General features: G+C 67.6%; 63 protein-coding genes (2 of these 63 running past the window's edge). 27 read left to right on the forward strand and 36 right to left on the reverse strand.

Annotated features, from left to right (window positions below; all coding sequences use genetic code 11):
* From G6N53_RS26145 to G6N53_RS26165, 5 genes are all read right to left on the reverse strand, one after another.
* Positions 1-167: the 5' end (the start) of a polysaccharide deacetylase family protein gene (locus G6N53_RS26145; protein ID WP_237166792.1), read on the reverse strand. It extends 505 nt beyond the left edge of the window; only the first 167 of its 672 coding nucleotides appear in the window; it begins with the start codon at positions 165-167; its stop codon lies beyond the left edge, outside the window.
* Between the two features lie 44 nt (positions 168-211).
* Positions 212-1,525: an RNA 5'-3' helicase PhoH2 gene (gene phoH2 / locus G6N53_RS26150; RefSeq protein WP_163894022.1), complete on the reverse strand. Its 1,314-nt coding sequence runs from the start codon at positions 1,523-1,525 to the stop codon at positions 212-214.
* 203 nt (positions 1,526-1,728) lie between these two features.
* On the reverse strand, positions 1,729-2,556 hold the full coding sequence (locus G6N53_RS26155; RefSeq protein ID WP_163894024.1) for an acyl-ACP desaturase: 828 nt from the start codon (positions 2,554-2,556) through the stop codon (positions 1,729-1,731).
* A gap of 62 nt (positions 2,557-2,618) precedes the next feature.
* The gene (locus tag G6N53_RS26160; RefSeq protein WP_163894026.1) at positions 2,619-4,097 is read right to left on the reverse strand and encodes a glycine hydroxymethyltransferase; all 1,479 of its coding nucleotides are present in this window, start codon (positions 4,095-4,097) and stop codon (positions 2,619-2,621) included.
* 96 nt (positions 4,098-4,193) lie between these two features.
* Positions 4,194-5,402 (reverse strand): DUF885 domain-containing protein, encoded by a 1,209-nt coding sequence (locus G6N53_RS26165; RefSeq protein ID WP_163894027.1) that lies wholly within the window; start codon positions 5,400-5,402, stop codon positions 4,194-4,196.
* 31 nt (positions 5,403-5,433) lie between these two features.
* On the opposite strand from G6N53_RS26165, the gene coaA reads away from it, so the two are divergent.
* The gene (gene coaA, locus G6N53_RS26170; protein ID WP_163894029.1) at positions 5,434-6,372 is read left to right on the forward strand and encodes a type I pantothenate kinase; all 939 of its coding nucleotides are present in this window, start codon (positions 5,434-5,436) and stop codon (positions 6,370-6,372) included.
* Here coaA and G6N53_RS26175 read toward each other — a convergent pair whose 3' ends face one another.
* From G6N53_RS26175 to G6N53_RS26190, 4 genes are all read right to left on the reverse strand, one after another.
* The gene (locus G6N53_RS26175; RefSeq protein WP_163894030.1) at positions 6,373-6,783 is read right to left on the reverse strand and encodes a hypothetical protein; all 411 of its coding nucleotides are present in this window, start codon (positions 6,781-6,783) and stop codon (positions 6,373-6,375) included.
* 129 nt (positions 6,784-6,912) lie between these two features.
* Positions 6,913-7,338: a hypothetical protein gene (locus G6N53_RS26180; protein ID WP_237166649.1), complete on the reverse strand. Its 426-nt coding sequence runs from the start codon at positions 7,336-7,338 to the stop codon at positions 6,913-6,915.
* A 143-nt stretch (positions 7,339-7,481) separates the two neighbouring features.
* Complete coding sequence (locus G6N53_RS26185; protein ID WP_163894032.1) at positions 7,482-8,831, reverse strand: L,D-transpeptidase family protein; 1,350 nt, start codon at positions 8,829-8,831, stop codon at positions 7,482-7,484.
* 10 nt (positions 8,832-8,841) lie between these two features.
* Entirely contained in the window at positions 8,842-9,636 is a 795-nt protein-coding gene (locus tag G6N53_RS26190; protein ID WP_163894034.1) for a (2Z,6E)-farnesyl diphosphate synthase, read from the reverse strand.
* A 55-nt stretch (positions 9,637-9,691) separates the two neighbouring features.
* Here G6N53_RS26190 and trhA point away from each other — a divergent pair, with 55 nt between their 5' ends.
* On the forward strand, positions 9,692-10,438 hold the full coding sequence (gene trhA / locus G6N53_RS26195) for a PAQR family membrane homeostasis protein TrhA (RefSeq protein WP_163894036.1): 747 nt from the start codon (positions 9,692-9,694) through the stop codon (positions 10,436-10,438).
* Between the two features lie 11 nt (positions 10,439-10,449).
* Here trhA and G6N53_RS26200 read toward each other — a convergent pair whose 3' ends face one another.
* Genes G6N53_RS26200 through mca form a run of 4 tightly spaced genes read right to left on the reverse strand, consistent with a single transcriptional unit; the run spans position 10,450 to position 14,017 of the window.
* Positions 10,450-10,824 carry a nuclear transport factor 2 family protein gene (locus G6N53_RS26200; protein WP_163894038.1) on the reverse strand — a complete coding sequence of 125 codons (375 nt, stop codon included), beginning with the start codon at positions 10,822-10,824 and terminating at the stop codon, positions 10,450-10,452.
* A gap of 10 nt (positions 10,825-10,834) precedes the next feature.
* Positions 10,835-12,847, reverse strand: a complete 2,013-nt coding sequence (locus G6N53_RS26205; RefSeq protein ID WP_163894040.1) for a thioredoxin domain-containing protein — start codon at positions 12,845-12,847, stop codon at positions 10,835-10,837.
* Positions 12,834-13,115 (reverse strand): hypothetical protein, encoded by a 282-nt coding sequence (locus G6N53_RS26210; RefSeq protein WP_163896385.1) that lies wholly within the window; start codon positions 13,113-13,115, stop codon positions 12,834-12,836. The genes G6N53_RS26205 and G6N53_RS26210 overlap by 14 nt, the downstream gene beginning before the upstream one ends.
* Positions 13,116-13,144: 29 nt before the next feature.
* On the reverse strand, positions 13,145-14,017 hold the full coding sequence (mca, locus tag G6N53_RS26215; protein ID WP_163894042.1) for a mycothiol conjugate amidase Mca: 873 nt from the start codon (positions 14,015-14,017) through the stop codon (positions 13,145-13,147).
* Between the two features lie 117 nt (positions 14,018-14,134).
* On the opposite strand from mca, the gene G6N53_RS26220 reads away from it, so the two are divergent.
* From G6N53_RS26220 to G6N53_RS26230, 3 genes are all read left to right on the forward strand, one after another.
* Complete coding sequence (locus G6N53_RS26220) at positions 14,135-14,557, forward strand: DUF4307 domain-containing protein (RefSeq protein WP_205390469.1); 423 nt, start codon at positions 14,135-14,137, stop codon at positions 14,555-14,557.
* A gap of 230 nt (positions 14,558-14,787) precedes the next feature.
* Entirely contained in the window at positions 14,788-15,282 is a 495-nt protein-coding gene (greA, locus tag G6N53_RS26225) for a transcription elongation factor GreA (RefSeq protein WP_163894046.1), read from the forward strand.
* Between the two features lie 56 nt (positions 15,283-15,338).
* A complete protein-coding gene (locus G6N53_RS26230; RefSeq protein WP_163894048.1) occupies positions 15,339-16,010 on the forward strand; it encodes a GOLPH3/VPS74 family protein in 672 nt (223 codons plus the stop codon).
* A 7-nt stretch (positions 16,011-16,017) separates the two neighbouring features.
* On the opposite strand, the gene G6N53_RS26235 is transcribed toward G6N53_RS26230, so the two are convergent.
* Positions 16,018-17,199, reverse strand: a complete 1,182-nt coding sequence (locus tag G6N53_RS26235) for a cystathionine gamma-synthase (RefSeq protein WP_163894050.1) — start codon at positions 17,197-17,199, stop codon at positions 16,018-16,020.
* A 31-nt stretch (positions 17,200-17,230) separates the two neighbouring features.
* Between G6N53_RS26235 and G6N53_RS26240 the strand changes: the two genes are divergently transcribed.
* Entirely contained in the window at positions 17,231-18,421 is a 1,191-nt protein-coding gene (locus tag G6N53_RS26240; protein WP_205390470.1) for an acyl-CoA dehydrogenase family protein, read from the forward strand.
* On the opposite strand, the gene G6N53_RS26245 is transcribed toward G6N53_RS26240, so the two are convergent.
* From G6N53_RS26245 to G6N53_RS26265, 5 genes are all read right to left on the reverse strand, one after another.
* Positions 18,405-18,935, reverse strand: coding sequence for an Rv1078 family RDD domain-containing protein (locus G6N53_RS26245; protein ID WP_163894053.1), 531 nt, complete (start codon positions 18,933-18,935; stop codon positions 18,405-18,407). The genes G6N53_RS26240 and G6N53_RS26245 overlap by 17 nt on opposite strands.
* A 90-nt stretch (positions 18,936-19,025) precedes the next feature.
* Positions 19,026-20,066 (reverse strand): hypothetical protein, encoded by a 1,041-nt coding sequence (locus G6N53_RS26250; RefSeq protein ID WP_163894055.1) that lies wholly within the window; start codon positions 20,064-20,066, stop codon positions 19,026-19,028.
* 25 nt (positions 20,067-20,091) lie between these two features.
* Positions 20,092-20,667 carry an Rv1078 family RDD domain-containing protein gene (locus G6N53_RS26255; protein ID WP_163894057.1) on the reverse strand — a complete coding sequence of 192 codons (576 nt, stop codon included), beginning with the start codon at positions 20,665-20,667 and terminating at the stop codon, positions 20,092-20,094.
* 140 nt (positions 20,668-20,807) lie between these two features.
* On the reverse strand, positions 20,808-22,214 hold the full coding sequence (locus G6N53_RS26260; RefSeq protein WP_163894059.1) for a cystathionine beta-synthase: 1,407 nt from the start codon (positions 22,212-22,214) through the stop codon (positions 20,808-20,810).
* 29 nt (positions 22,215-22,243) lie between these two features.
* Positions 22,244-23,314, reverse strand: a complete 1,071-nt coding sequence (locus G6N53_RS26265; RefSeq protein ID WP_163894061.1) for an alpha/beta hydrolase — start codon at positions 23,312-23,314, stop codon at positions 22,244-22,246.
* A 221-nt stretch (positions 23,315-23,535) separates the two neighbouring features.
* Between G6N53_RS26265 and G6N53_RS26270 the strand changes: the two genes are divergently transcribed.
* Both G6N53_RS26270 and G6N53_RS26275 read left to right on the forward strand, forming a co-directional pair.
* Positions 23,536-24,525 carry an SGNH/GDSL hydrolase family protein gene (locus tag G6N53_RS26270; protein ID WP_163894063.1) on the forward strand — a complete coding sequence of 330 codons (990 nt, stop codon included), beginning with the start codon at positions 23,536-23,538 and terminating at the stop codon, positions 24,523-24,525.
* A gap of 39 nt (positions 24,526-24,564) precedes the next feature.
* Positions 24,565-25,782, forward strand: coding sequence for an acetyl-CoA C-acetyltransferase (locus G6N53_RS26275; protein ID WP_163894065.1), 1,218 nt, complete (start codon positions 24,565-24,567; stop codon positions 25,780-25,782).
* Between the two features lie 141 nt (positions 25,783-25,923).
* On the opposite strand, the gene G6N53_RS26280 is transcribed toward G6N53_RS26275, so the two are convergent.
* The gene (locus G6N53_RS26280) at positions 25,924-26,781 is read right to left on the reverse strand and encodes a Bax inhibitor-1/YccA family protein (protein WP_163894067.1); all 858 of its coding nucleotides are present in this window, start codon (positions 26,779-26,781) and stop codon (positions 25,924-25,926) included.
* Positions 26,782-26,933: 152 nt separating this feature from the next.
* Here G6N53_RS26280 and G6N53_RS26285 point away from each other — a divergent pair, with 152 nt between their 5' ends.
* The 3 genes from G6N53_RS26285 to G6N53_RS26295 are packed head-to-tail and all read left to right on the forward strand — an operon-like array spanning position 26,934 to position 30,499.
* Entirely contained in the window at positions 26,934-27,995 is a 1,062-nt protein-coding gene (locus G6N53_RS26285; protein WP_163894068.1) for an enoyl-CoA hydratase/isomerase family protein, read from the forward strand.
* Positions 27,992-28,774, forward strand: a complete 783-nt coding sequence (locus tag G6N53_RS26290) for an enoyl-CoA hydratase (protein ID WP_163894070.1) — start codon at positions 27,992-27,994, stop codon at positions 28,772-28,774. Before G6N53_RS26285 ends, G6N53_RS26290 begins: the two co-directional genes overlap by 4 nt.
* Before the next feature lie 9 nt (positions 28,775-28,783).
* Positions 28,784-30,499, forward strand: a complete 1,716-nt coding sequence (locus tag G6N53_RS26295; RefSeq protein ID WP_163894072.1) for an alpha/beta hydrolase — start codon at positions 28,784-28,786, stop codon at positions 30,497-30,499.
* On the opposite strand, the gene G6N53_RS26300 is transcribed toward G6N53_RS26295, so the two are convergent.
* Both G6N53_RS26300 and G6N53_RS26305 read right to left on the reverse strand, forming a co-directional pair.
* Positions 30,496-30,819: a rhodanese-like domain-containing protein gene (locus G6N53_RS26300; RefSeq protein WP_163896387.1), complete on the reverse strand. Its 324-nt coding sequence runs from the start codon at positions 30,817-30,819 to the stop codon at positions 30,496-30,498. The genes G6N53_RS26295 and G6N53_RS26300 overlap by 4 nt on opposite strands.
* A gap of 53 nt (positions 30,820-30,872) precedes the next feature.
* A complete protein-coding gene (locus tag G6N53_RS26305) occupies positions 30,873-31,373 on the reverse strand; it encodes a cysteine dioxygenase (RefSeq protein WP_163894074.1) in 501 nt (166 codons plus the stop codon).
* A gap of 301 nt (positions 31,374-31,674) precedes the next feature.
* Between G6N53_RS26305 and ehuB the strand changes: the two genes are divergently transcribed.
* Genes ehuB through G6N53_RS26335 form a run of 6 tightly spaced genes read left to right on the forward strand, consistent with a single transcriptional unit; the run spans position 31,675 to position 36,204 of the window.
* Positions 31,675-32,580 (forward strand): ectoine/hydroxyectoine ABC transporter substrate-binding protein EhuB, encoded by a 906-nt coding sequence (gene ehuB / locus G6N53_RS26310; RefSeq protein WP_163894076.1) that lies wholly within the window; start codon positions 31,675-31,677, stop codon positions 32,578-32,580.
* Positions 32,581-32,584: 4 nt separating this feature from the next.
* Positions 32,585-33,283, forward strand: coding sequence for an ectoine/hydroxyectoine ABC transporter permease subunit EhuC (ehuC, locus tag G6N53_RS26315; protein ID WP_163894079.1), 699 nt, complete (start codon positions 32,585-32,587; stop codon positions 33,281-33,283).
* Positions 33,280-33,957: an ectoine/hydroxyectoine ABC transporter permease subunit EhuD gene (gene ehuD, locus G6N53_RS26320; protein WP_163894081.1), complete on the forward strand. Its 678-nt coding sequence runs from the start codon at positions 33,280-33,282 to the stop codon at positions 33,955-33,957. Before ehuC ends, ehuD begins: the two co-directional genes overlap by 4 nt.
* Before the next feature lie 13 nt (positions 33,958-33,970).
* Positions 33,971-34,735, forward strand: a complete 765-nt coding sequence (ehuA, locus tag G6N53_RS26325) for an ectoine/hydroxyectoine ABC transporter ATP-binding protein EhuA (protein WP_163894083.1) — start codon at positions 33,971-33,973, stop codon at positions 34,733-34,735.
* A 34-nt stretch (positions 34,736-34,769) separates the two neighbouring features.
* Positions 34,770-35,210 carry a lipoprotein LpqV gene (lpqV, locus tag G6N53_RS26330; RefSeq protein WP_163894085.1) on the forward strand — a complete coding sequence of 147 codons (441 nt, stop codon included), beginning with the start codon at positions 34,770-34,772 and terminating at the stop codon, positions 35,208-35,210.
* 28 nt (positions 35,211-35,238) lie between these two features.
* Positions 35,239-36,204, forward strand: a complete 966-nt coding sequence (locus G6N53_RS26335) for a patatin-like phospholipase family protein (RefSeq protein WP_163894087.1) — start codon at positions 35,239-35,241, stop codon at positions 36,202-36,204.
* Here the strand turns inward: G6N53_RS26335 and G6N53_RS26340 are convergent.
* Genes G6N53_RS26340 through G6N53_RS26350 form a run of 3 tightly spaced genes read right to left on the reverse strand, consistent with a single transcriptional unit; the run spans position 36,193 to position 38,591 of the window.
* The gene (locus G6N53_RS26340) at positions 36,193-37,053 is read right to left on the reverse strand and encodes a patatin-like phospholipase family protein (protein WP_163894089.1); all 861 of its coding nucleotides are present in this window, start codon (positions 37,051-37,053) and stop codon (positions 36,193-36,195) included. The two genes, G6N53_RS26335 and G6N53_RS26340, sit on opposite strands and share 12 nt — an antisense overlap.
* Positions 37,054-37,527 (reverse strand): SRPBCC family protein, encoded by a 474-nt coding sequence (locus G6N53_RS26345; protein ID WP_163894090.1) that lies wholly within the window; start codon positions 37,525-37,527, stop codon positions 37,054-37,056.
* A gap of 14 nt (positions 37,528-37,541) precedes the next feature.
* On the reverse strand, positions 37,542-38,591 hold the full coding sequence (locus tag G6N53_RS26350) for an NAD(P)H-dependent amine dehydrogenase family protein (RefSeq protein ID WP_163894093.1): 1,050 nt from the start codon (positions 38,589-38,591) through the stop codon (positions 37,542-37,544).
* Between the two features lie 175 nt (positions 38,592-38,766).
* Between G6N53_RS26350 and G6N53_RS26355 the strand changes: the two genes are divergently transcribed.
* The 3 genes from G6N53_RS26355 to G6N53_RS26365 all read left to right on the forward strand — a co-directional run bounded on the left by G6N53_RS26355 (position 38,767) and on the right by G6N53_RS26365 (position 41,196).
* Positions 38,767-39,501, forward strand: coding sequence for a hypothetical protein (locus G6N53_RS26355; protein ID WP_163894095.1), 735 nt, complete (start codon positions 38,767-38,769; stop codon positions 39,499-39,501).
* A 49-nt stretch (positions 39,502-39,550) separates the two neighbouring features.
* Positions 39,551-40,750 (forward strand): lipid-transfer protein, encoded by a 1,200-nt coding sequence (locus G6N53_RS26360; protein ID WP_163894098.1) that lies wholly within the window; start codon positions 39,551-39,553, stop codon positions 40,748-40,750.
* 143 nt (positions 40,751-40,893) lie between these two features.
* Positions 40,894-41,196: a hypothetical protein gene (locus tag G6N53_RS26365; protein ID WP_163894100.1), complete on the forward strand. Its 303-nt coding sequence runs from the start codon at positions 40,894-40,896 to the stop codon at positions 41,194-41,196.
* Here G6N53_RS26365 and G6N53_RS26370 read toward each other — a convergent pair.
* From G6N53_RS26370 to G6N53_RS26380, 3 genes are all read right to left on the reverse strand, one after another.
* Positions 41,193-41,525, reverse strand: coding sequence for a DUF8129 domain-containing protein (locus G6N53_RS26370; protein WP_163894102.1), 333 nt, complete (start codon positions 41,523-41,525; stop codon positions 41,193-41,195). The two genes, G6N53_RS26365 and G6N53_RS26370, sit on opposite strands and share 4 nt — an antisense overlap.
* A gap of 22 nt (positions 41,526-41,547) precedes the next feature.
* Positions 41,548-41,913, reverse strand: a complete 366-nt coding sequence (locus G6N53_RS26375; protein WP_371870865.1) for a hypothetical protein — start codon at positions 41,911-41,913, stop codon at positions 41,548-41,550.
* Between the two features lie 162 nt (positions 41,914-42,075).
* Positions 42,076-43,467, reverse strand: coding sequence for a cation:dicarboxylate symporter family transporter (locus G6N53_RS26380; RefSeq protein WP_163894104.1), 1,392 nt, complete (start codon positions 43,465-43,467; stop codon positions 42,076-42,078).
* Positions 43,468-43,588: 121 nt separating this feature from the next.
* Here G6N53_RS26380 and G6N53_RS26385 point away from each other — a divergent pair, with 121 nt between their 5' ends.
* A complete protein-coding gene (locus G6N53_RS26385) occupies positions 43,589-45,172 on the forward strand; it encodes a sensor histidine kinase (RefSeq protein WP_163896389.1) in 1,584 nt (527 codons plus the stop codon).
* Positions 45,169-45,912, forward strand: coding sequence for a response regulator (locus tag G6N53_RS26390; protein ID WP_163894106.1), 744 nt, complete (start codon positions 45,169-45,171; stop codon positions 45,910-45,912). Before G6N53_RS26385 ends, G6N53_RS26390 begins: the two co-directional genes overlap by 4 nt.
* A gap of 8 nt (positions 45,913-45,920) precedes the next feature.
* Here the strand turns inward: G6N53_RS26390 and G6N53_RS26395 are convergent, their stop codons facing one another.
* The 4 genes from G6N53_RS26395 to G6N53_RS26410 all read right to left on the reverse strand — a co-directional run bounded on the left by G6N53_RS26395 (position 45,921) and on the right by G6N53_RS26410 (position 48,586).
* Positions 45,921-47,015, reverse strand: a complete 1,095-nt coding sequence (locus G6N53_RS26395) for an MmpL3/TtfA transport complex stabilizer (RefSeq protein ID WP_494337340.1) — start codon at positions 47,013-47,015, stop codon at positions 45,921-45,923.
* Positions 47,016-47,455: 440 nt separating this feature from the next.
* The gene (locus tag G6N53_RS26400; RefSeq protein WP_163894108.1) at positions 47,456-47,851 is read right to left on the reverse strand and encodes an STAS domain-containing protein; all 396 of its coding nucleotides are present in this window, start codon (positions 47,849-47,851) and stop codon (positions 47,456-47,458) included.
* Positions 47,852-47,878: 27 nt separating this feature from the next.
* Entirely contained in the window at positions 47,879-48,118 is a 240-nt protein-coding gene (gene mbp1, locus G6N53_RS26405) for a microaggregate-binding protein 1 (RefSeq protein WP_163894110.1), read from the reverse strand.
* Positions 48,119-48,247: 129 nt separating this feature from the next.
* The gene (locus G6N53_RS26410; RefSeq protein WP_163896391.1) at positions 48,248-48,586 is read right to left on the reverse strand and encodes an STAS domain-containing protein; all 339 of its coding nucleotides are present in this window, start codon (positions 48,584-48,586) and stop codon (positions 48,248-48,250) included.
* A 378-nt stretch (positions 48,587-48,964) separates the two neighbouring features.
* Here G6N53_RS26410 and G6N53_RS26415 point away from each other — a divergent pair, with 378 nt between their 5' ends.
* A complete protein-coding gene (locus G6N53_RS26415; protein WP_163894112.1) occupies positions 48,965-49,324 on the forward strand; it encodes a DUF732 domain-containing protein in 360 nt (119 codons plus the stop codon).
* A gap of 22 nt (positions 49,325-49,346) precedes the next feature.
* Here the strand turns inward: G6N53_RS26415 and G6N53_RS26420 are convergent, their stop codons facing one another.
* Positions 49,347-50,153: an aminotransferase class IV family protein gene (locus tag G6N53_RS26420; RefSeq protein ID WP_163894114.1), complete on the reverse strand. Its 807-nt coding sequence runs from the start codon at positions 50,151-50,153 to the stop codon at positions 49,347-49,349.
* 65 nt (positions 50,154-50,218) lie between these two features.
* Between G6N53_RS26420 and G6N53_RS26425 the strand changes: the two genes are divergently transcribed.
* From G6N53_RS26425 to G6N53_RS26440, 4 genes are all read left to right on the forward strand, one after another.
* Positions 50,219-50,560, forward strand: coding sequence for a MerR family transcriptional regulator (locus G6N53_RS26425; RefSeq protein ID WP_163894116.1), 342 nt, complete (start codon positions 50,219-50,221; stop codon positions 50,558-50,560).
* Between the two features lie 132 nt (positions 50,561-50,692).
* Complete coding sequence (locus G6N53_RS26430) at positions 50,693-51,007, forward strand: hypothetical protein (RefSeq protein ID WP_371870866.1); 315 nt, start codon at positions 50,693-50,695, stop codon at positions 51,005-51,007.
* Positions 51,008-51,118: 111 nt separating this feature from the next.
* Positions 51,119-52,450, forward strand: coding sequence for an MFS transporter (locus G6N53_RS26435; RefSeq protein ID WP_163894118.1), 1,332 nt, complete (start codon positions 51,119-51,121; stop codon positions 52,448-52,450).
* Positions 52,451-52,531: 81 nt separating this feature from the next.
* Positions 52,532-52,780 (forward strand): hypothetical protein, encoded by a 249-nt coding sequence (locus tag G6N53_RS26440; protein WP_237166651.1) that lies wholly within the window; start codon positions 52,532-52,534, stop codon positions 52,778-52,780.
* Positions 52,781-52,790: 10 nt separating this feature from the next.
* Here the strand turns inward: G6N53_RS26440 and G6N53_RS26445 are convergent, their stop codons facing one another.
* From G6N53_RS26445 to G6N53_RS26455, 3 genes are all read right to left on the reverse strand, one after another.
* Positions 52,791-53,564, reverse strand: coding sequence for a SigB/SigF/SigG family RNA polymerase sigma factor (locus G6N53_RS26445; protein ID WP_163894122.1), 774 nt, complete (start codon positions 53,562-53,564; stop codon positions 52,791-52,793).
* Positions 53,565-53,691: 127 nt separating this feature from the next.
* The gene (gene cynS / locus G6N53_RS26450; protein WP_163894125.1) at positions 53,692-54,141 is read right to left on the reverse strand and encodes a cyanase; all 450 of its coding nucleotides are present in this window, start codon (positions 54,139-54,141) and stop codon (positions 53,692-53,694) included.
* Positions 54,138-54,491, reverse strand: partial view of a formate/nitrite transporter family protein gene (locus G6N53_RS26455; protein ID WP_163894127.1) — the final stretch only. The gene runs 513 nt beyond the window's last position; the window shows 354 of its 867 coding nt (coding positions 514-867); its start codon lies off the right edge, out of view; its stop codon occupies positions 54,138-54,140. The genes cynS and G6N53_RS26455 overlap by 4 nt, the downstream gene beginning before the upstream one ends.

The following is a 54,491-nucleotide window of genomic DNA, read 5'->3' on the forward strand; positions in this document are numbered from 1 at the left end:
TCCGCATTGTCGGCCCGCAGGATCTGCAACAAGCGGTCGGTGTGCGGGCCGGGTCCGTCGTCGAAGGTCAGCGCCACACACTTGACCCTCGAGCAGTCCACGGTCTCGGCACCGGCCTCACCGACACGCCAGATCAGCCCGGCCACCACCGACAGGACCACCAACACGGCACCGGCGCAGCGCTTCAGCACGCCGGCAGCCTACCGACCTCTCAGGGCAGGGCGCCGGGGCTGATCTCCTCGAGCATCTCGGTGACCAACGCCGCGATCGGCGAGCGCTCGCTGCGCAGCAGGGTGATGTGCGCGAACAGGGGATGACCCTTGAGCTTCTCGATCACCGCGGCGACGCCGTCGTGGCGGCCGACCCGTAGGTTGTCCCGCTGGGCGACATCGTGGGTCAGCACCACCCGCGAGCCGGTCCCCAGTCGCGACAGCACGGTGAGCAGCACGTTGCGCTCCAGCGACTGCGCCTCGTCGACGATCACGAACGAGTCGTGCAGCGAGCGACCCCGGATGTGCGTCAGCGGCAGCACCTCGAGCATGCCGCGGGCGAGCACCTCTTCGAGCACGGCGGGACTGGCGAGACCTTCGAGGGTGTCGAAGACCGCCTGTGCCCATGGCCCCATCTTCTCGCTCTCGCTGCCGGGCAGGTAGCCGAGATCCTGGCCACCGACCGCGTACAGCGGCCGGAAGACCACGACCTTGCGCTGGGTGCGGCGCTCCAGCACCGCCTCCAGTCCTGCGCACAGCGCCAGCGCCGACTTCCCGGTGCCCGCCTTGCCGCCCAGAGACACGATGCCGACGGACTCGTCGAGCAGCAGATCCAGTGCCACGCGCTGTTCGGCTGACCTTCCCCGGAGGCCGAACACCTCGCGATCACCACGGACCAGCTGCACCCGCTTGTCGGCGTTGACCCGGCCGAGCGCGTGGGAGTTGCTGCCCAACAACCGGATTCCGGTGTGACAGGGCAGGTCACGGGCGGCCTCGAGGTCGATGTCCCCTTCGGCGAACAGTCCGTCGACCTCTTCGCTGGACACCTCGAGCTCCGCCATCCCGGTCCAGCCGGAGGTGACGACGTCCTGAGCGTGGTACTCGTCGGCGGCCAAGCCGACCGCGCCCGCCTTCACACGCAGCGGAATGTCCTTGGTCACCAACGTGACTCGCTTGCCTTCGGCGGCGAGGTTGGCAGCACACGTCAGGATCCGCGAATCGTTGCTCTCGGTCCGGAAGCCGGCGGGCAGCACCGACGGGTCGCTGTGGTTGAGCTCGATGTGCAGAGTGCCGCCGTGGTCACCGACCGGAATCGGCTGATCCAGGCGACCGTGTTCGAGCCGCAGATCATCGAACATCCGCAGTGCCTGTCGAGCGAACCAGCCGAGCTCATGATGATGCCGCTTGGCTTCCAATTCGCTGATGACCACCAGCGGAACAACCACTTCGTGTTCGGCGAACCGTGAGCACGCCCAGGGATCGGACAGCAGCACGGAGGTGTCGAGCACGTAGGTACGGACGAACGATTCAGTCACGTAGCGCTCCTCGAGCCCGTGCGGCCCCACACGAACACTCTCGGTGGACACACAGCGGTCTCCAGGACCGGGGCCGGTCCTTTGTGATCGAGATGATCGGGACCGCCCGGATAGCAGAGCATGTTGCTAGCCATCGAAACCGACGCTACTCCGGCTGCCGCTTTTGCGCCGTGCAGGCGCGCCGTGTCCGAAAGGCGTGCGGGTTACGAGCTGGTGAACTGCCGCAGGCGCGGCTCGTCGGCCAGTCCCCACGCGGTGATGCGGTCCGAGATCACCTGGCGCAGCTGCGCCTCGTCGAAGATGCCGGCCTGGGCGACGTTGGCCACCTTGTCGCGGTAGGCGACGATGTCACCGCCGACGACGCCGAGTTCCCCGGCACGCTTGGCGATGGCCTCGACTGTCTCGTCGCGGGAGTAGGTCAGGCAGTGGCTGATCAGGTTGGCGAAGAACTCCTCGTGGCGCTCCTCGTCCTGGACGATGCGCCCCACCATCGCGGCCAGCGTCGGCTCCTCGGTCTGTGCCTGCAGGTTGCGGCAGAACACGGCGTGAGCGCGCTCGAAGAACGCCATGAAGGCCAGGGTCTCGAGCTGGGTGTAGGTGTTGGCCCGGTAGCCCTGCACCACGTGTTCGACGCGGACGTCCTCGTTGGCGGCGGGGTCGACCTCACGGGTGACCACCAGGTAGTTGCGCAGCGCGATGGCGTGCAGGTGCTCCTCGGCGGTCCAGCGACCGATCCAGCGACCCCACTTGGCCTCGAGGATGAAGTGCTCGACGAGCTCGCGGTGATAGCCGGCGAGGTTGTCCTTGGTGATCAGCAGGATCTCCAGCGCGTCGGTGATGTGCTTGGGCAGCGTCACCTCCGACGGGTCCCAGTCCTTGCCGCCCAGGAACGCGTAGTTCTCGCCCTGGTCGAAGGGCACGTAGTCGTGGGCGTACCACAGGTCCTCGGAGTCCAGATGACGTCGCAGCTCCTGCATGACGACCGGCTCCAGCTCGGCGGTCAGCGCATTAGGGACAGGTCTCTGTGCCATGAAAGTAACTGTAACCCGAATTCACATGTTCCTCGAAATCGGGTCGCCGGAGTGTCGCCGAGCTAAAGCGTCAGCCCCGGATACAGCGGATTGGCGGCCAGGAGTTCGGCGGACGCGGCGTGTACCCGCTCGGCGGTTCCGTCGGCCAGGGTGTACTTGGCCTTCGAAGTTCCTGTAGGACCACCTTGTGTCGGTTCGGTGTTGTCGAGCACCTCGACCACCAGCTCGGCGACCCGGTCGAAGTCGTCGGCGCCGAAGCCGCGGGTGGTCAGGGCGGGGGTGCCGAACCGGATGCCGCTGGTGTACCAGGCGCCGTTCGGATCGGCGGGGATCGCGTTGCGGTTGGTGACGATCCCGGAGTCCAGCAGCGCCGATTCGGCCTGGCGCCCGGTGAGGCCGAACGACGTCACGTCCAGCAGCACGATGTGGTTGTCGGTGCCCCCGGTGACCAGGCGGGCTCCGCGCTTGAGGAAACCCTCGGCCAGCGCCTTGGCGTTGTCCGCGATGTTCTGCGCGTAGTCACGGAAGGCCGGTTGGCGCGCCTCGGCGAACGCCACTGCCTTGGCGGCCATCACGTGCGCCAGGGGGCCACCGAGCACCATCGGGCAGCCCTTGTCGACCGCGGGGGCGAACTCCTCGGTGGCCAAGATCAGCCCGCCACGCGGACCGCGAAGCGATTTGTGGGTGGTGGTGGTCGTGACGTGCGCGTGCGGCACCGGATCCTCGTCACCGGTGAACACCTTGCCGGCCACCAGCCCGGCGAAGTGCGCCATGTCGACCATCAGGGTGGCCCCCACCTCGTCGGCGATCTCGCGCATCTTCGCGAAGTTCACCCGGCGCGGATACGCGGAGTAACCGGCGACGAGCACCAGCGGCTTGAACTCCCGGGCGGCGGCGGCGACGGCGTCGTAATCCAGCAGCCCGGTCTCCGGGTCGGTGCCGTACTGGCGCTGGTGGAACATCTTGCCGGAGATGTTGGGCCGGAACCCGTGGGTGAGGTGCCCCCCGGCGTCCAGCGACATTCCCAGCAGCCGCTGGTTGCCGAGCTTGGCGCGCAGCGTCTCCCAGTCGGCCTCAGACAGGTCGTTGATGTGCTTGGCGCCGAACTCGGCCAGCCCCGGGGTCTCGACCCGGGTGGCCAGGATCGCCCAGTAGGCGACCAGGTTGGCGTCGATGCCGGAGTGCGGCTGGGCGTAGGCGTACGGGGCGCCGAACAGCTCGCGGGCGTGCTCGGCGGCCAGCGCCTCGACGGTGTCGACGTTCTGGCAGGCCGCGTAGAACCGGTGCCCGATGGTGCCCTCGGCGTACTTGTCGGAGAACCAGGTGCCCATGGTCAACAGCACCGCGGGCGAGGCATAGTTCTCGCTGGCGATCAGCTTGAGCGAATCCCGTTGATCGGCAAGCTCTTTGCGGGTGGCATCGGCGATTCGCGGCTCGACGCTCTCGATCACCCGGAGGGCGGCGCGATACGCCTCCCCTGCGGTCTCGGCGTATTCGGCACCCGGAGCGACGGCCGAGGGGGTCACGGACTCTGCAGTCATGGTTGCGAGCCTAGTCGGCCAACACCACACCCACTTCTGCACCATGGTCGTTCCGGTCGCCCTGGCACGACCCTGCCGCAGAAATCGAGGCCGCCGTCACCCGGTCCGCAACGACGACGGGATCAGTGGCTCGTCGAGCAGCGTGCCGAACCGCTCGGTCAGGCTCACCCCGTCGGGGCGCGCGTCCAGCCAACCCCGGAGCAGGCGGTAGCCCTCGACGTAGGTGCTGGTGTAGGCCCGCCACAGCGGCGAGGACAGGAACCGCAGCATCTGCCGGGCGCGTACGTCGTCGACCAACAGCCACTGCTTGAGGAACGCGACGACATCGTCGACGTCGCGATGCTCGTCGTGCAGCATCAGCGCGGCATCCTGACGGACATCAGCCAGCGCGGCCGTCGCCTCCGAGATCAACTCCGAGCGTTCACCGTCGAAGCGCAGCCCCAGGTCGGCGTAGATCTCGGACGCCCAGGTACCCCAGGTGGGTCCCACCGCGGCGTACAGCGCCAGGTCGGCCAGCCCCTCGGCCATCAGGCACTGCGGGGTGTTGACCAGGAAGATCGTCTGCTCGGCCTGCCCTTTGCCCTCGACCAGGCCTGCTTCTTTGCGGCAGTGCTCGGTGTGATGGCCGGGATAGGACTCGTGGGCCACCAGCCGGGGCAGGTTCGACATCTGCTGCTTGAGATCGGCGTTGACGGCGACCGTCGACCGGTAGTCGCCGAGGTAATAGTTGAACCCCGACCACGGCTTGTCGGTGACGACCTCGTAGTTGATCGTCTCCCGGGCGGGCAGCGGGAACGTCGCTCGGACGCGGTCGCGCAGCGCGCTGGAGAACGCGTGGATGCACTCCTCGAGGCGGGCAGGCGGGATCTCCTCGGTGGCGCGGTAGGTCTGCATCCGCTCGGTGAGGGTGCCGGCACCCCCGAGCGCGTCGTCGAGCTTGGCGTGCGCCTGCCGGTAACGCTCCGGGTCGCCCTTGGTGATCCGGACGTCGAAGTAGGCCTCGACCTCGTCGACGAAGCCGACATGCTCCCCGGCGAACTTGCGGCCGGCGCACGCCAGCGCCCGCAGGTGGGCGCCCACGAACGCGGCACGCGCGTCGTCGAGCCCGGCGGGCAACTCGGCCAGCAACCTCTCGGCCTGGCGAGCCAGGTCGGCGGGGTCGGGTTGCGGCTCCGCGTCGACGGCACGTTTGAGTGCGGGGTCGCCGGTGAACGCGTCGACGTAGCCTTCCTCGACTCTGTCGAAGCGCAGTCCGAGCGTCAGGTACTCGCGGATCAGGGTGCTTGAATCCCGACCTAGGTCCATGCCTTCACAACCTAACTGCAAGACTGGGCCCATGGCGCGGCTGAGCGAACCCAGCCCCTATGTGGAGTTCGACCGGAGTCAATGGCGTGCACTTCGTATGTCGACGCCGCTGAAGCTGACCGAGGACGAGCTGGTCAGGCTGCGGGGACTCGGCGAGAAGATCGACCTGCTCGAAGTCGAAGAGGTCTATCTGCCGCTGGCCCGGCTGATCCACTTGCAGGTCGCCGCCCGGCAGGCGCTGTTCGCGACCACCGCCGAGTTCCTCGGCGAGCCCCAACAGAACCCGGACCGTCCGGTGCCGTTCATCATCGGGGTGGCCGGCAGCGTGGCCGTGGGCAAGTCGACCACCGCCCGCGTGCTGCAGGCGCTGCTCGCCCGGTGGGAGCACCACCCGCGGGTCGACCTGGTCACCACCGACGGCTTCCTGTACCCGAACGCCGAGCTGAACCGGCGGAACCTGATGCACCGTAAGGGCTTTCCCGAGAGCTACGACCGCCGGGCGCTGATGCGGTTCGTCACGGCGGTGAAGTCCGGCTCCGACACGGTGTGCGCCCCGGTGTACTCACACCTGCTGTACGACATCGTGCGCGGTGAGAAGCAGATCATCGAGCACCCCGACATCCTGATCCTCGAGGGTCTCAACGTGCTGCAGACCGGTCCCGCGCTGATGGTGTCGGACCTGTTCGACTTCTCGGTGTACGTCGACGCACGTATCGAGGACATCGAGCAGTGGTACGTCTCGCGGTTCCTGTCGATGCGGGCCGGGGCGTTCGCCGACCCGGCCTCGCACTTCCACCACTACTCCACGCTGAGCGACGAGCAGGCCGTCTACGCCGCCCGCGACATCTGGCACTCGATCAACAGGCCCAACCTGATCAACAACATTCTGCCGACCAGGCCGCGGGCCACGTTGGTGTTGCGCAAGGACGCCGACCATTCGATCAACCGGTTGCGGCTGCGCAAGCTCTGACTACCCCTTGATCCGGCGCACGCCCTGATACTGCAGCTCGGCCATCACCAGTGTGTACACGCCGGTGCCCAGAACCAGCACCACACCGGTGGTGGTCAGCGGCCACACCCCGGCGAGCACAACGACCACCGTGGCGACGCTGAACAGCAGGTTCCCGACCGCCAGCACCAGGCCGGACGTGCGGATCGCCGGCCGCGCCGCCAGTATCAGCACCACCAGCCCGAAGACGACGAAGAAACCGCCGGTCGTGTACTCGATGGCAGGGGTGGTGCCGGAGATCTCGGCGACCTGGCGGGCGAAGATCAGCAGGGCGATGCCGGTCAGCCCGCTGAGGACGCCGTCGGCGCGCATCGCGAAGCGCAACAGCGAGTCGGTCGACTCGTTCAGTCGGGAGGAGAGGGTGGTGGTCATGGTGCTTCCTTTCTCGATTACGGGATCACTACGGAACTACTCGGACGACCGGTGCCGGAGTCGGCGCCGCTACCTCTGCCCGCAACGTTCTGCGAGCACGGCACCGACTCCGGACCAGTCATGTGGAGGTCACGCCAGGCGGCGCACCCCGAGGTACTGCAGGACGGCGAAGCCGAGCGTGACGGTGGTGAACGCCACCGTCACGACCACGCCGAACGTCGTCAGCGGCAACCATCCGGCCAGCAGCACGACCGCGGCCGCGACGGCGAACACGATGTTGCCGACGAGGACACCCAGGCCGACCAGGCGGACGTCGCTGACCCGGGCGCACAGGTAGAGCAGTGCGCCGTAGCCGACCAACGTGGCGCCGACGGCCCATTCGGTGGTCGGTGACAACCCCGACAGCCGGGACAGAGGGTCGGCTGCCATCGCGATGAACAGCCCGACACCGGCGCACAGCGTGGCGTCGGCCCGCAGCGCGAAGCGAAGCAGTTGTGTCTGGGTACCGGTCGTGGCCACTGCCGGAGCGACGGTGCCGGTGGTGAAGGCGGTCATGTCACCAACGGTGCTCAGGACGCACTGCCATCTCGACACCGGCCGCTGCCAGGTACTGCCAACCGCAGGTCAGCACCCCTCGCCGGAACGGTATTCCAGCAGGAAAAGTTCGAGTTCGCGCCTGTTGGAATACCGTTCCGGCGCTAGTGGATGGAGGCGAGGGTGCTGCGCAGATCGGTGGCGATCACCCGAGCCGCCGCGTTCTGCCAGTTGTGCAGGGAGCGTTGCGGCACCTCGGCCACCAGCCAGTGCCAGGCCTGGCGGGCGACGGGATCGAGTCCGGCGGCGGTCGCGTTCTGGGCGTAGGCACGCACCCCGGCGACGTACGGGAAGTACAGCGAGTTGTAGTGGCGCCACTGCTCGGTTGTGCCGAAGTCCGCGCCGTCGCGGGGCTTGAGTCCGGCGATCCGTTCGGCCAGCAACGCCCGCAGTTCGTTGGCCCGCTCCAGCGGCTGGTCCGGGGCGCCGCGGGCGGCCAGTCGCTCGCCGATGGCGGGCAGTGCGGTCAGCGGGCTGGCGACCAGCTTCGACAGATCGCCGTAGTGCCCGAGGGCGCGGCGGGTGACGCGGACGAACGTGTCCTCGTCCATGTCCTGCAGCGGGTTGGCCGACCGCAACGGCAGCGCCGACTCGGTGCTGCGCAGCGCGGCACGGTCCGCCCGTAGCGCCGGTGACCGGGAGAAAGCCAGCCGGTCCAGCAGTCCCGCAAACGGGTCGGCCAGCACGTTGATGGCGATCGCGACCGCCAAACTGCTGAACAGCAGCACGGCCAGGGTGGTGTTCGGCCCCGTGACGGCCAGCCCTATCAGCAACTGACCGCCGAACAGCACCGCCACCACCACCGTGCCGACGAACGACCGCAGCATGTCGTCACGTAGCGCGTGACCTTCGTCGAACGCGTCCGAAATGGCCACCGCGACACCGAGGAGCGCGACGTCGCAGCCGATCGACGCCAAGGCCAGCCAGCTGGGGAGGAGGCCCAGCGGGATCACCAGGATCGCGTTGCCGAGCACGAAGAACAACGTGGCCACCACGGCGAAGCCGACCACCGGCCCCGGCTGGGTGCGGCGCCGCACCGCGTGGATCATCGCGGCAAGCGACGGCACCGACACCGCGCCGAACATCACCCAGTGCCCCAGGCGCAGCGGACCGCCGACATCACCGGCCATCGCCGCACCGGCGAAGGCGACCGCGGCCACGGCGCCCACCAACGCGGCGCCGCCCGCGCGGCTGCTCCAGGCGTCGCGTGGCCGCGACAGCTCCAGCAGCACCGCGAACCAGGCGATGCCCGGCACCGCGACCAGATAGATCTCCATCTGGCCCAGCACCGCCGAGCCGCTGACCACCCGGACCGCATCCAGCGCGACCACCAGCGCGAAGCTCGTCAACCCGACGGCAGCCAGCACCAGCACGAGCTTGCGCGGGTCCCGGCTCAGCAGGTACAGCCCCAGCCACCAGCTCAGCGCGAAGACGGTTGCGGACAGGGCTGCCACGGCTGACTCCTCAACGTCCGTAGCGTCGGTGCCTGGCGCTGTAGTCGCGCAGGGCACGCAGGAAGTCGACGCGACGGAACTCCGGCCAGTACGCCTCGGTGAACCACATCTCCGAGTACGCGCTCTGCCAGAGCAGAAAGCCCGACAGCCGTTGCTCCCCCGACGTCCGGATCACCAGGTCGGGGTCGGGCTGCCCGGAGGTGTACAGGTTCTCCGAGATCGCCTCGGCGGTGACGGCCTCGATCAGTTGGTCGCCGGTGGCTCCGTTGGCCAGTTCCTTGCCCAACAGCGCCCGCACGGCATCGACGATCTCCTGCCGTCCGCCGTATCCGACGGCGACGTTGACGTGAAACGACGCCGCAGGCGCCTTGTCCGTCGACAGCACAGCCTCGCGCAGCCGGCGCGCCGGCTCCTCGCCGAGCAGTTCGAGGTCCCCGACGGTGCGCACGCTCCACTGGTTGGCCGGCGCGCAGATCTCCTCGACGACCTCGGTGATGATGTCGATCAGCGACGCCAGCTCGTCGGCGTCGCGTTGCAGATTCTCGGTCGAGAGCAGGTACACGGTCGCCATCTCGATGCCGGCTTCCTGGCACCAGCGCAGCATCTCGGCGATCTTGTGCGCGCCCATGCGGTAGCCGTAGCTGACGTCGTCGTGTCCGAGTTCTCGGGCCCAGCGCCGGTTGCCGTCACACAGCACCGCGATGTGGCGGGGCAGCTCCGAGCGTGCCGGCGCCAGCTCCTGGCGCAGCCGCAGCTCGTAGAGCCGGTACATCGGCTCCTTGAGTCGCCGCGGAATGAGTTCCACGATGGTCCAGACTACTGTGGCGCGGGGAAGTCCCGAGCAAGTCAGCGGAGGTGACATGGCCTCGTCCACTGAACCCGTCGATACCACCGAGTCCGACCGCCGGGGTGCGCCCCACGAAGCGGAGGACTTTCCCGAAGCCGTCGCCGACGGTGTCGCCCAGTTCCTGGGCAAGCCGCGGGCGCGGGGCTGGATCCACGTGTACTCGGCGGTCATCGCGGTCATCGGCGGCGCGACGCTGGTGGCGGTGTCCTGGTCGATGGAATCGACCCGCGCCGGGATCGCCACCCTGATCTACACGCTGACCATCGTCGCGATGTTCGCCGTCAGCGGCACCTACCACCGGGTGAACTGGAAGTCGGCCACCGCACGCAAGTGGATGAAGCGCGCCGATCACTCGATGATCTTCCTGTTCATCGCGGGAAGCTACACACCGTTCGCGCTGCTCGCCCTGCCCGAGCACAGCGGCATGACGCTGTTCTGGATCGTCTGGAGTGGCGCGTTGGCCGGCGTCGCACTGAAAATGCTGTGGCCGTCGGCGCCACGATGGCTCGGCGTGCCGCTCTACATCCTGCTCGGCTGGGTGGCGGCGTGGTTCATCGGTCCGATCGCCGACGGCGCGGGCACCGCCGCGGTGGTGCTGCTGATCGTCGGCGGTGCGCTCTACAGCATCGGCGGGGTGCTGTACGCGCTGAAGTGGCCGAACCCGTGGCCGACGACGTTCGGCCACCACGAGTTCTTCCACGCCTGCACGGCCGTCGCGGCCATCTGCCACTACATCGCGATGTGGTTCGCCGTCTTCTAGTACTGCGTCGGCTACAGCTGGGTGATGTTCTCCGGGCCCCAGTAGGCCTTCATCGCCGAGATCTTGCCCTCGTCGTCGAACGACATCGTGCTGATGATCTCGATGCTCATCTTGCCGCCCTCTCCGAGGTCGACGACGAGCCGCCAGAAGTACGCCGCCTCGTGCCCGAGCGCACGCAGCGTGACGATCTCGCCACGGCTCTTGACCGTCTCGATGTTGCCGTAGAACCCGCGGATGGCAGTCCTGCCGATGTGCACGTCGCTGCCGACGGGATCCTCGACGGTGGCGTCGTCGGCGTAGAGCGCGACGACGTCGTCGGCGCGGCCTTCTCCGACGAGCTCGAGATAGCGGTGAACGGTTTGGGTGATGTGCTCGGCACTCGGCATGGCCGCGAGGCTACACGGGGCTCCCCAGCGCGGCAGCCAGATCCGCGACGGTGGTGACGGGCAGGTCGCACACCTGGCCGCGGCACACGTACGCCGCGTCGGCGCCGCCCACTCGCGGCCGGCCGATCAGCAACTCCGAGGAGTCGGCCGCCCCGCCGATCACCACGGCGCCGCCCGGCGCCAACCGGCGGGCGGCGGCGAGCAGCTCGGAGTCCGCCCGATCACAGGCGACCGCGATCTGGATCGGGCCCCGCACTGCGGCCTCGGCGACGGTCAGCCAATGACCACCCGCGCGGGGCGCCCGGGTGAGCAGCATCGACGCCCTGGACAGCGTGGCGGCGGCGGCACGCGCGTAGCGCTCGGCGCGGTCCGCGGACACCAGATGTGCTGCCAGCTGCAGAGCTTCGGTGATCAGCGACGCACCGGACGGGGTCGCGCCGTCCAGCGGGTCCGACGGTCGCAGCATCAGTTGCTCGGCGTCGTCGGCGACGTCATACCAGCGGCCCTGATCATCCGGATCGGCGAAATGGTCGAGTGCCAGGTCGAGCAGCACCACGGCCTCGTCCAGCCAGACCTGTTGCCCTGTGGCCTGATGCAGCGTCAGCAACCCGGTGGCCAACGCGGCATGGTCCTCGAGAACGGCGACGCTGTCGCCGACCACTCCGGCGAGGCTGGACCGGCGCAGCCGGCCCTCGACCAGGTGCAGATCGATGATGCGCTGTGCGCATTCCATTGCCGCGCTGAGGTATTCGCTACGACCCAACCCGGCGCCGGCCTCTGCGAGGGCTGTCACCGCCAGCCCGTTCCAGGCGGTGACGACCTTGTCGTCGCGCGCTGGCTGCGGTCGCAGGGAACGCGCCACCAGCAGGGCGGTGCGAACGTTGTCCAAGCGCTCGGCGTCGTCGGGATCGGCGCGCAACTGCAGCACCGAAGCGCCCTGCTCGAATGTCCCGCCGTCGGTGACACCAAAAACCTCTGCCGCCCAACGTCCGTCGTCGGGACCGAGGATCTCGAGCAGCTGTCCGGGAGTCCAGACGTAGGTCAGTCCCTCTTCGCCGGCGGCGTCGGCGTCCAGCGAGGACACGAACATCCCGTCACTGCTCAGCTCATCGATCAGAAACCGGGCGATGCCGCCGGCGATCCGGTGCGCCAGCGTGTTTCGGGTGAGCCTCGCCCAGTGCGCGTAGACCCGCAGCAACTGGGCGTTGTCGTAGAGCATCTTCTCGAAGTGCGGAACCACCCACGAAGCATCGACGCTGTAGCGGGCGAATCCACCCGCGAGCTGGTCGTAGATGCCGCCGCGGGCCATCGCCTCCCCGGCACGCGCCACCGCGGACAGCGGCGCTGTCGCCCCGGTGCGTTCGTGGTTGCGCAGCAACGCCTCCAACAGCGCCGACGGCGGAAACTTCGGCGCCGCACCGAATCCGCCGTTCGCGACGTCCTCGTCGGCGAGCACCGTCGCCACCGCGTCGTCACACATCGTCGGTTCCAATGGCGGGCCGCCGCCCGGTAGTCCGGAGGACATCGACCGCAGCTCGTCGGCGATCTTGTCCGACGTGTCCTCCACCTCGGCGCGCCGCGTGCGCCACGTCTCCGACACCGCGGCGAGCAACTGCAGGAAGTTGGGCTTCGGGTAGTAGGTTCCGCAGAAGAACGGCCGCCCGTCCGGGGTCAGAAAGCAGGTCATCGGCCAGCCGCCCTGCCCGGTCAACGCGACGGTGGCGTTCATGTAGACCGCGTCGAGGTCGGGGCGCTCCTCGCGATCGACCTTGATGCAGACGAAGTCCCGGTTGGCGACGGCGGCCACGTCGGCGTCGGCGAACGATTCGTGCGCCATCACGTGACACCAGTGGCACGCGGCGTAACCGATCGACAGCAGGATCGGGACATCGCGCTGCGCGGCCAGGGCCAGTGCCTCGGGCCCCCACTCCTGCCAGTGCACCGGGTTGTCGGCGTGCTGGCGGAGGTACGGGCTCGTCGCCGCGGCGAGCGTGTTTGAGGTGGGGACCTCAGCCGGACTCACGTTTCGTCCCGTCGGCCGGGTTGTCGGTGGCCAGGTCGGGATCGGCGGACCCGGCGCCGGCGGCCGGGCCCACACCGGCCGGGTCGGCGCCTTCCGCCGGTTCGGTGTCGAAGGACTCCGGCACCCGCTTGAGGTGCCGGTTCATCGACCACACCAGCACGAACACCCCGATCAGCAAGAAGATCACGATGATGAAGCCGAGCGGGCTGGCCTTGCCGAAGTCGGGCCCGGTCTGGCGCGGTTCGTCCTGCGCCAGCACCACCGACATCAGGTTCAGGCCGAACGTCGTCGTCGTGTTCACTCGCGTCCCTCGATTCCGGCGAACAGGTCGGTCTCGGGCAGGCGCACCGGCACCCGCGATCGAGCCAACTCGAACTCCTCTGTCGGCCAGAGCCGTTGCTGCCATTCCATCGGCGTGGTGAAGAAGAAACTCTTCGGATCGATCTGGGTGGCGTGCGCGAGCAGGGCGTCGTCGCGCTGAGCGAAGTACTTCGCGCACTCCACTCGGGTGGTCACCCGTTTGCCCAGCAGGTCGTCGTCGGGATCCCACTTCTCCAGCCACTTGGCGAACGGCCCGTCCTGTCCGTGCCTGGCGAACTCGTCCTGCAGCACCTGCATCCGCTGCCGCAGGAACCCGTGGTTGTAGTACAGCTTCAGCGCGCTCCACGGCTCGCCCGCGCCGGGGTACAGACGGTGATCAGCGGCTGCCTCGTACGCCGCGACCGACACCTGGTGGCAGCGGATGTGGTCGGGGTGCGGGTACCCGCCGTTCTCGTCGTAGGTGGTCATCACGTGCGGCTTGAACTCCCGGATCACCCGGACCAGGGCCTCGGTGGGCGCCTCCAGCGGCTCCAGTGCGAAACACCCGTCCGGCAGCGGCGGCAGCGGGTCGCCCTCGGGCAGCCCGGAGTCGACGAAGCCCAGCCAGTGGTGCTCCACGCCGAGGATCTCCGCAGCTCTGGCCATCTCGTCGCGACGGATCTCCGGCATCCGCCCGTGCACGTCGGGCAGGTCCATCGCCGGGTTGAGGATGTCGCCGCGCTCCCCGCCTGTGAGGGTCACCACCATGACGCGCACGCCCTCGTCGGCGTAGCGCGCCATCGTCGCGGCACCCTTGCTGGACTCGTCGTCCGGGTGCGCGTGTACGGCCATCAACCGCAGTTCGCTCAACCTGTTCCCTCTTACGTGCTCACCTGCATGGACAGTCACCGAAAGTCCAACACCACTGACTGGCTCTATAGTTCCAGTCCTAGTACACCCATCTGACCGACGGGCATGCAAAACGAGATGATCGAGCGTCCCGCCGCCCGTTACGGCCGGCAGCAGCTGTCACGGCGCACCCGCCGTTGGATCGCCGTCGGATTGACCGCGCTGGTGCTGGTAGCGGGCGTGGCGATCGCTGCGGTGGCCTTTTTCCGGTTCGGCGCCGGGGACGTGAAGGGCGAACTGGGCGGCTACCGAATCATCGACGACAGAACAGTCGAAGTGACCGTCAGCGTCACCCGAGACGATCCGTCACAACAAGTGGTGTGCATCGTGCGGGCCCGGTCGTACGACGGCAACGAGATCGGCAGGCGTGAACTGCTCGTCGCGCCGTCGACCGCAGAAACCGTGCAGGTCAGGACCACTGTCACGACGAGCGCCCCAGCCGTCGTCGGCGAGGTGTACGGCTGCGGATCCGACGTGCCGTCGTACCTGGTGGGCGACTGACGCTCGGCCGCCCGGCTAACGCGCAGCAGCGAAAACATGAAAACCGGGTATCCCCCCGGTGCTATCATGGACCGATACACGGTTCCTGCTGGGGCCGTGTATTGCTGCATTTTGGGTGGGCAGATTGAGTGTCCGCGCCGGCGGCAATACACACACGACAGCTCCCGGCACCGTGGCAGAACTTCTCAACGCGAAATGCGCGGAAGCAACAACGACAGGAGCGCGACGACATGACCGACACCCAGGTCACCTGGTTGACCGAGGAGGCCTTCGACAGGCTCAAGGCTGAACTCGACCAACTGATCGCCCACCGCCCGGTCATCGCCGCCGAGATCAATGACCGCCGCGAAGAGGGCGACCTGCGCGAGAACGGCGGCTATCACGCCGCCCGCGAGGAGCAGGGGCAGCAGGAGGCCCGGATCCGTCAGCTGCAGGAGCTTCTCAACAGCGCCAAGGTGGGGGAAGCACCCAAGCAGTCCGGGGTGGCGCTGCCGGGCTCGGTCGTCAAGGTCTACTACGACGACGACGAGAGCGACACCGAGACATTCCTGATCGGCACCCGCCAGGAAGGCGTCACCGACGGCAAGCTCGAGGTGTACTCGCCCAACTCGCCGCTGGGCGGCGCGCTGCTCGACGCGAAGGTCGGCGAGTCCCGGTCCTACACCGTGCCCAACGGCAACACCGTCAAGGTGACGCTCGTCAGCGCGGAGCCTTACCACTCCTGACCGATGCGGGCCGTCGAGTTCTGAACGCTGGGCGGCGGCGGGTTACTCTCCAGCCCATGGCGCAGATCGCCGAGGACCTGTTCTTGCTGCTGGTGGACAATGCCGACGCGCAACCCGGGTTGGACAGTCCACGTCGTGACCGCGTCCTGGCGGCGGCGATCCTGCTCGACCTGGCACACGGGTGCCGGATCCGCCCGGCCGTGGACGGCGAACGCGTGCCCGCGGGACGGCTGGTCGCGTTGGATGCCGCGACCGCGGCCGATCCCGTCACCGAGCCTGCGTTGCGGCTGCTGCAGACGAACCCGCTGAAGCCGGGGACCGCGATCAAGAAGATCGCGAAGCACTCCCAGTCGCGGCTGGTCGAGCACCTCGAACGGATCGGGCAGATTCGGCGAAACTCTCTGCCGTCCAGAGGTTTACGCCGTGTGGACACGTTTCCGCTGACGAACCGGGACCGGGTCGGTCCTGCGCGGGCTGCAGTGTTGTCCGCGCTGTTCGATCGCACCGCGCCCGCCCCGTCGACCGCCGCGATCATCACCGTGCTGCACGCAGTCGACGGCCTCGGCGCACTGCTCAGCCTCAACGACCGCGGCTGGCGGTGGGTGCACGCCCGCGCCGGCGAGATCGCCGGCGGCAGTTGGGTCGACGAGTCACCGACGGCACTGCCCGAGGTCAACCTCGCGGTCACCGCGTCGGCGGTGCGCCAAGCGCTGGTTGCGCTTGTCTGACCCCGGTCTACCGCTGCGAGCCCAACGCCTGCTCGACGTCGCCGAGCAGGTCGGCGACGTCCTCGATGCCGACCGACAGTCGGACCAGGTCGTCCGGCACCTCGAGTTGGGACCCGGCCGTTGAGGCGTGGGTCATCGCGCCGGGATACTCGATGAGCGATTCCACACCGCCGAGCGACTCGGCGAGAATGAAAATCTCTGTGCGCGCGCAGAAGTCGCGCGCAGCTTGGGGGCCGCCACGCAGCCGCACCGACACCATTCCGCCGAAGCCGCTCATCTGGCGTGCCGCGACCTCGTGGTTGGGGTGCGACGGCAGCCCCGGGTAGAGCACGCTGTTGATCGCGGGGTGCCCGTCGAGGAACTCCGCGATCGCCCCGGCGTTGTCGCTGTGGCGCTGCATCCGCAACGGCAGGGTCTTGAGGCCCCGCATCGTCAGGTAGGCGTCGAACGGCCCGGGCACCGCACCCGCACCGTTCTGCAGGAACGCGAAGGCCTCGTCGAGCGCTTCGTCGTTGGTCAGCAGGGCGCCGCCGACCACGTCCGAATGCCCACCGATGTACTTGGTGGTCGAGTGCAGCACGATGTCGGCGCCCAGCGGAAGCGGCTGCTGGAGCGCCGGCGAGGCGAATGTGTTGTCCACCAGGACTTTGGTGCCCGTGGCGGCGGCGAGTGCGGCGATGCCCTCGATGTCGGCGATGGACAGCAGCGGGTTGGTCGGCGTCTCGACCCAGATCAGCTTGGTCCGGTCGGTGATCGCCGCGCGCACGGCGTCCAGATCGGAGAGCGCCACCGCGGTGTAGCTGATCCCCCACAGCGTGAACACCTTGTCGATCAGCCGGAAGGTGCCGCCGTAGGCGTCGTCGGGGATGACTAGGTGGTCGCCGGGTCGCAGCAGGGCACGCAGTGCGCAGTCGGTCGCAGCCATCCCGGAGCTGAACGCCCGCGCGTAGGACGCCGTCTCCACCGCCGCCAGGGATGCCTCCAGCGCGGCGCGGGTCGGGTTGCCGGTGCGGGCGTACTCGAACCCGCTGCGCAGCCCACCGACACCGTCCTGGGCGAACGTCGAGCTGGCATAGATCGGGGCATTCACCACGCCGGTCGCCGGATCAGGGCGATAACCAGCGTGAATGGCCTTGGTCGCCGGGCCGTAGGCGCGGTAGTGGTCGGCCGCACTGCGCTGCTCTCCCATGGCCGCAAGCGTAGCGGTGTAGAAAGTGAGCATGTCGACCTCTGCGACCGCATCGATCGAGAGCCTGCTCGACCTCGACTCGCTGCTGAGTCCCGAAGAGCTCGACCTGCGCTCGATGGTGCGCGGGTTCGGTGAGCAGCGCCTGCGGCCGCACATCGCCGAGTGGTTCGAGACGGGGCAGGTCCCGGTCCGGGATCTCGCCGTCGAGATCGGCAAGCTCGGCCTGCTCGGCATGCATCTGACCGGCTACGGGTGCGGCGGTTCGACGGCTACGGCCTACGGGCTGGTGTGCCAGGAGCTGGAGGCCGTGGACAGCGGGCTGCGCAGCCTGGTCTCGGTCCAGGGCTCACTGGCGATGTTCGCCATTCACCGGTGGGGCAGCGAGGAGCAGCGCCGCCAGTGGCTGCCCGGCATGGCGGCAGGTGAGCTGATCGGTTGCTTCGGCCTCACCGAGCCGGACTTCGGCTCCAACCCCGGCGGCATGCGCACCACGGCACGCCGGGACGGGTCGGACTGGATCCTCAACGGTTCGAAGATGTGGATCACCAACGCCTCGGTCGCCGACGTCGCGATCGTCTGGGCGCGTGAGCAGGGCACCGAACGCAACAGCATCGTCGGGTTCGCCGTGCCGACCTCCACCCCGGGTTTCAGCGCCAGGGAGATGACGCACAAGATGTCGCTGCGGGCGTCGGTCACCTCCGAGTTCAGCCTCGACGACGTCCGGCTGCCCGAGGACGCGCGGCTGCCGGAAGCCCGGGGGCTGGCGGGACCGCTGAGCTGCCTGTCCGAGGCGCGGTTCGGGATCGTCTTCGGCGCTGTCGGAGCTGCCCGGGATTGCCTGGAGACCGCGCTGGACTACGTCGGGACCCGTCAGGTGTTCGACCGGCCGCTGGCCGGATACCAGCTGACGCAGGCCAAGATCGCCGACATGGCCGTCGAGCTGGCCAAGGCCCAGCTGCTGGCGCTGCATCTGGGCCGGCTCAAAGACGACGGCCGCATCCGGCCCGAGCAGGTCAGCGTCGGCAAGCTGAACAACGTCCGGGAAGCTCTCGAGATCGCACGGCAGTGCCGCACGCTGTTGGGCGCCAACGGGATCACGTTGGAGTATCCGGTGCTCCGGCATGCCAACAACCTGGAGTCGGTGCTCACCTACGAGGGCACGTCCGAGGTGCACCAGCTGGTCATCGGTGAGGCGTTGACGGGCGTCAGCGCGTTCCGCTGACGCGGGGCACACACACCGTGGTCATGATCTTGTCGGCCGGCGTCTGACGTTTGGCGTCCCACAGTGGGAACAGATAGCCGATGAAGCAGGGCACGGCGTCCACGGCGTGGACGAACTGGCGCATCAGCGACCGGCCGAAACCGATGGGCTGCCAAGTCTTCCCGCTGACCACCTGGAATCTCATCACCGACTTGCCGAGGCTCGAGCCGGTGGTTCCCTGGCGGTAGCCGAAGTTCCAGACCGCGTAGCTCAGCGAGATCAGCGCGACCGGACCGAACAGGGCGTCCCCGACGTCCGAGGGGGTCGCCGTGCAGGCCACTCCCCCGTTGTCGTAGGTCACGCAGTCGACGCCGGCGGTGCCGATCGCCACCGCTTGCCAGAGCGCCGCGGCGGCGAGCAGCGGGAGCACGTCGATCAGCCACGCTCCCAGTCGAGCGATCCAGGGCGTGTAGGCCTTTCTGGGCAGCACCGGCCGCCAGAGCTGCTGCGGCGGCTGTCGGGCATCCCAGGACACGCTTCACAGGATCTCGGGCCTATCGGCAAATCGCAAAATGTCGGCGTGCCCGGTACACCCGGACACGCCGACATCCAGAGCCCGGATGCGCTACTGGGTGGCGGGCGCCACCGAGGCGCCGTTGAGCACCCGGTAGGCGTACACCAGGATCAGCGACGCCACGGGCACCGCCACCAGCAGGCCGACACCGCACAACACCGCGCCCACCACGACCACAAGGACCATCACCAGCCAGGTGAGCAGCACGTTGCCGAAGTTGTTCTTGCTGGTCTCGAAACTCGCCTTGACGGCATCCAGCGGCGCCAGGTTGCGGTCCAGAACCGCGATCACCGTGAACATCAACATGATGCTCGCGATCACACCCGGAATCACGCACAGGAAGAAGCCGACGGTCGTGATGACGCCGACGATCAGCGTGGCGATGACCACGTTGCCGATGTTGCGGGGCCGGAAGAACGATCCGATGGCGACCTGCTGGCCGTTGGCGATGTCGATGACGCCGCCGAGGAAGGCCGACTGGATCGCTGCGCCGACAAGCAGCGACAGGAACCACCCGACGATCGAGACGAGGATGCCCGTCACGCCGGTGGCACTGTAGGAGAACGAGAATCCGCTGTCGTCGGTGACGTAGCTGGCCGAGTCAGGGGCCAACAGGACCTGGAACAGGTTGATGAGCCCCTGCAGGATCAGCAGCACCACGCCGAAGGCCAGGGTGGCCACGACGAGCGGGACGGCGTTGTTGGTGAACTTGTTCCACGCCCAGCTGAACGCCTCGCCGACGCTGTAGCCGGACTGGCCACCCATCGGCGGGTAACCCTGCTGCGGTGGCGGATAACCGCCCTGCTGCGGTGGCGGATAACCGCCCTGCTGCGGTGGCGGATAACCGCCCTGCTGCGGTGGCGGATAACCGCCCTGCTGCGGTGGCGGATAACCGCCCTGCGGTGCCGAATATCCGCCGGGGGGCGGAAACCCCCCGGACGGCGGGAAACCACCCGGCTCCTGCGGCGGCGGCGGGTAGCCACCTCCCGGCGGGGGCGGCGGGTAGCCACCACCCCCGGGAGGAGGAGGCGGCGGATATCCCTCCGGTGGCGGCGGAGGGTAGCCCCCGGGCGGCGGCGGGTTCTCTGTCATGACTGTCTCCTCATGTCGATGGCGGTCAGAGTGGAATGCAGACGGTGGTCATTATCTTGTCGGCGATGGTTTGCCGCTTGGCGTCCCACAGCGGGAACAGATATCCGATGTAGCAGATCACGCCGTCGATGATGTGCGCCAGCTGCCTGACGACCGAGCGGCCGAAACCGATGGGCTGCCAGGTCTTTTCGCTGACGACCTGAAACTTCATCATCGCCTTGCCGATGCTGGAACCGGTGGTGCCCTGCCGGTGGCCGAGGTTCCAGATGACGTAGGCCAGAATGGCGCCGCCGGCCAGCACGAACGCCGTCTGGCCCAGGGTGGACGTCCCCGTCGCACAGAGCTCGCCGAGGCCGAACTCGGACGGGTCGGTGACGCACACCGTCTCCCGGGTGGCCACCAGCACCCCCCAGCCGATGCCTTGCAGGACCAGCACCGGAACGGCATCGATGAGCCATGCCAGAACCCGGGTGAGCCACGGCGTGTACGCCTCTCGCGGAAGCGGCGCGCCCGCAAACCCCACCGGCGGCAGAACCGGGTGACCACCGGGTGGTGGCGGAGCAGGCGGATAGCTCCCCGGGGGTGGCGGTTGATCGGTCACAGACGCCTTCCAGTGCTGCCTCGGCTGGCTCGAGCGTGATTACCCTACCTGAGCAATACCTGGCAACAGCGGTTTCGCGCACGAAATCGATCTTGTTTTCCGGGAAGCGGCGGCGCCTGCCGGACCTGGGAAAAGCCCCGTCAGCGGCGGGCGTTGCCGTCCGACAGGAACCCCAGTAGGTCATGTCGGGTGAGCACGCCCACCGGCTTGCCCTCCTCGACGACCATCACCGCGTCGCAGTCCCGGAGGGTCTTCGCGGCGTCGCTCACCAGTTCTCCCGCACCCACCAACGGCAGCGGCGGGCTCATGTGCTGGGCGACCGCGTCGACGAGCTTGGCGCGTCCCTCGAACACCGCCGAGAGCAGCTCACGCTCGGACACGCTGCCGGCGACCTCGCCGGCCATCACGGGTGGCTCGGCACCGACGACGGGCATCTGGGACACCCCGTACTCGCGCAGGATGCCGATGGCGTCACGCACGGTCTCCGACGGGTGCGTGTGGACGAGGTCGGGCAGTGCGCCGGACTTCCCGCGAAGCACGTCGCCGACCGTCGACTCCTGCACCGTGCCGTCGAGGCGACTGCGCAGGAATCCGTAGGACGACATCCAGTCGTCGTTGAAAACCTTTGACAGGTAACCGCGTCCGCCGTCGGGAAGCAGCACCACGACGAGCGCGTCCGGGCCGGCACGCTCGGCGACCTGGATCGCGGCGACCGCGGCCATTCCGCACGACCCTCCGACCAGCAGTGCCTCCTCGCGCGCCAGCCGCCTGGTCATCTCGAACGAGTCGGCATCGGAGACCGCGATGATCTCGTCGGGGACCGAGGGGTCGTAGGCCGACGGCCAGAAATCCTCGCCCACCCCCTCGACCATGTAGGGACGGCCGCTGCCCCCGGAGTACACCGACCCCTCCGGGTCGGCGCCGATCACCTTGACCGGGCCTTCCGGACGCCCCTGGGACACCTCTTTGAGATAGCGGCCCGCACCGGTGATGGTGCCTCCGGTGCCCACCCCCGCGACGAAGTGGGTGACCTTGCCGTCGGTGTCCGCCCAGATCTCCGGCCCGGTGGTCTCGTAGTGGCTTTCCGGGCCCATCGGGTTGGAGTACTGGTCGGGCTTCCACGCACCGTCGATCTCCCGCACCAGCCGGTCGGAGACGCTGTAGTAGCTGTCGGCGTGGTCCGGTGGCACTGCCGTCGGACAGACCACGACGTCGGCGCCGTAGGCCCGCAGCACGTTGCGCTTGTCCTCACTGACCTTGTCGGGGCAGACGAAAATGCACTTGTAGCCGCGCTGCTGGGCGACCAGCGCCAGCCCGACGCCGGTGTTCCCGGAGGTGGGTTCGACGATGGTGCCGCCGGGTCGAAGTTCGCCGCTGACCTCGGCGGCGTCGATCATCTTGATCGCGATGCGGTCTTTGGCGCTGCCGCCGGGGTTGAGGTATTCGATCTTCGCCGCGACCGTCCCCGATCCCGGGGGAACCACCGAGTTCAGCTGGACCAGCGGGGTATTGCCGATGAGCTCACTGATGTGCCTGGCGATCCGCATGCGTCCATCGTGTCAGGCGCCGCGGACGACTACCAGGTCGCCTCTCGGATGTACTCGCCGATCTGCCGCAGCGACCGGTTGGCCTCGGTCACCGCCGGCGCCCCGAGCTGGAAGACGTGCATCTGACCGGGCCAGATGCGGACCTCGACGGGCACCCCCGCGGCCGCCAGCTTGCGCGCGGCCTTGCGCGCATCGCTGAGCAGGACCTCGGACCCCGAGACGTGGATGAGCGTGCGCGGCAGACCCGGTTCGATGTGGTCGAGCGGCTCGTAGATTTCCTCCGGCCGGCCGTCGACCACGCGCTTGCCGGCAGCCTCGCTGATCAGCTCGACCAGGGCGTGGAAAGCCCGGTGCGGAAACATCACGTCGGTGCGGACATTCGGATGGTCGGCCCGCCCCTCGTTGTCGATCTCGAACAGCGGGGACATGGTGGCGATGGCGGCCGGCGATTCGCCCTCGTATCCGTCGAGGCCCTCCGCCTGCAGCCGCTCGGCCAGCGCCAGCGCCAGATAACCGCCGGCGGAATCACCGGCCAGCACGATCTGGTCGGGCTCGTAGCCCGTCTCGCGCAGCCACTTGTAGGCGTCGTAGCAGTCGTCGAGTGCGGTGCCGACGGAGTGGTTGGGGATCATCCGGTAGTTGGCGACCAGCACGGGGCTGTCGGCGTACTTGGACAACGCTGCCACCAGGCGGCCGTGGGTGTTGACCCCGCAGGTCAGAAACGCGCCACCGTGCAGGTAGAGAACCACGCTGCGCTTGCCGTCTGCGGGCAGCACCCCCGCCGCGCGGACCAGCTGGGCGGTGCAGTGCGGGAGCGCGATGGTGGCCCGCACCGTGCCGGGGGGTGGCCGCATGATCCTGGCGGCGAAGTCCACCAGACCCCAGGGCCACGGCATCCTCGGGGCGTAGCTACCGATGGTCAGAGTCGGCTTGATCGTCAACAGTGCGGCCAGGCTCATCAGCCGCCCGGCGACGCTCGGACCGTCTTCGACGACCTCGACGGGGGCACCGTCGCTGACCGGGAATCGGCGGGGTTTATGGGCTCTACCTGGCCGGACAGCCATGTACGAAGAGCTGGGAACCTTACTCGGTGCCGTCATCGCCACCACTTCCTACGCCGTTGTAGTCCCTCGATAAGCCGACTTATTCAGACAGGCTCGTAACTTAGCTTGTCACCTGTTACCTCTATCACAATTGGTTAAACACTTTTGGTACCGGAGTTGATACCGCACTGTGATCGCCGATTCGCTACTGGACGCGCTGGGTCCTCGCAGCGCCCACTAAACTCGGCTGCGTGGGCATTACCCGTCATGCTCCTCACGTGCGCAGTCGCACCCCGCGGCCGTCGGTCGTCGCCCTGGTGGCCGCCGCCGCCCTCGCGTCGACCGGCTCCGCGTACGTCGGGGCCCGAAATCTGTTGAGCGGGCAGGCCGAGCAGGCACGCAGTGTCATCCCGAAGTCGTGGGACGTCCCGCCGCGCGCGGACGGCGTGTACGCGCCAGGTGGCGGTCCGGTCGAGCGCTGGCACCGCGGGATCCCGTTCGATCTGCACCTGATGATCTTCGGCGACTCCACCGCCACCGGGTACGGCTGCACGAACGGCGACGAGGTGCCGGGAGTGCTGCTGGCCAGAGGGTTGGCCGAAGAGTCGGGAAAGCGGATCCGGTTGAGCACCAAGGCGATCGTCGGGGCGACCTCCAAGGGTCTGTCCGGCCAGATCGACGCGATGTTCGTCGCGGGTCCCCCGCCCGATGCCGCGGTGATCATGATCGGCGCCAACGACATCACCAAACCCAACGGCGTCGGTCCGTCGGCGCGTCGGCTCGGCCGGGCCGTGCAGCGGTTGCGCAGCAGCGGGGCCGTCGTCGCCGTCGGCACCTGCCCGGACTTCGGCGTCATCACCGCGATCCCGCAACCCCTGCGGTGGGTGGCGCGCAGCCGCGGGCTGCGGCTGGCCCGAGCGCAGGCGGCCGCGGTGCGGTCGGCGGGTGGTACTCCGGTGCCGTTCTCGGACCTGCTGGCACCGCACTTCTACGAGACCCCGGAGCTGTTGTTCTCCCAGGACATGTTCCATCCCTCGGCGGCCGGCTACGCGCTGGCGGCCAAGCAGCTGCTGCCGGCGCTCTGCAGCGAACTGGGCGAATTCGTCACCGGGATGCCGCGCGAGGAGGCGCTGGAATCGCGCAGGCCGGACGGCGGATCGCTGCTGGACCGGGTCAGCGGGCTCAGCCGGTTGTGGCGACGTTCGACCGGGGTGCCGGCGCCCGTTCTGGGTGGGGTGCCCGCTCCGATGCCGGTCGGCGCGGGCTAGGTTCTGTGTAGTTTCCGCCCGAACCCGCAAGGAGCCGTCATGCCCGAGGCCGTCATCGTCGCCACCGCCCGCTCACCCATCGGCCGAGCCAACAAGGGCTCGCTGGTCACCATGCGCCCCGACGACCTCGCCGCGCAGATGGTCAGGGCCGCGCTGGACAAGGTTCCAGGCCTGGACCCGCGGGAGATCGACGACCTGATGATGGGCTGCGCCCAGCCCGCCGGTGAGGCCGGATACAACATCGGCCGCGCGGTGGCGGTCGAGCTCGGCTACGACTTCCTGCCCGGCACCACGGTCAACCGTTACTGCTCGTCGTCGCTGCAGACCACGCGGATGGCGTTCCACGCGATCAAGGCGGGCGAGGGCGAGGCCTTCATCTCGGCCGGGGTGGAGACGGTGTCGCGCTTCGGCAAGGGAGCCGCCGACGGCGCCCCCGACTCGAAGAACGAGCTGTTCGCCGACGCGCAGGCACGCACCGAAGAGGCCGCCGCCGGTGCCACCGAGTGGCACGACCCCCGCGAGGACGGCAAGCTGCCCGACGTCTACATCGCGATGGGTCAGACGGCCGAGAACGTCGCGGCATTCACCGGCATCAGCCGCGAAGACCAGGACCACTGGGGCGTGCGGTCGCAGAACCGTGCCGAAGAAGCCATCAGGAGCGGGTTCTTCGCCCGCGAGATCGCCCCGGTGACGCTGCCCGACGGCACCGTCGTCTCGGTTGACGACGGTCCGCGCGCAGGCACCACCTACGAGAAGATCAGCCAGCTCAAGCCGGTGTTCCGGCCGAACGGAACGATCACCGCGGGCAACGCCTGTCCGCTCAACGACGGCGCCGCGGCGGTGGTGATCATGAGCGACACCAAGGCCAAGGCCCTGGGCCTGACCCCACTGGCGCGCATCGTGTCGACGGGTGTGAGCGGCCTGTCGCCGGAGATCATGGGTCTGGGCCCGATCGAGGCGGTGAAGAAGGCTCTGGCGAACGCCAAGATGAGCATCGGCGACATCGACCTGTACGAGATCAACGAGGCCTTCGCGGTGCAGGTGCTCGGCTCGGCCCGCGAGTTGGGCATGGACGAGGACAAGCTCAACATCTCCGGCGGCGCGATCGCTCTCGGCCACCCGTTCGGTATGACGGGCGCGCGGATCACCGCCACGCTGCTGAACAACCTGCAGACCCAGGACAAGACCTTCGGCATCGAGTCGATGTGCGTCGGCGGCGGGCAGGGCATGGCGATGGTCGTGGAGCGCCTCTCGTAGCTCCCTGGCGTCGAGACTGCGTCAGCGGCGCAAAAGTGCGAGTAGCCGCCACCGCCAGCGCAGTCTCAACGCCCTCAACCCCGTAGCAGCGCACGAAAAAGGGGCGCCCACAGATGTGGGCGCCCCTCCTTCGTGTTGCTGCTAGTCGCTGTTGAAGTAGCTCAGCAGGCGCAGGATCTCGATGTAGAGCCACACCAGGGTGACCGTCAGGCCGAGGGCGATGCCCCAGGCGGCCTTCTCGGGAGCACCGGCGCGGATCATCTGGTCGGCGGCATCGAAGTCGATGAGGAAGCTGAACGCCGCCAAACCGATCACGAGGAGCGAGAAGATGATCGCGATGGGCCCGCCGCTGCGCAGGCCGAGGCCCTCACCGCCGCCGACGCCGAACATCGCGAGCACGAAGTTGCCCAGCATCAGCACCAGCGCGCCGATCATGCCGGCGACGATCATCCGGGTGAACTTCGGCGTGACGCGGATGGCTCCGGTCTTGTAGACGACGAGCATGCCTGCGAACACGCCGACGGTGCCGAGCACTGCCTGGCCGATCAGCGCGCCCGCCGAGATCCCCGACACCATCATGTTGGCGAAGACGAACGAGATGGCGCCGACGGCCATGCCCTGCAGGGCGGCGTAGCTCAGGACGATCGCCGGGTTGTCCTGCTTGCGACCGAACGTTGCGAACAGCACCATGCCCAGGCCGCCCAGCGCACCGATCAGCAGCATGGGCATGGCCAGCGCGACGTTGGACGCTGCCACGAAGTAGGCGACGATCGCGACCGAGGACAGCACCCCGAGGGTCATGCCGGTCTTGGTCACGACGTCGTCGATGGTCAGCGGACGGGAGACACCCGTCTGCTGCTGGTCCGGGTACTGCGCCCCTGCGTAGGGGTCAGCCTTTACTGCCTGCGCACCGGCGCCGGCGGCTCCGGTACCGAATTGCGCGTATCCGCCCTGCCCCTTGGGCAGCGAACGAAATACCGGGTTGCTGCTCTCGCGCACCGTCGGTTCCTCTCCTGTGCTGTGGCTCGAATGTACGAACGCACACTCAACGATCGACGGCCGTCTTCGGTTCCCGGGGGAACCTCCCAGGCCGTTCACAGGAACCTTACCCGGGCCTGCTTTACCGTGAGCGACGAACTAGATTGCATTCCGTGCACAAAAACGAGGATGTCCTAGTTTCTGTGGTCGGGGGTGTCGGGCTGATCACGCTCAACCGGCCCAAGGCGATCAACTCGCTCACCCACCCGATGGTCGGCCGGATCTCGGCGGCGCTGACCGCCTGGGAGAACGACGACGCGGTCCGCGCGGTCGTCGTCGCCGGCGCCGGTGACCGGGGCCTGTGCGCGGGTGGCGACGTGGTGGCGATCTATCACAGCGCCAGGGCCGGCGGTGCCGAGGCGCGGCAGTTCTGGCACGACGAGTACCTGCTCAATGCCTACATCGGGCGCTACCCCAAGCCGTATGTTGCGCTGATGGACGGCATCACGATGGGCGGCGGTGTCGGCCTCAGCGCGCACGGCAGCGTCCGCGTGGTGACCGAGACGACCAAGATGGCGATGCCCGAGGTCGGCATCGGGTTCGTCCCCGACGTCGGCGGCACCTTCATCCTGTCGCGCGCTCCCGGCCTCCTCGGCATCCACGCCGCCCTCACGGGTGCGCCGTTCACCGGCGCCGACGCGCTCGCGATGGGTTTTGCCGACCACTTCGTCCCCCACGACCGGCTGGATGCGTTCACCGAGAAGATCCAGGCCGACGGCACCGACAGTGCGATCGCGGCCTTCGCCGAGGAACCACCCCCGAGTCCCCTACTCGCCCAACGGGAATGGATCGACAACTGTTATGCGGGGCAGACCGTCTCCGACATCGTCGAAGCCCTGCGCGGCAACGGAGCCGAAGCTGCCGGCGAGGCGGCCGATCTGATCGCCTCCCGCTCCCCGGTCTCGGTGTCGGTGGCACTGGAGGCGGTGCGCCGCGCCGCATCCCTGAAAACCCTCGAAGACGTGCTGCGCCAGGAATTCCGCACCTCGTGCGGCGCGCTGCGGTCCCATGATCTGGTCGAGGGGATCCGGGCACTGCTCATCGACAAGGATCGCAACCCACAATGGTCACCGGCGTCGCCGGCGGAGGTCACCGCCGAGGACGTCGCCGCGTACTTCGTCTCCGCCGACCCCGACCTGACATTCGAACCCGGACACCGACAGGAGCAGCAATGACCACATCCACATTCGAGACGATCCTGGTCACCCGCGAGGACCGGGTCGCCGTCATCACGCTGAACCGCCCCAAAGCCCTCAACGCGCTCAACACCCAGGTTATGAACGAAGTCACCACCGCCGCAGCTGAACTCGATGCGGATCCGGGTGTCGGTGCGATCGTCCTCACCGGCAGCGAGAAGGCGTTCGCCGCCGGCGCGGACATCAAGGAGATGGCGGACCTGTCGTTCGCCGACGTCTTCGCGGCCGACTTCTTCGCCGCCTGGGGCAAGTTCGCGGCCACCCGTACCCCGACCATCGCGGCTGTCGCCGGTTACGCGTTGGGTGGCGGCTGCGAACTGGCGATGATGTGCGACATCCTGATCGCGGCGGACACCGCCAAGTTCGGCCAGCCCGAGATCAAGCTGGGCGTGCTGCCCGGCATGGGAGGGTCGCAGCGGCTGACGCGTGCCATCGGCAAGGCCAAGGCGATGGACCTGATCCTGACCGGGCGCAACATGGACTCCGAGGAGGCCGAACGCGCCGGCCTGGTGTCGCGCGTGGTGGCAGCCGATGCCCTGCTCGACGAAGCAAAAGCGGTCGCGGCGACCATCGCAGGCATGTCGTTGTCCGCCTCGCGGATGGCCAAGGAGGCGGTCGACCGCGCGTTCGAATCCACGCTGGCCGAGGGCCTGCTCTACGAACGCCGACTCTTCCACTCGGCCTTCGCCACTGACGATCAGACCGAGGGCATGAACGCGTTCACCGAGAAGCGGGCCGCGAACTTCACCCACCGCTAGAGTGCGTTGGTGACCGATTCCGGTGAGGGTGCCGTAGCGACCGAAGACGGGCCGCGTGACGACACCACACCCGCGCCGACCACCGGGAATGCGTGGTGGATCCGGCACTACACCTTCACCGGCACCGCGGTCGGCCTGATCTTCCTGTACTTCTCCTTGACGCCGTCGCTGCTACCGCGAGGCCCGCTTTTCCAGGGCCTGGTCAGCGGAGGCGCCGGAGCGATCGGCTACGGCCTCGGCGTTTTCGCGGTGTGGGTAGTGCGCTACATGCGGTCCAAGGACTCCAGCCCACCCGCTCCGCGATGGGCGTGGCTGGTCCTCGTCGTCGTCGGCGCCATCGCGATGACCCTGATGATCGTCTGGTTCCACCGCTGGCAGGACGACGTGCGCGATCTGATGGGCGTGCCGCGGTTGGGATTCTGGGACCACCCCCTGGCCGCGGTGTTGGCGCTGATCACGTTGTTCGTACTCGTCGAACTCGGCCAGCTGGTGGGAAAGCTGGTGCGTTTCCTGGTCCGGCAGCTGAGTCGCATTGCCCCGCCCCGGGTTTCGGCGGTCGTCGCGGTGGCCGTGCTGCTCGCATTGACCATCGCGCTGCTCAACGGCGTGGTGGTGCGGTTCGCGATGAACACCATCAACAGCACCTTCGCGGCGGTCAACGACGAGACAGATCCCGACTTCGCCGGACCCGACACCCCGTTGCGCTCTGGTGGACCCGAGTCGCTCGTCAGCTGGGAGTCGTTGGGGCATCAGGGACGTATCTTCATCGCGGGCGGTCCCACGGTCGAGCAACTCAGCGAGTTCAACGGCCGCCCGGCGGTCGAACCGATCCGCGCCTATGCCGGCCTGCATTCAGCGGACGGCATCAAGGAGACGGCGGCGCTGGCCGCCCGGGAGTTGCAGCGCACCGGCGGACTGGATCGGGCGGTCGTCGCGGTCGCCACCACCACGGGGACCGGCTGGATCAACGCGGCCGAAGCCGCGGCGCTGGAGTACATGTACAACGGCGACAGCGCCATCGTCAGCATGCAGTACTCGTTCCTGCCCAGCTGGCTGTCGTTCCTCGTCGACAAGGAGAACGCCCGCCAGGCAGGCCAGGCGTTGTTCGAAGCGGTGGACGAGTTGATCCGCGAGATGCCGGAAGCCCAGCGGCCCACCCTCGTGGTGTTCGGCGAGAGCCTGGGGTCCTTCGGCGGCGAGGCGCCGTTCCTGGCGCTGAACAACCTGATCGCCCGGACCGACGGCGCGCTGTTCAGCGGGCCCACCTTCAACAACACCATCTGGACCGATCTGACGGCCAACCGCGACCCCGGTTCGCCCGAGTGGCTGCCGATCTACGACAACGGTGAGAACGTCCGGTTCGTCGCCGAGTCCCGCAATCTGCAGCGACCCGACGACCCGTGGGGTCAGCCGCGCGTGGTCTATCTGCAGCACGCCTCTGATCCGATCGCGTGGTGGAGCCCGGATCTGCTTTTCGCCAAACCGGACTGGCTGCGCGAAGCGCGCGGCTACGACGTGTCGCCGGACATGGAGTGGATTCCGATCGTCACCTTCCTGCAGGTGTCGGCGGACATGGCGGTGGCGGTCAACGTCCCCGACGGCCACGGCCATGTCTACGTCGCGGCCGTCGCGGACGCGTGGGCGGCGATCCTGTCACCGCCCGGGTGGTCACAGGAGAAGACCGAACGGCTGCGCCCACTGCTGTACAGCGGCGAGAGCTCTTAGCCCAGAACCTCTTTGAGCGCTTCGTAGCCGCCGATCACGTCGGTGGCGCGGTGTAGGCCCAGTTCCATCAGGGATGCCGCAGCCAAGCTGGAGGTGTAGCCCTGCGAGCACAGCACCACCCATTCCACGTCGTCGTCGACGGCGGCGGGCAGGCGGGCGTCGCTGGTTGGGTCGCATCGCCATTCCAGGACGTTGCGCTCGATGATCAGGGCTTCGGCGGCTCCGGCCACCTCACCCTCGACGGCGCGCTGCGCGGCAGGCCGGATGTCGACCAGCACCGCGCCCCGGGTCAGCGCCGCGGGGACCTGATCGGCGGGCATCCTGGTGAGCTTGCTTCGGGCCCGCTCCAGGGCGGCGTCTATCCGGCTCACCGTCAGATCCCCTCCGGCTGCGTGGTCAGCTCGGTGCGGCTGCGGCGCAGAAAGTCCCCGCCGGGAGCGTCGTAATAGGACATCACGGTCAGCGGGGGCGAGTAGGCGTGCACACTCAATGCCGGGGTGGTGACGCTCTCGCGGGCCCAGACCACGTCGTGCACCCAGCCGAGCGGAAACGCCGCCTGGTCACCGGCGTTCAGGGTCCGGGTACGCAGTTTCTTTCCATCCCAACGGGTTTCGCGCAGCGATCCGCTGAGCACGGTCAGCGCTCCCAGCGATCCGCCGTGGTCGTGCAGTTCGGTCGAACGCTCCGGCGCCCAACCGATCAGCCAGACGTCGAGTTCGTCGTCACCGTGCAGGCGGGTGAACCAGCGTTCGGAAACCGCTGGGCCGTGGGGCGGCAGCAGGTGATCGTAGTGGCCGCCGAGAACGTCGTCGGCGAAACGGTCGGTGACGTGCAGCAGATCGGCAAGGCGCAGCCGGGTAGGCGCGGGAACCATGAGAACTCCAGAGACGGACGAAGGATTCGGGGGCAGGCGCAGTCAGGCCTGACAACACTCCAGAACCCGGATCACGGTCGTCACGATCGCCAGTGTCGCACGGAAGTCTGTACTCCGCCAGGATCACGGTGCGGTCACGAAGCAGGCCAGACTTTTGACGAAGCCGCGTCGGCCTCCTAACGTCGGCTTACCGACAAGGAAAACGGCCTGGCGCCGTGCTTGGCGTGGATGTGCTCTTCGGCCGTCGGGTGCGGTACCTCACCGTGGTTCCTCGATCCGTCGAACCCGAGAAGAGGTCACCATGAACACCCGCACCCACCCGTCGTCGGCCAAGCTACGGCGGGCTCTGCTCGCCGGCGGCCTGGGCGTCGTCCTGGTCGCCGTCGGCGCCTGCTCGACGACCGAACCGGGCACCGGCAGCCCCACCGGTGAAGGCGGCACGCTCGAGCGCATCAAGGCCGACAAGTTGATCAACGTCGGTTTCGCCAACGAGCGGCCGTACGCCTACCGGGAGAACGGCCAATTGGTCGGCGAGGACCCCGCGGTGCACGGCTACATCTTCGATCAGATCGGCGGCATCTCCCTGGAGCCGCACCTGTTCGAGTTCGGCTCGCTGATCCAGGCACTGAACTCCGAACGCGTCGACGTGGTGACCGCCGGCATGTTCATCACCCCGGAGCGCTGCGAGCAGGCGGCGTTCAGCAACCCGGTGTACGTGGCGACCACCTCGCTACTGGTGGCGACCGGCAACCCCAAGGGCCTGACCGACTACGCCTCGGTGGCCGACGGCGACGCCCGGCTCGCGGTGATGAACGGTGCCGTGGAGGTCGACCAGGCGAAGAGCTCGGGTGTGCCCGACGACCGCCTGCAGATCGTCGCCGACCAGCAGGCGGGGCTGGACGCAGTGAAGTCCGGCCGCGCCGACGCGTTCGCCCTGACCAGCATCTCGCTGCGCGCCCTCGCGGCCGACGACAACACTGTCGAGGTGGCCGAGGCGTTCGTCCCCGTCATCGACGGTGAGGAGCAGCTCGGTGCCGGCGCGGCGGTCTTCCGGCGCACAGACACCGAGCTGCGTGAGGCGTTCAACGAACAGCTGGCCGAACTCATCCAGAGCCCCAAGTGGCTCGAGCTCGTCGAACCCTACGGGTTCACCGAAGCCGAGCGTCCCGACCCGGAGTTGACCGCAGAGCAGCTCTGCCAGGGCTGAGCCGTTGCTCGCTGAGCTCGTCGAGGCCGGCCCCCTGTTCCTGCACGGGGCCGGCCTGACGATGCTGTACACGGTTCTGGGGGCGCTGGCCGCGCTGGTCGTGTCGTTCGCGTTCGGCCTGATGTCGCTGTCGGGTTCGGTCGTGGTGCGCGGTTTCTCCCGGGTGGTGGTGGAGTTCTTCCGTGGCACGTCGCTGGTGGTCCAGTTGCTGTGGATCTTCTTCGTGTTGCCGCAGCTGGGTCTGCGGTTCGAGCCGATGGCGGCGGCCACCCTGGCGTTCGGGCTGAACTTCGGCGCGTACGGCGCCGAGGTGGTCCGGGGAGCCATCGCGTCGGTGCCCAAGACCCAGTGGGAGGCCACCGTCGCGCTCGGGTTGGGCCGCTTCCGGCGGATGACCAGGGTCATCCTGCCCCAGGCGCTGCCGGAGATGGTCCCGCCGTTCGGCAACCTGTGGATCCAGATCCTCAAGAGCTCGTCGCTGCTGTACCTGATCGGCATCACCGAGCTCACCTTCGAGGTCAAGCAGCTGCAGTTCGACATGGGCAGCATGGCCGCGTTCAGCATCGCGTTGGTCGTGTACTTCCTGCTCGCCCAGATCCTGGTCGCGGTGACACGCTGGGTTGAGGCCCGCACCGCCGCCCGCGTCGGGCGGGGCCCGAAGGCGAACGCCGCGAAGCAACCCCGTCGGGTGGCAACCACGTGACCGACGAGCAGCGCCGCCTGTGGGACTGGGAGTACGCACGCGAGGTACTGCCGGGCCTCGTCTCGGCCTTCCTGAAGTACACGCTCGGCATCACGGCTGCGGCGTCGGTGATCGCCATCGTCGTCGGGCTGGTCCTGGTGCTGGGTCGGCGGGCCGACTCGCGCTGGATCAGCTGGCCGGTCTACGGGGTGGTGGAGTTCGTGCGCAGCACGCCGATACCGATCCAGCTGTTCTTCGTCTACTTCGGCCTGCCCGTCCTCGGGATCCGGCCCAGTGCACTGGTCACCGGCATCGCGGTGCTCGGAGTGCACTACGCCTGCTACATGTCAGAGGTCTACCGCGCCGGCATCGACGCGATCCCGCAGGGCCAGTGGGAGGCGTGCACGGCGCTCTCGCTCCCGCCCCACCGCACCTGGCGCCGGGTGATCCTGCCGCAGGTGGTGCGGCGGGTGCTGCCGTCCACCGGCAACCAGATCATCGCGCTGTTCAAGGAGACCCCGTTCCTCATCGTCATCGGCGTTGCCGAGATGGTGACCGTGGCCAACCAGTTCGGCGGCCAGAACTACCGATACATCGAGCCGATCACCGTTGCGGGCCTGATCTTCCTGGCCGCGAGCTACCCCACCTCGGTGCTGATGAGAAAACTGGAGATCCGCCTTGCCCGCGCAACATGATTCAGCCGCCCCGATGGTCCGCTTCGAGGACGTCGTCAAGCGTTTCGGTGACAAGACCGTCCTGGACGGGATGAACTTCTCCGTCGCCCCCGGTGAGCGGGTCACGCTGATCGGGCCGTCCGGCTCGGGCAAGACGACGATCCTGCGGTTGTTGATGACGCTGGAGCGTGTCAGTGACGGCGTGATCTGGGTCGACGGCGAGCCGCTGACCCACCAGCGGCGCGGCGGTCGGCTGGTGCCCGCCTCGGACAAACACCTGCGCACGGTGGGCCGCCGGATCGGCATGGTGTTCCAGCAGTTCAACCTGTTCCCGAACATGACGGTGATCGAGAACCTGATGGAGGCACCGGTGTCGGTGCTCGGCCTTCCCAAAGAGCAGGCCCGTACCCGCGGCACCGAGTTGCTCGACAAGGTCGGCCTGGGCGACTTCGTCGACGCCCACCCCACCACGCTGTCGGGTGGGCAGCAGCAACGCGTCGCGATCGCGCGGGCGCTGGCGATGGAGCCCGACATCCTGTTGCTCGACGAAGTCACCTCGGCGCTGGACCCGGAGTTGGTCGTCGACGTGCTGGGCGTGCTGCGCGACATCGCCGAGACCACCGACATCACCATGCTGATCGTCACCCACGAGATGCACTTCGCCCGCGATGTCTCCGACCGGGTGCTGATGTTCGACGACGGCGTCATCATCGAGGACGGCCCACCGTCGAAGATCTTCAACGCCCCCGAGCACGAGCGCACCCGCACGTTCCTCAAGGCGGTTCTCGAAGACCGGTGATGGTGTGGGCACCGGCGTTGCCTAGATTGGCGGTATGCACAGGTTCCCACTTCGTGCCGTCGGTGCCGCGGTAGCGGGTCTGGCACTGCTGTCCGGCTGCTCATCTGACACCGAACCCGCGGAGACGGCGTCTCCTGCGACCTCGCCGTCGTCTGCGTCGGCGGCGTCCTCGACGGCCGCCCCGGTGGCTCCCGGCGAGGTCGGCGTGTCCCCCGGCGGGGTGACGACCGCGGTCGGCGCTCCTGCGGAGTCCACGGAGGACGACTACTTCCAGGCATGCCTGGCCGCACGGACGTGGATGGCCCAGCAGGGCGGTGACCCGAAGACACAGATCGAGCCCTTCCTCGAGACGCTGCAGACCGAGAACTCGTCCGGGCCCGCGACGTTCGGCAGGCCCTGGTCGGAGTTGTCACCGGGCCGACAATCCGCGGTGATCGTCGCCGTGGAGGCGGCAGCCGACGCGCTCTGCGGGTAGTCGTTCCGCGGAGAGCAGAATGAGACCCATGCGGGTGGCACTGGCACTGGGCAGTGGTGGAGCGCGCGGATACGCGCACATCGGCGTGATCAATGAGCTGCACGAGCGCGGCCACGAGATCGTCGGCATCGCCGGGTCCTCGATGGGGGCGTTGGTCGGCGGGCTGGAAGCCGCCGGCAAGCTCGACGAATATGCCTTGTGGGCAAGCTCTTTGACGCAGCGTGCGGTGCTGCGCCTACTCGATCCGTCGATCACCTCGGCGGGGGTGCTGCGCGCCGAGAAGATCCTCGAGGCGGTGCGCGAGATCCTCGGCGAGGTCACCATCGAGGAACTGCCGATGCCGTTCACGTCCGTGGCCACCGACCTGATCACCGGCAAGTCGGTGTGGATGCAACGTGGCCCGGTGGACGACGCGATCCGGGCGTCGATCGCCATCCCCGGCGTCATCACCCCCCATGTGCTCGGCGGTCGGCTGCTGGCCGACGGTGGCATCCTCGATCCCATCCCGATGGCGCCGATCGCCGCGACCGTCGCCGACGCCACGATCGCCGTGAGTCTGTCCGGAGACGATCCCCGGGCCAGGCGTACCGATGTCGAGGCCGGCCTGACCGCGGAATGGCTCACCCGGATGTGGCGCAGTACCTCGTCATTGCTCGACACCAAGGCCGCCCGGTCACTGCTCGAGACCCAGACAGGACGCGCGGTGCTGGGCCGCTTCGTCGCGTCCGACGAAGACGACGACGACGTCGAGGAACAGAGCGTGCCCATGGTGCCCAAGCTCGGCGGTTTCGAGGTGATGAACCGCACCATCGACATCGCGCAGGCCGCACTGGCCCGGCACACGCTGGCGGCCTATCCGCCCGACCTGCTGATCGAGGTCCCGCGCACGGTGTGCCGCAGCCTGGACTTCCACCGCGCCAACGAGGTCATCGACATCGGGCAGGAGCTCGCCAGTGCCGCGCTGGACGCACTCGACGAACAGTCAGACCCCTAGGAACCGGGCGATCCGGGAAGCCTCTCGGCGGCCCTGGGCCCGCCCCGCCTGCGCCGACGGTGCACGGCATGCCGGGTCCAGTGGGTTGGGCCCGTAGGCGGCGAGCGACTCCGCGTCGGCGAACACCGCCAGGCTCGCGCCGGGGAACGCGTCGATCTCCTCGGCGGCGGCCGTCCCCCACGGCGACGGCGAGTCCTGCCCCGACGGCACCAGCGCGACCGCGACGCCACAGTCCCGGGCTGCCGACATGTTCACGGTGCTGCCCACCCCGCCGTCCATGAAGCGGCGGTCACCGATCGTGACCGGCGGCCACACCCCGGGCACCGCGCAGCTCGCGGCGACCGCGTCCACGAGGTCGACGCCGGAGGACTTGTCGAACACCACCAATTCGCCTGTGCCGATGTCGATCGCGGTGACGCGCAGTGTGCGCTGCGGCCAGTCGTGCGACGGCAGCCGATGCGCGATCACCTCACGGCGCACCGCTTCGGGCACCGTCTCGGTGGACGTGGCGACGGCGCCGATCTTCTGCAGCTTTTGCTCCTTGGTCGCGTCCGGGATGAGCATCGCGGTCAGGAACAGCTCGGTGATCGCCTCCACGGACACACCCGGATGTATCTCGCGGCTGTCGCCGGCCACCTGCCGGTCGAACAACTCGGTCACCGGCAGGCCGCTGCCCAGCTGCGCGGCGACGGTGGAACCGGCGGAGGTGCCGACAAGCACCCCCGAGCGCAGTAGTGCCTCACCCGCCGCGGGCACTTCGTCGGAGATTCCCTGCAGCACACCGGTTTCCCATGCGATACCGGCCAGTCCCCCGCCGGCGAGCACCAGCGCGCGTCCCTCGCCGCCCATTCAGCGCAGGAGCTCGTGGGAGAGCTGCTCGAGGGCCTGGCGCGCGAATCCGCGCCACAGCACCGCGAATGCGGGCAGCGCCGCGGCCGCCACCCGTGACTTCGGATGAACGGTCCAGCGCCAGGTGACCGCTGTGCCGGTGCCGACCGGAGCGAACGACCACTCCCCGTCGATATGGTCCACCAGCGGCGCCAGCGGACCGGTGACATCCGACAGCGTGTAGCGGAACCGGTTCGGGGGGTCGACGACGGTGAGCTCCTCGCGCATGCTGCCGCCGCCGACCTGCATGACGGTGCGGGTCTGACCGGCGGTGCTCCAGTCACCATCCTGCCCGCGTACGGCCTTGACCGGCGAGATCGGCCCGTACCACCGGCTGAACAGGGCGGGCAGCGGCACCGGCAGCGTGCGGGCGAATGCGGTGTCCACGTCGACGGGTATGGCGCGCGACTGGGCCATCACATGGGGTTCGGGCATGGAACAGATGCTAGTCAACGAAAGCGGGGCGCGGCCTTTCCGCTGATGAACGGTAGGTCCAGGTAGGTGGCGATGCCGGCCGGCGCCGCGCACACCGCCGGCACCGAGTTCACGCAGTGCGCGGCGGTGCCGACCACGCCGTACTCCGGCCCCTCCTCGCCGAGCTCGGACTGGAAGCCCTTGACCGACACCGTGAAATCGGGGTTGCCGCGCACCTCCATCTCGTAGCGCTGCCCCTCCGGCCCGAAAGACCATGCCGGGTCGAGGTTCTCCTCGCCCATCAACCAGTTCACCGTCACACGCACCACGACCTCACCGTCGGCGAGTGCCTCCCAGTGGAATTTGCGGCCGGCGACCTGCCCGGGCTCGATCGGACCCATGGGTGAGTTGATCGTCGCGGTGGCGACCGCGATCTCCTGCGAGGCCCGCACCTTGGGATCCGCGGCAAAACCCAACTGGTCCACACACATCCGCACGGCTTGGATGAAACCCGCGTCGAGCAGCTTCTGCATCGGACCGGTCAGGGCCTTGTCCGGCGTGTCCCCGAAACCCATGACGTGGCGGAGCACATCGGGCGCCTCATAGGTGCGCAGATCGGAGTACTCCTCTGCGCGGACGAACGTCACCCCCGTCGACATCGCCGACATCAACAACGGGAACTTCTCGCTGATGCCGCCGGGCGCGATACCGGTGCCGTGCAGGGTGGCGCCGCCCTCGATCGCGGCCTCCCGTAGTGGCGCCCCGCTGCGTTCGCTGGGATACAGCCAGCCCACCGGTGTCACGACGTTCTTGCCCGACCTCAGCAGCGAGGCGACTTCGTCCGGGTTGGCCATCAGCGGTGTGTAGATGACCGCGTCGGCGCTCAGCGCGAGGATCTCGTCGACGCTGTTGGTCGCGGTGATGCCGAGTGGTTCGGTGCCGACGATCTGGCCGACGTCTCGGCCCGCCTTGTCCGGGGAATGCACCCAGCAGCCCACCAGTTCCAGCTCGGGATGTTCGAGCACCCCCTTGACCGCTGCGACACCGACTCCGCCGGTCGCCCACTGCACGACGCGAAACGCCATGTCCTCTCCTCCCGGGAGTGAAACTAGAACACGTTCTACCCAGATGTACACCAGATCCGTGTACGAGTGGAGACAAAAGCGGCAACCCGGCATCGACCTGGTCGTTGACCGTATGTCCGGGCGCGCCCGGGTTTAAGGTGTGATGGCCCGCCGCGCATACCTTCAGGAGCGACGAATGACCTACCCGCCGCCGCCTCCGCCGGGCCCCCCACCGGGTTGGACACCGCCGCCCGGCCCCCCGCCTCCCGGTTGGGCCGCGCCGCCCGGCCCGCCCACGGGTGGTGGCGGTAATACCCCGCTGATCCTGCTCCTGTCAGCGGTCGTGGTGATGGTCGTGGCGCTGGGCGGAGTCGCGGTGTGGTGGTTGCTCCAGCCAGATGACTCGACAGCCGGGCCGGTGGCGGCCCGCACGAGCACCCCGCCGCAGACCACCGGTTCTCCGGAGCCCACCCGGCGACCCAGGACGACGACGGCGCCGCCGCCGAGCGAGTCCCCCAACGCCCAACTGATGGCGCTGCTGTCCGCCGGCCACGACAGTTCGAACTGCGAGCCGATCAGCCCGCCGGCCGGGACGTCCATCGCGACGGTCGACTGCGGACAGGCCACCTCCCCAGGCGGTCCCGTCAGCACCCGCTACTCCCTGTTCGCCGACCAGACCGCCCTCGACGACGCCTTCAACGAGGCGGTCCTGATGAACGCCGAGATCCTGGAGTGTCCTGGTAGCGGCGTCGACTCCCCGACCACGTGGAACTACACCGAGACCCCGGACCAGATCGCGGGCCAGATCGCCTGTGGCACTTACAACGATCGCGCCGACGTGGTGTGGACCAACGACGCGGGACTGCTGTTGGCCGACGCGCAGGGACCCGACCTCGGGGAGCTGCACAACTGGTGGCTGCAGTACGGCTGAGCGTCGCGGTACGGTGATGGGCGCAGAGCTGCGAAGAGATTGGGGAGCCATGGGCAACGCCAGGAACCGAGTTTTTGTCATCGGCGTGGGCATGACCAAGTTCGAGAAGCCGGGCCGGCGCGAGGGCTGGGATTACCCGCAGATGGCCAACGAGTCGGGGACCAAAGCGTTGCAGGATGCCGGGATCGACTACACCGAGATCGAGCAGGGGTACGTCGGGTACTGCTCCGGTGACTCGACCTCGGGGCAGCGTGCGCTCTACGAGCTCGGCATGACGGGCATCCCGATCGTCAACGTCAACAACAACTGTTCGACCGGGTCCACCGCGCTGTACCTGGGCGCGCAGGCCATCCGCGGCGGACTTGCCGACTGCGTGATGGCGCTGGGCTTCGAGAAGATGCAGCCGGGCTCGCTGGGCGGCGGAGCCGACGACCGCGAGTCACCGATGAAGCGGCACATCCTGGCCCTCAACGAGATCGACGAGATGCAGTTTCCCGTGGCGCCGTGGATGTTCGGCGCAGCCGGCCGTGAACATATGAAGAAGTACGGCACCACCGCCGAGCACTTCGCAAAGATCGGCCACAAGAACCACAAGCACTCGGTGAACAACCCGTATGCACAGTTCCAGGACGAATACACCCTCGAAGACATCCTGGCCGCGAAGATGATCTCCGACCCGCTCACCAAGCTGCAGTGTTCGCCGACGTCGGATGGTTCCGCGGCGGTCGTGCTGGCCGGTGAGGACTACGTCGCACGGCACGGCCTGGCCGAGCAGGCCGTCGAGATCGTCGGGCAGGCCATGACCACGGACTTCGCGTCGACCTTCGACGGCAGTGCCGCCAACGTCATCGGCCATGACATGAACGTACAAGCCGCCCAACGGGTTTACCAGCAGTCCGGGCTGGGACCCGAGGATTTCCAGGTGATCGAACTGCACGACTGCTTCTCGGCCAACGAGCTGCTGCTCTACGAGGCCCTGGGGCTCTGTGGTCCGGGTGATGCACCCAAACTGATCGATGACAACGACACCACCTACGGCGGACGGTGGGTGGTCAACCCTTCGGGCGGGCTGATCTCCAAGGGCCATCCGTTGGGCGCCACCGGCCTGGCCCAGTGCAGTGAGCTGACTTGGCAGCTGCGCGGCACGGCGGATCGGCGTCAGGTCGAGGGCGTCACCGCGGCTCTGCAGCACAACATCGGGCTTGGTGGTGCCGCCGTCGTCACCGCCTACCAGCGCGCGGACCGCTAGGGTCACCCCTTTTCGCGAGCAGACGCAAACTCGTTGGAATTGCGGCGATCGCGCGCGAGTTTGTGTCTGCTCGCCAGAGAAACGTTCGCGGACCGGGCGGCGATGTAACCAACAGGTCGGGGCACACCTGGAGGTCTTCGCCCATGCGCACAGCACTGATCGTGGCGTTCGGGGTCGTGGCCCTGGGTCCGGTGGCCACCGCCGCGGCTGACCAGCAGAATCCGTGGGAGGTCATCGAGCAGCTGGAGTTGGCGGGCTACTACGTCAACATCGACCGGATAGGCACCGCACCGATCGGCGAGTGCATCGTCACCGACATCCGCAATCCCCAGCAGCAGACCGAGTTCGTCGACGTTGATGGACGCGGCCACCACGAAGACGAACGCGGCGTGGTCGAAGTGGTTGTTCGCCAGTCGATCTCGGTGTCACTGAACTGCACCGGCTAGGGACGGCCGCGGTTCGGAGTCTGGGAAGCCACGCCGTGTCTCAGCGGTGTGTTCGCTTCGGCGGCCGTCGCCTCCTGGACCGGTGACCCACCCTTGGCGCCCTCGACTCTGGGAGCATTCGCCGGATCACCCTCCGATGGCTGCGCGCCCCCCTGAAGTTCGCGCAGCCGCGTCTCGAGCAACTCGAGCACCGGCACGCGCGCGGCATGGCCGGCCTCGTGGGTGAGCACCGCCGTCAGCGCGTCCTCGTCGAGTGATCGGATGCGGTGCCGCAACTCACCGATGGACAGTTGATCGAAGTCGGCAATCGGAAGTTCCTGATCAGCCATGGTCGTGCGTCCTTTCGTTTCGTCACCGCACCACGCGGAACAACGGTCCACCGTCCTCGGGAGCACCGTCGATCTGTCCGCTGCTTTTGCCAGGCGCCCCGGGTGCGACATCGGCGCTCGAAGACTTCTGGTCGACGCCCTCGACCGCATCGTCGAGGACGTCGGCTTCTTCCTGAGCGAGCCGATCGTCGAGTGATTCCCCTTCGGCTTGTTCGTCGCTCGACATACCGAAACCATCGACGCCGCTCCAGCCCTCAGGAGGGTCGACGACCTCGTCACCGTCGGCGTTGCGCAGGTCGTCGGAATCGGTCCCCTCCATCGGGGTGAGCAGTCCGTCGTCGCTGCCCATGTCGTTCGTGCTGGTCTGGTTGGCATCGTCTGTGCTCATGCGCACCTCCTTCGAACACGGCTCTCTTAGCTCTAGCCGCCGGGGGCGGGACTAAACCCGCTCGGAATGAGCCCGGCCGGCTAGAGACGCCGAAAGTACGGTTTCTGACGGATTTCGGCGGCTGGAAATTGTCAGAAACCGTACCCTCGGCGCGCTCGCGCCCTACACCGTCGCAGGGATTTTCTCCTGCGGCGGCTCGTCGACGCGGGCGGCACCGGAACCGTGCGAGTCGTCGAGCATGGTGACCTCGTCGAACGGATCCCTGCCCGCGAGGACCTCGTTCACCTTGTTCTTGTCGACGGTCTTGGTCCACGAACCCACCAACAGCGTCGCCACCGCGTTGCCGGAGAAGTTGGTCAGTGCCCGAGCTTCCGACATGAACCGGTCGATCCCGACGATCAGGCCCACGCCGTCGAGCAGGTCCGGACGGTGTGCCTGCAGGCCGCCGGCCAGCGTGGCCAGACCAGCACCGGTCACCCCGGCCGCACCCTTGGAGGCGACGATCATGAACACCAGCAGTCCGATCTGCTCACCGAGCGACAAGGGGTCGCCCAGTGCGCCGGCGATGAACAGCGAGGCCATCGTCAGGTAGATGGCGGTGCCGTCCAAGTTGAATGAGTAGCCGGTGGGGACCACGACGCCGACGGTCGAGCGGTCGACACCGAGGTGCTCCATCTTGGCGATCAAGCGGGGCAGCGCCGACTCCGACGACGACGTCGACACGATGAGCAGGTACTCGCGGGCCAGGTAGCGCACCAGCTTGAAGATCGACACACCGGACACGAAGCGCAGCAGCGAGCCCAGGACGCCGAACACGAAGATCGTGCAGGTCAGGTAGAAGCCGAGCATCAGTGCCATCAGCTGTCCCACCGCGGCCCAGCCGGTCTGCCCCACCACGTTGGCGATGGCCCCGAACGCGCCGATCGGCGCCAGCCACAGGATCATGATGAGCACCTTGAACACCAGCTTCTGCAGATGCTCGATTCCCCGCAGGATCGGTTCGCCCGCCGAACCGAGACCCTGCAGCGCGAACCCGACCAGCAGGGCCACGAACAACGCCTGCAGCACACTGCCTTCGGTCAGCGACGAGAACAGCGACGTTGGGATGATCCCCTGGACGAAGTCCATCATGCCGCCGGACTCATGGGCCTTCTCGGCCAGTTCGGCGCCCTTGCCAGATGCGCTCTCCGAGAGGTTCAGGCCGGTGCCGGGATGCAGCAGATTGCCGACCACCAACCCGATGCCGAGTGCAAAGGTCGACATCGCCAGGAAGTAGACGAAGGCCAGGCCGCCGACCTTGCCCACGGTCGCGGCCTTTCGGACCGATCCGATACCCAACACGATCGTGCAGAAGATGACCGGCGCGATCATCATCTTGATCAGCGCGACGAACATGGTGCCGAGCACTCCGACACTCTTGCCGACTTCCGGAGCCAGGATGCCGACGCCGACACCGGCGATCACCGCGATGAGCACCGCGATGTACAGCCAGTGGGTGCGGTCGCGCTTCTTTGGCGCCTCGGGCGCAGACGGCTTGTCCCTCGTCGTGGTCATGGCTGCTTCCTTTCAGTCCACCAGGGACTCGTGGGCGATGTGGTCTGTAAGGATGGTCAGCGACCGCGTGAGCCAGGTCACGTTTTTGTTCATTACGTTCAACGGAAAGGCGGGTGAACCGATGGGACCGCTGTGGCGTGGCTCGGCGTGGCCGCGGTCGCTGGCCGGGCAGGCGATCGCCCTGCAGATCCTGGTGATCGCACTGATCGTGGTGGCCGGTAGCGCGCTGGCGGTCATCGACGCCCGTCGCGACGCCGACGCCGCAGCAGAACAGCAGGTCCTGGGAATCGCCAGCGCGCTGGCGGATTCGCCGTCCACCGCGTCGGCGATCGAGGCGGGCCGGGCGACCGAGATCCTGCAGCCGGTCACCGAGGCGGTGCGCATGCACACCGACATCGCGTTCATCACGATCATGGCCCCGGACCGCACCCGATTCACCCACACCGACCCCGATCAGATCGGTGGGGACTACCTGGGCACCATCGAACCGGCTTTGCGCGGTTCGACTTTCACCGAGGTGTACACCGGAACCCTGGGACCGTCGATCCGTGCGGTGGCCCCGGTACGCGATTCCTCCGGGGACATCATCGGGGTGGTCTCCGCGGGGATCCTGCAACGCAGTCTGGCGGATCGATGGCGCGCGCAATGGCCCGTCATCGCCGCGGTAGGCGTTGCGGCGCTTGCAGTTTCACTGGTCGGAGTGTGGGCCATCCGGCGCCGGTTGTTCAGGCAGACCCACGGACTGCGGCCCGACGAACTGCGGGTGATGTACGAACACCACGACGCCATCCTGCATTCGGTATCGGAAGGTCTGATCGTGCTGGACGGCAGTGGCGTCGCGCTGGTCAACGACGAGGCTCGGCGTCTGCTGGCACTGCCCTCCGGTGAGGTCGACCGGTCGGATCTGCCAGAGTTCCTGCGCACCTATGGCGCCGGCGCCCGTGACGAGATCCACGTCACCGACGATCGGGTGTTGGTGGTCAACCGCTCCCCGGTGCACGGCTCCACCGGCGCCGACGCAGACGGCTCCGAGGTGGTGACCATCCGAGACCGAACCGAATTGCAGGGCGCGCTCGGAGAACTCAACTCCCTGAAGGTCCTCACCGACTCGCTGCGCTCCCAGGCACATGAAGCCGCCAACAAGCTGCACACCATCGTGACGATGGTGGAGATGGGCCGCGCCGAGGACGCCGTCGAGTTCGCCACCGCCGAACTGGCGCTGTCGCAGCGGCTTGTGGACAGGCTGTCCAGCAGGGTGGGCGAGCCGGCGCTGGTGGCGCTGCTCCTCGGCAAGACGGCACAGGCCGGCGAACGGGGAATCGAGCTGACGGTCACCGAGGACACGGGGCTGCCCGCCAACTCCGACGATCTCGTGCTGACCGGTCAGGAGCTGGTGACGGTTCTGGGTAACCTGATCGACAACGCGATGGAGGCCTGCGACCGGTCCGACCCGTGGGTGGAGGTGACCGTCACCCAGGACGACACAGAGCTGTTGATCCGGGTCGCCGACAGCGGAGATGGCATGGACGCCAACACCTTTGCCACGGCGATGCGACGGGGGTATTCGACGAAGACGGACGTGGACGCCGACCGGCACGGGCTGGGTCTGGCCCTGGTGGCCCAGGTGGTCAATCGCCACCACGGCCGGCTGAGCGCCGATGTGACGTACGGTTCGGTCGTGACGGTGACGGTTCCGCGCCCATGATCAACGTGCTGATCGTCGAGGACGAGCCCCTGATCGCGGAGGCACATCGTACTTATCTTGCTCGGCTGCAGGGGTTTTCGGTAGCAGCGGTCAGCCATACCGCTCGCGATGCGATGCGGGCGGCCTCCGAGGCCGCCGCCTCGGGCGCACCGATCGACCTGGTGCTGCTGGACATCGGCCTGCCCGACGCCAACGGCATCGCGCTGGCCTCCGCGTTGTCCGGACTGCGGCCGGCCCCCGACATCATCACGATCACCTCCGAGCGCGACCTCGAGATGGTGCGCGCGGCGGTGGGACACGGCGCTCTGGCGTATCTGCTCAAGCCGTTCACCTTCGCCGCGTTCCGCGACCGACTCGAGCGCTACCAGCGCTACCGCGATGCGCTACCTGCGGGCACCGACGCCGCCAGCCAAGCAGAGGTCGACCGCGCGCTGGGTGAGCTTCGTGTCGGCTCGGATCGGGCAGCCGGCCCGAAGGGCATGGCAGCGGGCACCAACGACGAGATCGCCCGGGCGATCCGTGATGCCTCATTCGCATCAGACGGCGCGGCCGCCTCAGACAGTCCAGCCGACTCAGACGGCCCGGCCGGGCTCACCGCAGACGAGGTGGCCAAACAGGTGGGCGTCTCAAGGGTGACGGCGTGGCGTTATCTGGAACGGCTCGCCGACGAGGGCACGATCCGCCGCCACACCGACTACGGCAAGGCCGGCCGCCCCAGAACCCGCTATCAGTGGCGCTGACCGCGGGGTCAGACCGCCGCGGGCTGCAACTCCCTGGCCCGGGGAACGCTCAGCGCGATCGGGTCGGTCGCCAGGAACTCCGAGTACAGCTTCTCGATCGTCGACTCGACGGTGAACACACTGACGACGCCCGAGTAGTCGGCCACATAGAGGTGCGAGCCGTCGTCGTCGAACGCGACGCAGGACGGGCGGGCATCCACCGACAGCGACGCGACGACCTCGAGGCTCAGTGTGCACAGCACCGCGACCCGGTCGTAGTCGACGATGTAGGCACGCGCGTGGTCCGGACTCATCACCAACTGCGTGGGAGCACCGCCGAGTTCGATGGTGTTGGTCACCCTGCTCGTCGACAACTCGATGACGTGCACCGCGCCGCCGACCGCCCGATCGGAGGTCAGGACATAAACCGTGCCACCGGCGACCGCGATGTCGCGGATCGGTGAGCCCACCGGGATGACCCGATGCACGCGGCATGTCTCGGTGTCCACGGCGACCACCTGGCTGCCGTTGTCATCGGTGACGGCCGCATAGAGACGCTTTCCGGTGGGGTCCACGCACAGGGCGTCCAGGCCGGCCGCGGGTCCGTTTCCGATGTCGATGGTTCCGGCGCGCTCGGCGGCGGTGTCGATCACGGTGATGTCGACGTGACCGTTCGCGGTCCGCCCGGCGTAGACACGCTTGCCATCGGGGCTGGCGGCCAGGGCGCTGACCCCGAAGGCCAGCGGGAAGGTCGCGGCGACGGTGCCGGCGTCCAGGTCGACCACCGACAACGTGTCCTGGGTGACGGAGGCCGTGGTGACGTACGCGCGGTCGTCGGTGACGACGACGGAGACCGGCTCGCCTGCCAGTACCAGAGACATACCGGACATCCGGCCGGCGGCGTCGAGGACCGACACACTCTCGGCGGTGGGGTTGGTGACCACCACGCCGGCACCGCCCGCGGCGATGTCACCGATCGGGCCGTGCCCGACGGCGACACGGCGCTCGAGGATCGCGTCGGCGGTCAAGGCCTGCGCCGTGTCCACAAGCGCCCCGTCAGCCACAGGCGCGCCAGAACTGGCTTCGTGCATCACAGACCCCATGGGCCTCAAAATGTTTGCCATATGTCGTGGTACCTCCGCCGGCCTCAACTGAACCGGCACTAGATTCACCGTCGTTACCGCCCGTCCGGGCGCGACCTGAATCGAGTGTAGCCACGTAAATTCGGGATGAACCCCGGCGAAAACTCCGGATCTCTCCGCACCGGTTCACCCTCTCAGGGCACACTTAGGAATTTCTTGGTTGCCGTTTTTCAATCGGCGGCCGGCAAATTATGATCAATCTCCTGCCAGGCATTATGACGAGGAACGCAACCTGCGCTCTGATTAGGTGAACCAAACCCGGCGATCACGTTTTCTTAGTATTTCCGGGCAAAGTGAGCGGCAGATCACAACCGGACACGACCACAAAATACCCCGCGGCCCTACCCGGGAAAGCGGGGTGAGAAGAGAACACGCCCGGCTCGGCCGCCGGAGCCGGACAAGTTCGCTGAACCGGACCGTGGTCAAGCCGATGCGACGCCCCGAAGCGACCTGATCCCAGCCAGAGGGATCAGCCCCTCGGGATCACAGAGATCCAGCACCCGCGACACGGCAGGGCTGGGGACCACACACCACGCCGCATCCTCGCGGAGTAGGTGGGCGCTGATCGCGTACAGCGCGGAAACGCCGTCGAAGGCCATGAAGGGCACCCCGGTGAGGTCGAGGACCACACCGGTGCGCTCCCCCACAGCCTCACGCACGTCGTGCGCGAATTCCTTCGCGTTGACTGCGTCGACTTCGCCGGACACGGCAATCGTCACCTCTGTGCCGCGGGCGCGACACAGCACATCCAGCGACGTCGACGCGATCGAGAACCGTCGGCTCTCGGCCGACTTGGTGCGGATTGAGGTGACGGTCATCGCCGAGCACTCAGCCGGCGGCGTCGGCTACTGCTCGGCCTTCTGCCGTTCCTCGCTGGCCTTTGCGGCGCCGCGGGCACTCTCGGCTTCCGCCTCTTTCTTCGCGGCCTCGCGCTGCGCGTCGGCCTTGTCCTGCTGAGCCTCGCCTTCGCGCTGCAGGTCGTCGCGTCCGGTGACGACGCCGGCAACCTCTTTGGCCTTGCCCTTCACGCCCTCGACGACACCCTTGATGCCCTCTTCCGGACCTGAATTGTTGTCATCACCCATGGGACGCACCTTTTCTGAGTATTCAGCCCGGGAACCGGCACCTGCCGTATCCGGGAGCGGCGCAGGCGCGCCGGCGAAGCCCCTGTTCCCGCAGCGGCCGCCGCTCAAACCTGGCCGGTCACAGAAGTTTCACTGGGTGAAGTTCGTCAAAGCGACATCCAACGACGAGAACAGTTCGACCAGATCTGCGATGCCGGTGATCTTCAGCGGACGGCTGGTGGCGGGACCGTCGGCGACAACGCCGAATCTGGTGCCGGGTCCGAGGCGGTTGCGGGTGACCATCAGTACCTGCATGCCGGCCGAACCGAGAAAATCCACTCGCGTCATGTCGATGATGAGACCGGCGGGCTCACGCGCGAGCGCGGCCGTCACGACCTCTTGGAGCTGCGGGGCGGTCAGCATGTCGACAGCACCCACAGCGTCGACGACCACGACGCCGTCAACCTGATGTTCGGTGAATTGCTGCACGTACTGGCCTCGTCTCATGAGTTGACGTCCGTCGGAGCGGTCGCGGATCATTTCGTGAGGCTGCAGTTCTGAACCCGGCACGTTGTCGAATGCGGACAAACCGGTCTACAGGCTATCGGACAGGTTGTCCGAATCAGCAATTACCGTTGAACCGGACAGGCTTGCTGCGGCCCGGGCCGCCATCGCGCTGGACTCGGCCCGACTCTACGAGGAGCGCGCACTTCTACGACGTCATCGCCGCGCTCGGCGACTACCGCTGGCGCGCGGGATCGTCGAAGCCCCGCTCACCGGCGACCACTGACGGACTCGGCGCCCAAATGCCGAGCGCAGCCGGGCGCGACGGCTACCATCCGCACAGGTGAACCACAGGGAGGCCACATGAACAGCGGCTCCGCGCGTCTCGCGCTCGTCGCTGCAGCCGCGACCGTGTCGGCGGGACTGTTGATCCACGCCGGCCCGCCCACAGCCCACGCCACCGATGCCGACGCCCAGTTCCTTTCTGTGGTAGCCGATCTGGGTCTGCAGTTCGAGACACCTGAGGAAGCGACCGAGGCGGGCAACAACGTGTGCGACATCGTCGCCGAGGGCACCGTCAACAACATCGACCCGGCGGCCGTCCGCGCAAAGATCGTCGACGCCCTGCTCACCGAGGGCGTCGACAACGCCACGGCCACCCAGTTGATGCGGGGAGCCGTCAACGCCTACTGCCCGGAGTACAACGCCGTCGCCGCCGGCTGATCTTCGCCGCGTTGTGAAAAATTCAAGGGTGGATAAGCGGTTCGGCCGCATATGCGTCGTGCAGTAAACCGACGAGGTCGGGCCGTACCGGCATTGGCTCACCCGCGATGCGGCACACCGCGATCCCCGGTGTCCAGGAGTTCATCACCACCGCTGCGTCCAATTCGTGCGCTGTAGCCGGGGTGAGGATCCGGGTCTCCTGCGGCACTCCCATCAGGGTGAGTTGTCGCTGCACGGTGCTCATCGCCGTGCCGGTCAGGATTTCGGCATCTGGCCAGACGACAGCATCGCGGTCGAAGAATGCCAGGTTCCAGATGGATGCCTCGGTCAGCACGCCGCGGCGGTCGGTGAATACCGCGTCGTCGAATCCGGCAACACGAGCGCGGCGCATCAGCATGGTCTTGGCTCCCTCACCGACGTGTTTGATGTCCGGCATGAACCGCTCGTGTTCGTAAACTGCCAATGCCAATGGGCCGGTCGGCCCTGTAGACGCAGGTCCAGTTCGTATCAGCGTGTGTAACGACGGCGCTCGGCCGTCGTTGGTGAACTCGCCGTTCGAATCGAAAACGGTCACGGTCAAGGACAGATCAGACTGCGACAACGCCAGTGCGTTTCGGAGTTGCTCCTGTACCTCCTCGCTGGGCAGCGAGGTGCCGAACAGCTTCTCGGACGCTGAACCAAGCCTTCCGAGGTGCAGATCCAGACCGCGGATCCCGCCGCCCCGAACCTGCATCGCCGTGAAGTGTGCGAACCCGGCAAACGCGAGGCCGGACAGCGTGTCCGGGTCAGCCGGTTTACCGTCGATCAGAGTGAGTGGCCGAGCAGTCATGCTGCCGAACGTAAACTGTGACACCGGTGTGAAGGTCAAACCGTTGGTGTCACCAGGAGTGAGACATGCAGATCGGTGAGCTGTCGAAACAAACAAGAGTCGCGCCCCGACTGCTGCGCTACTACGAACAACAGGGCTTGCTCGACTCGTCCCGGCGCTCCAATGGCTACCGCGACTACAGCGACGAGGCAGTTGATGTAGTCCGAAGAATCCGGACACTTCTGGAAGCCGGCCTGAACTCCGAAACGATCAGAACCCTGCTGCCGTGCGTTCACGGCGAGGCACCCAGTATCGAACTGTGCGAGGACGTCGACAGCATCATCCGCCGTGAGATCGCTGCGATCGGAGAAGAAGTCGACCGGTTGAACGACCGACGGGCGACGCTGCTCCGCCTCCTCCAGCCATAGTTCGTCCTCTCCCCGTTCTCCATGGAATCTCCACACAAGCTCCAAGCGCTGCAAGGGCTACGTCGCGACGATGGTGTCAGTCAGTTTCACCGTCGTCACCGAACGTGACGCACCAACGCAGGGAGATCCACCATGAACACAATGAAGAAGTTCGTCGCCGCCACCGTTCTGCCGCTGGGTGCACTGCTGGCCTTCGCGGCACCCGCGCAGGCCGCTCCGGAACAGAGCGGAGGGGCCTCGACGACCATCGGCCAGCTTCGGGCGCAGGGTTTCGACGTCCGTATCAGCCGCATCGGCAACGCCCCGCTGGATCAGTGCTCGGTGCTCGGAGTGCGCAACCATCCGGTGGCCAAGCAGCCGTTCCCGATCAACGACGACGACGACATCAACGTCTTCACCGTCACCCCCACCCCCAAGGTCACCGTTTCGCTGGACTGCTCACGCTGACGCCTACGCCGCGCGGTCGCACCGATCGGCCGTCTAGGTTGGGGAGTCATGCCCGATTCGGGGTCCGATGCAGGATCGCCTGCCGTGCCATCCCCCTCGTTTCCGAGGGGGATGGCATTGCTGGTTGCCGGGGCATTTTTCATGGAGATCCTGGACGCCACCATCATCGCCCCGGCAATCCCGGCGATCGCCGCCTCGTTCGGTGTCGCCGCCGTCGACGTCAACGTCGCCATCTCGGCCTACCTGGTGACGGTGGCGGTGCTGATCCCGGCCAGCGGCTGGATGGCCGACAGGTTCGGTATCCGGCCGGTCTTCATCGCCGCGATCGCGGTCTTCACCCTCGCCTCCGTCGGCTGCGCCCTGAGCGTGTCGCTGCCGATGCTCGTCGTGACTCGGGTGCTGCAGGGTATCGGCGGCGCGATGATGGTCCCCGTGGGACGGCTGGCCGTCCTGCGCTACAGCGCGAAGTCCGACCTGGTCCGCGCCATCGCCGTACTGACGTGGCCGGCTCTCGCCGCACCGGTGGTGGCCCCGGTGCTGGGCGGAGCGATCGCCACGCTGGGGTCGTGGCGTTGGATCTTTTTGGTCAACATTCCGATCGGTGTCGTCGGGCTGTTGTTGGCGCTCAAATTGATTCGCGGCGGCCCCGCGCCGTCGCGCAGGTCGTTCGACTGGCGCGGCCTGCTCCTGCTGGGGGCCGGGATCACCGCGGCGCTGGTCGCGGTCGAACACATCCGGGTCAGCGGGACCAGGTGGGCGCTTGTCGGGTCCGGAGCGCTGGCGGCGGCGGTGTGCCTGACCGTCGCCGTGTGGCATCTGCGGCGGACCGCCTCACCGCTGGTCGAGCTGACCGTGCTGCGGGTACGCACGCTGCGCATCACGGTCTCGGGTGGCTCGATGTACCGGCTGGTCATCACCGCGGTGCCGTTCCTGCTGCCGTTGCTGTTCCAGCTCGAATTCGGTTGGTCCGCATTCGCGGCGGGCCTGATGGTAGCGGCGCTGTTCATCGGCAACCTGGTGATCAAACCGATCACCACCCCCCTGATGCGCAGGTTCGGCATCAAGCGGGTTCTCCTGGTCAATGCGGTGCTCTCGGTGGGCTGGTTCGGGGTGTTGGCCACACTGCACGCCGACATGCCGGTCGCGGTCATCGCGGCGCTGCTCTTTGTCAGTGGCGCGTTGCGCTCGATCGGGTTCACCGCGTACAACAGCCTGGCGTTCGCCGACGTCGACGGTGAGGATCTCACCCACGCGAACACGTTGAATGCCGCCGTGCAGGAACTGGCTGCCGGACTGGGAATCGCCATCGCCGCGTTGCTGCTGACCATGCTGGGTTCCTACGCGTGGGCGTTCGCCGCGCTCGGCGCACTCCTGGCGGTGACGATCGTCGAAACGCTGCGGCTCCCGGGTGATGCCGGAGCGCACGTCAGCGGCGCACGCTGATTTCGCGATCCGGGGCCGGTGCACAAATTCTTGCGCGCGCCTCCCGCCAAAGTCTCGACCTTGACTTTAGCCTTAGTGCCCGTGACCACACTGCTCGAGCCCTCGCTGGCCGAACTGGACTTCGAGCCCGACATCCTGTGCGCCTGCCACAAGCTCTGCAATCCGCTGGCCCATCCGGCGCAGTGGTGGGTGACCCTGTCCTGCGGCTGCCCGTACCCGATGTGCCAGACGGCGCTGCGTATCGCCAATGTCCGTCTGAAGGTCCGTCCGCTGACCTGCCGTCTGTGCGAAACCGGACAGATCACGATCCGCGGTGTGATCCGGATCTGACCCGTCCGGTTTACGCCGGTTCAGGTATCCGCACCCGCTCCCGCAGCGTGGCCAGCGACCGGGACAGCAGACGCGACACGTGCATCTGCGATATCCCGAGCTGATCGGCGATCTGCGTCTGGGTCATGTTCTCGAAGAACCGGAGCTTCAACACCAGCAGATCCCGTTCCGGCAACTTCGCCAGCAGCGGGCGCACCGTCTCGGCTTCGAGCACCTTGTCGAGGTTGGCGTCAACATCGCCGAAGCTGTTCCCCACGGTGCGCTCGTCGTCACCCGTCGGCGCGTCGGTCGAGATGGTCGAGTAGGAGCTGAACGCGATCTGGGCCTGCACCACCTCTTCGCGGTCGATGCCCAGATCCGCGGCGATCTCACTGGCAGTGGGTGCCCGCCCCAACCGTTGCGACAACTCGTCGCGGGACCTTTTCAACTGCGAGCCAAGCTCTTTGAGCCTTCGGGGCACCTTGACCGACCATCCGTGATCGCGGAAGTGCCGACGGACCTCGCCCATCATCGTCGGGACGGCGAAGGCCAGGAATGCCGCTCCGTTGTCCGGATCGAAGCGGTTCACCGCCTGGACCAGCCCGAGTCGTGCCACCTGGACGAGGTCTTCGACGGGTTCGCCGCGGTTGCTGAAGCGGCGCGCAATGTGGTTTGCCAACGGTAGACACGTCTCGACGATCGCTTCGCGTTGGCGGCGGTACTCCATCGATTGTTCGTCCAGCGTCTTGAGGCGACGGAACATCTCGGTGACGTCTGCATACTGGTTCGGTGTTGCGGTCAACATCTCGAGCGGCCCCCTGTGCGGCTTGATATACAAGGCTCGGAGCTGAACCAATCTGGCGTCGGCGTAGCGACGCGATTTTCTGGTTTACCCCGCTACGGAGGTTCCGAAACCTTCTCGCCGCTGCCGCTCACCACCGGTAGTCGAGGAACTTTCCGTCGAAGGTGACCACCACGCGGTCGCCGTCGGGATCCTCGCGACGGGCGACGTCGACCTTGAAGTTGATGGCGCTCATGATGCCGTCACCGAACTCCTCGTGGATGAGCTCCTTGAGCGCGGGACCGTAAACCGACAGTGCCTCGTGGAATCGGTAGATCGTCGGGTCGGACAACAGCGCGGGCTCGAGACCCCGCGCCGGCTGCAACTGCAGACTCTCTGCGACTGCAGCATCGAGTTCCAGCAGTTCGCAGACCCGCTCGGCCTGACCGCTAGACATCGGATGCTGACCGAGCAGCGCCGCCACACACCACACCAGCGGGGCGTCGATCTCCTTGGCGATGTCGGCCCACGCCAGCTTCTTGCGGATTCTCGCCGAGTTGATCAGTTCGGCGGCCTCGGTTTTGGCCATGATCGGTGTCATACCTTTGCGTCCTCTCGCTTCGCTGCGGGCGGTACGGATGCGACGTCGTCGGGCAGCATCAACCGGGACTTGCCGGTGCGCGCGTGGGTGGCGAACAGGGTGAGACCCACGAAGGCCAGCCCACCGACGAGATTGCCTACGACGGTCGGGATTTCGTTCCAGACGAGGTAGTCAGTCAGGGAGAAGTCACCGCCGAGCATCAGCCCGGACGGGAACAGGAACATGTTGACCACCGAGTGCTCGAAGCCCATGTAGAAGAACAGCATGATCGGCATCCACATCGTGATGACCTTGCCCGACACGCTGGTCGACATCATCGCGGCGACCACACCTGTGGACACCATCCAGTT

It is taken from the genome of Mycolicibacterium hippocampi (assembly GCF_010723735.1).
Lineage (GTDB): Bacteria > Actinomycetota > Actinomycetes > Mycobacteriales > Mycobacteriaceae > Mycobacterium > Mycobacterium hippocampi.

Coding starts and splice junctions, on each gene's coding strand:
- lpqV (WP_163894085.1), top strand. CDS start 34,770: ATGCACAGGTTCCCACTTCGTGCCGTCGGTGCCGCGGTAGCGGGTCTG.
- G6N53_RS26370 (WP_163894102.1), bottom strand. CDS start 41,525: ATGGCTGATCAGGAACTTCCGATTGCCGACTTCGATCAACTGTCCATC.
- G6N53_RS26385 (WP_163896389.1), top strand. CDS start 43,589: ATGGGACCGCTGTGGCGTGGCTCGGCGTGGCCGCGGTCGCTGGCCGGG.
- G6N53_RS26335 (WP_163894087.1), top strand. CDS start 35,239: ATGCGGGTGGCACTGGCACTGGGCAGTGGTGGAGCGCGCGGATACGCG.
- G6N53_RS26200 (WP_163894038.1), bottom strand. CDS start 10,824: ATGCCGAGTGCCGAGCACATCACCCAAACCGTTCACCGCTATCTCGAG.
- G6N53_RS26340 (WP_163894089.1), bottom strand. CDS start 37,053: ATGGGCGGCGAGGGACGCGCGCTGGTGCTCGCCGGCGGGGGACTGGCC.
- G6N53_RS26360 (WP_163894098.1), top strand. CDS start 39,551: ATGGGCAACGCCAGGAACCGAGTTTTTGTCATCGGCGTGGGCATGACC.
- ehuA (WP_163894083.1), top strand. CDS start 33,971: ATGGTCCGCTTCGAGGACGTCGTCAAGCGTTTCGGTGACAAGACCGTC.
- G6N53_RS26395 (WP_494337340.1), bottom strand. CDS start 47,015: ATGGCAAACATTTTGAGGCCCATGGGGTCTGTGATGCACGAAGCCAGT.
- G6N53_RS26375 (WP_371870865.1), bottom strand. CDS start 41,913: ATGAGCACAGACGATGCCAACCAGACCAGCACGAACGACATGGGCAGC.
- G6N53_RS26240 (WP_205390470.1), top strand. CDS start 17,231: ATGTCGACCTCTGCGACCGCATCGATCGAGAGCCTGCTCGACCTCGAC.
- trhA (WP_163894036.1), top strand. CDS start 9,692: ATGGCCTCGTCCACTGAACCCGTCGATACCACCGAGTCCGACCGCCGG.
- G6N53_RS26350 (WP_163894093.1), bottom strand. CDS start 38,591: ATGGCGTTTCGCGTCGTGCAGTGGGCGACCGGCGGAGTCGGTGTCGCA.
- G6N53_RS26175 (WP_163894030.1), bottom strand. CDS start 6,783: ATGACCACCACCCTCTCCTCCCGACTGAACGAGTCGACCGACTCGCTG.
- G6N53_RS26305 (WP_163894074.1), bottom strand. CDS start 31,373: ATGGTTCCCGCGCCTACCCGGCTGCGCCTTGCCGATCTGCTGCACGTC.
- G6N53_RS26290 (WP_163894070.1), top strand. CDS start 27,992: ATGACCACATCCACATTCGAGACGATCCTGGTCACCCGCGAGGACCGG.
- G6N53_RS26275 (WP_163894065.1), top strand. CDS start 24,565: ATGCCCGAGGCCGTCATCGTCGCCACCGCCCGCTCACCCATCGGCCGA.
- G6N53_RS26355 (WP_163894095.1), top strand. CDS start 38,767: ATGACCTACCCGCCGCCGCCTCCGCCGGGCCCCCCACCGGGTTGGACA.
- G6N53_RS26210 (WP_163896385.1), bottom strand. CDS start 13,115: ATGTCGGTGGTGCTGGCGCAGGACGAACCGCGCCAGACCGGGCCCGAC.
- G6N53_RS26380 (WP_163894104.1), bottom strand. CDS start 43,467: ATGACCACGACGAGGGACAAGCCGTCTGCGCCCGAGGCGCCAAAGAAG.
- G6N53_RS26435 (WP_163894118.1), top strand. CDS start 51,119: ATGGCATTGCTGGTTGCCGGGGCATTTTTCATGGAGATCCTGGACGCC.
- greA (WP_163894046.1), top strand. CDS start 14,788: ATGACCGACACCCAGGTCACCTGGTTGACCGAGGAGGCCTTCGACAGG.
- G6N53_RS26260 (WP_163894059.1), bottom strand. CDS start 22,214: ATGCGGATCGCCAGGCACATCAGTGAGCTCATCGGCAATACCCCGCTG.
- G6N53_RS26425 (WP_163894116.1), top strand. CDS start 50,219: ATGCAGATCGGTGAGCTGTCGAAACAAACAAGAGTCGCGCCCCGACTG.
- G6N53_RS26415 (WP_163894112.1), top strand. CDS start 48,965: ATGAACAGCGGCTCCGCGCGTCTCGCGCTCGTCGCTGCAGCCGCGACC.
- G6N53_RS26160 (WP_163894026.1), bottom strand. CDS start 4,097: ATGACTGCAGAGTCCGTGACCCCCTCGGCCGTCGCTCCGGGTGCCGAA.
- G6N53_RS26365 (WP_163894100.1), top strand. CDS start 40,894: ATGCGCACAGCACTGATCGTGGCGTTCGGGGTCGTGGCCCTGGGTCCG.
- G6N53_RS26155 (WP_163894024.1), bottom strand. CDS start 2,556: ATGGCACAGAGACCTGTCCCTAATGCGCTGACCGCCGAGCTGGAGCCG.
- G6N53_RS26230 (WP_163894048.1), top strand. CDS start 15,339: ATGGCGCAGATCGCCGAGGACCTGTTCTTGCTGCTGGTGGACAATGCC.
- G6N53_RS26430 (WP_371870866.1), top strand. CDS start 50,693: ATGAACACAATGAAGAAGTTCGTCGCCGCCACCGTTCTGCCGCTGGGT.
- coaA (WP_163894029.1), top strand. CDS start 5,434: ATGGCGCGGCTGAGCGAACCCAGCCCCTATGTGGAGTTCGACCGGAGT.
- G6N53_RS26265 (WP_163894061.1), bottom strand. CDS start 23,314: ATGACGGCACCGAGTAAGGTTCCCAGCTCTTCGTACATGGCTGTCCGG.
- cynS (WP_163894125.1), bottom strand. CDS start 54,141: ATGACACCGATCATGGCCAAAACCGAGGCCGCCGAACTGATCAACTCG.
- G6N53_RS26420 (WP_163894114.1), bottom strand. CDS start 50,153: ATGACTGCTCGGCCACTCACTCTGATCGACGGTAAACCGGCTGACCCG.
- G6N53_RS26390 (WP_163894106.1), top strand. CDS start 45,169: ATGATCAACGTGCTGATCGTCGAGGACGAGCCCCTGATCGCGGAGGCA.
- mbp1 (WP_163894110.1), bottom strand. CDS start 48,118: ATGGGTGATGACAACAATTCAGGTCCGGAAGAGGGCATCAAGGGTGTC.
- G6N53_RS26220 (WP_205390469.1), top strand. CDS start 14,135: ATGATCGAGCGTCCCGCCGCCCGTTACGGCCGGCAGCAGCTGTCACGG.
- G6N53_RS26165 (WP_163894027.1), bottom strand. CDS start 5,402: ATGGACCTAGGTCGGGATTCAAGCACCCTGATCCGCGAGTACCTGACG.
- G6N53_RS26300 (WP_163896387.1), bottom strand. CDS start 30,819: ATGCCCGCCGATCAGGTCCCCGCGGCGCTGACCCGGGGCGCGGTGCTG.
- ehuB (WP_163894076.1), top strand. CDS start 31,675: ATGAACACCCGCACCCACCCGTCGTCGGCCAAGCTACGGCGGGCTCTG.
- G6N53_RS26180 (WP_237166649.1), bottom strand. CDS start 7,338: ATGACCGCCTTCACCACCGGCACCGTCGCTCCGGCAGTGGCCACGACC.
- G6N53_RS26235 (WP_163894050.1), bottom strand. CDS start 17,199: ATGGGAGAGCAGCGCAGTGCGGCCGACCACTACCGCGCCTACGGCCCG.
- G6N53_RS26445 (WP_163894122.1), bottom strand. CDS start 53,564: ATGTTGACCGCAACACCGAACCAGTATGCAGACGTCACCGAGATGTTC.
- G6N53_RS26250 (WP_163894055.1), bottom strand. CDS start 20,066: ATGACAGAGAACCCGCCGCCGCCCGGGGGCTACCCTCCGCCGCCACCG.
- G6N53_RS26345 (WP_163894090.1), bottom strand. CDS start 37,527: ATGCCCGAACCCCATGTGATGGCCCAGTCGCGCGCCATACCCGTCGAC.
- G6N53_RS26400 (WP_163894108.1), bottom strand. CDS start 47,851: ATGACCGTCACCTCAATCCGCACCAAGTCGGCCGAGAGCCGACGGTTC.